General features: G+C 36.9%; 59 protein-coding genes and 2 other annotated features (2 of these 61 cut by a window edge). Of the genes, 5 read left to right on the forward strand and 54 right to left on the reverse strand.

The window, feature by feature from the left end; genetic code table 11:
- Window positions 1-295, reverse strand: partial view of a post-transcriptional regulator gene (locus ACIQYS_RS00570; protein WP_402973278.1) — the 5' portion only. The gene continues 20 nt to the left of window position 1, outside the view; 295 of the gene's 315 nt are visible here — the first part of the coding sequence; the start codon lies at window positions 293-295; its stop codon lies off the left edge, out of view.
- Window positions 296-387: 92 nt separating this feature from the next.
- Here ACIQYS_RS00570 and ACIQYS_RS00575 point away from each other — a divergent pair, with 92 nt between their 5' ends.
- Window positions 388-1914 carry an oligosaccharide flippase family protein gene (locus ACIQYS_RS00575; RefSeq protein WP_402973281.1) on the forward strand — a complete coding sequence of 509 codons (1527 nt, stop codon included), beginning with the start codon at window positions 388-390 and terminating at the stop codon, window positions 1912-1914.
- Here the strand turns inward: ACIQYS_RS00575 and ACIQYS_RS00580 are convergent.
- The 8 genes from ACIQYS_RS00580 to ACIQYS_RS00615 all read right to left on the reverse strand — a co-directional run bounded on the left by ACIQYS_RS00580 (window position 1898) and on the right by ACIQYS_RS00615 (window position 8657).
- On the reverse strand, window positions 1898-2536 hold the full coding sequence (locus tag ACIQYS_RS00580) for a DUF421 domain-containing protein (protein WP_402973284.1): 639 nt from the start codon (window positions 2534-2536) through the stop codon (window positions 1898-1900). The two genes, ACIQYS_RS00575 and ACIQYS_RS00580, sit on opposite strands and share 17 nt — an antisense overlap.
- 75 nt (window positions 2537-2611) lie before the next feature.
- Window positions 2612-2875 carry a preprotein translocase subunit YajC gene (gene yajC / locus ACIQYS_RS00585; RefSeq protein WP_142607274.1) on the reverse strand — a complete coding sequence of 88 codons (264 nt, stop codon included), beginning with the start codon at window positions 2873-2875 and terminating at the stop codon, window positions 2612-2614.
- 42 nt (window positions 2876-2917) lie between these two features.
- Window positions 2918-4057, reverse strand: a complete 1140-nt coding sequence (gene tgt, locus ACIQYS_RS00590; protein ID WP_402973288.1) for a tRNA guanosine(34) transglycosylase Tgt — start codon at window positions 4055-4057, stop codon at window positions 2918-2920.
- Window positions 4058-5098, reverse strand: a complete 1041-nt coding sequence (queA, locus tag ACIQYS_RS00595) for a tRNA preQ1(34) S-adenosylmethionine ribosyltransferase-isomerase QueA (protein WP_402973291.1) — start codon at window positions 5096-5098, stop codon at window positions 4058-4060.
- Between the two features lie 17 nt (window positions 5099-5115).
- Complete coding sequence (gene ruvB / locus ACIQYS_RS00600; protein WP_402973293.1) at window positions 5116-6126, reverse strand: Holliday junction branch migration DNA helicase RuvB; 1011 nt, start codon at window positions 6124-6126, stop codon at window positions 5116-5118.
- A gap of 92 nt (window positions 6127-6218) precedes the next feature.
- A complete protein-coding gene (gene ruvA / locus ACIQYS_RS00605; protein ID WP_402973296.1) occupies window positions 6219-6839 on the reverse strand; it encodes a Holliday junction branch migration protein RuvA in 621 nt (206 codons plus the stop codon).
- Between the two features lie 93 nt (window positions 6840-6932).
- Window positions 6933-7781, reverse strand: coding sequence for a phosphotransferase (locus ACIQYS_RS00610; RefSeq protein WP_402973299.1), 849 nt, complete (start codon window positions 7779-7781; stop codon window positions 6933-6935).
- A 3-nt stretch (window positions 7782-7784) separates the two neighbouring features.
- Window positions 7785-8657: a LysM peptidoglycan-binding domain-containing protein gene (locus ACIQYS_RS00615; protein ID WP_402973302.1), complete on the reverse strand. Its 873-nt coding sequence runs from the start codon at window positions 8655-8657 to the stop codon at window positions 7785-7787.
- 135 nt (window positions 8658-8792) lie between these two features.
- Between ACIQYS_RS00615 and ACIQYS_RS00620 the strand changes: the two genes are divergently transcribed.
- Window positions 8793-9323, forward strand: a complete 531-nt coding sequence (locus ACIQYS_RS00620; RefSeq protein ID WP_402973305.1) for a transcription repressor NadR — start codon at window positions 8793-8795, stop codon at window positions 9321-9323.
- 65 nt (window positions 9324-9388) lie between these two features.
- On the opposite strand, the gene pheA is transcribed toward ACIQYS_RS00620, so the two are convergent.
- The 27 genes from pheA to ACIQYS_RS00755 form a co-directional block, all read right to left on the reverse strand.
- On the reverse strand, window positions 9389-10261 hold the full coding sequence (pheA, locus tag ACIQYS_RS00625) for a prephenate dehydratase (RefSeq protein ID WP_402973308.1): 873 nt from the start codon (window positions 10259-10261) through the stop codon (window positions 9389-9391).
- A gap of 185 nt (window positions 10262-10446) precedes the next feature.
- A complete protein-coding gene (locus ACIQYS_RS00630; protein ID WP_402973310.1) occupies window positions 10447-10902 on the reverse strand; it encodes an ACT domain-containing protein in 456 nt (151 codons plus the stop codon).
- 18 nt (window positions 10903-10920) lie between these two features.
- Window positions 10921-12210: a GTPase ObgE gene (obgE, locus tag ACIQYS_RS00635; RefSeq protein WP_402973313.1), complete on the reverse strand. Its 1290-nt coding sequence runs from the start codon at window positions 12208-12210 to the stop codon at window positions 10921-10923.
- 5 nt (window positions 12211-12215) lie between these two features.
- Window positions 12216-12749 carry a Spo0B domain-containing protein gene (locus ACIQYS_RS00640; RefSeq protein WP_402973316.1) on the reverse strand — a complete coding sequence of 178 codons (534 nt, stop codon included), beginning with the start codon at window positions 12747-12749 and terminating at the stop codon, window positions 12216-12218.
- Window positions 12750-12863: 114 nt separating this feature from the next.
- Window positions 12864-13154: a 50S ribosomal protein L27 gene (gene rpmA, locus ACIQYS_RS00645; RefSeq protein WP_093266255.1), complete on the reverse strand. Its 291-nt coding sequence runs from the start codon at window positions 13152-13154 to the stop codon at window positions 12864-12866.
- Between the two features lie 12 nt (window positions 13155-13166).
- Complete coding sequence (locus ACIQYS_RS00650; protein WP_402973319.1) at window positions 13167-13502, reverse strand: ribosomal-processing cysteine protease Prp; 336 nt, start codon at window positions 13500-13502, stop codon at window positions 13167-13169.
- A 1-nt stretch (window position 13503) separates the two neighbouring features.
- Complete coding sequence (gene rplU / locus ACIQYS_RS00655; RefSeq protein WP_142643117.1) at window positions 13504-13812, reverse strand: 50S ribosomal protein L21; 309 nt, start codon at window positions 13810-13812, stop codon at window positions 13504-13506.
- A 12-nt stretch (window positions 13813-13824) separates the two neighbouring features.
- Window positions 13825-13905 (reverse strand) — a sequence feature (ribosomal protein L21 leader region).
- A gap of 51 nt (window positions 13906-13956) precedes the next feature.
- Window positions 13957-14553 carry a site-2 protease family protein gene (locus ACIQYS_RS00660; protein WP_402973323.1) on the reverse strand — a complete coding sequence of 199 codons (597 nt, stop codon included), beginning with the start codon at window positions 14551-14553 and terminating at the stop codon, window positions 13957-13959.
- Window positions 14546-15091: a hypothetical protein gene (locus ACIQYS_RS00665; RefSeq protein WP_402973326.1), complete on the reverse strand. Its 546-nt coding sequence runs from the start codon at window positions 15089-15091 to the stop codon at window positions 14546-14548. Before ACIQYS_RS00665 ends, ACIQYS_RS00660 begins: the two co-directional genes overlap by 8 nt.
- A 596-nt stretch (window positions 15092-15687) precedes the next feature.
- On the reverse strand, window positions 15688-16488 hold the full coding sequence (gene minD / locus ACIQYS_RS00670) for a septum site-determining protein MinD (RefSeq protein ID WP_402973329.1): 801 nt from the start codon (window positions 16486-16488) through the stop codon (window positions 15688-15690).
- A gap of 1 nt (window position 16489) precedes the next feature.
- Window positions 16490-17161, reverse strand: a complete 672-nt coding sequence (minC, locus tag ACIQYS_RS00675) for a septum site-determining protein MinC (RefSeq protein ID WP_402973331.1) — start codon at window positions 17159-17161, stop codon at window positions 16490-16492.
- Between the two features lie 37 nt (window positions 17162-17198).
- A complete protein-coding gene (mreD, locus tag ACIQYS_RS00680) occupies window positions 17199-17726 on the reverse strand; it encodes a rod shape-determining protein MreD (protein ID WP_402973334.1) in 528 nt (175 codons plus the stop codon).
- Window positions 17723-18625: a rod shape-determining protein MreC gene (mreC, locus tag ACIQYS_RS00685; protein ID WP_402973337.1), complete on the reverse strand. Its 903-nt coding sequence runs from the start codon at window positions 18623-18625 to the stop codon at window positions 17723-17725. Before mreC ends, mreD begins: the two co-directional genes overlap by 4 nt.
- A gap of 13 nt (window positions 18626-18638) precedes the next feature.
- Window positions 18639-19658, reverse strand: coding sequence for a rod shape-determining protein (locus ACIQYS_RS00690; RefSeq protein WP_402973340.1), 1020 nt, complete (start codon window positions 19656-19658; stop codon window positions 18639-18641).
- A 94-nt stretch (window positions 19659-19752) separates the two neighbouring features.
- A complete protein-coding gene (gene radC / locus ACIQYS_RS00695) occupies window positions 19753-20451 on the reverse strand; it encodes a RadC family protein (RefSeq protein WP_402973343.1) in 699 nt (232 codons plus the stop codon).
- A complete protein-coding gene (locus ACIQYS_RS00700; protein WP_402973345.1) occupies window positions 20448-21050 on the reverse strand; it encodes a Maf family protein in 603 nt (200 codons plus the stop codon). The genes radC and ACIQYS_RS00700 overlap by 4 nt, the downstream gene beginning before the upstream one ends.
- A gap of 94 nt (window positions 21051-21144) precedes the next feature.
- Window positions 21145-21783, reverse strand: coding sequence for a hypothetical protein (locus ACIQYS_RS00705; RefSeq protein WP_402973348.1), 639 nt, complete (start codon window positions 21781-21783; stop codon window positions 21145-21147).
- An 86-nt stretch (window positions 21784-21869) separates the two neighbouring features.
- Window positions 21870-22625, reverse strand: a complete 756-nt coding sequence (locus ACIQYS_RS00710; protein WP_402973351.1) for a prepilin peptidase — start codon at window positions 22623-22625, stop codon at window positions 21870-21872.
- Window positions 22626-22646: 21 nt separating this feature from the next.
- A complete protein-coding gene (locus ACIQYS_RS00715; protein ID WP_402973353.1) occupies window positions 22647-23654 on the reverse strand; it encodes a LysM peptidoglycan-binding domain-containing protein in 1008 nt (335 codons plus the stop codon).
- Entirely contained in the window at window positions 23651-24247 is a 597-nt protein-coding gene (locus ACIQYS_RS00720) for a PilN domain-containing protein (protein WP_402973356.1), read from the reverse strand. Before ACIQYS_RS00720 ends, ACIQYS_RS00715 begins: the two co-directional genes overlap by 4 nt.
- 13 nt (window positions 24248-24260) lie before the next feature.
- Window positions 24261-25232, reverse strand: a complete 972-nt coding sequence (gene pilM, locus ACIQYS_RS00725) for a type IV pilus biogenesis protein PilM (protein WP_402973359.1) — start codon at window positions 25230-25232, stop codon at window positions 24261-24263.
- A gap of 95 nt (window positions 25233-25327) precedes the next feature.
- The gene (locus ACIQYS_RS00730; protein ID WP_402973362.1) at window positions 25328-25783 is read right to left on the reverse strand and encodes a prepilin-type N-terminal cleavage/methylation domain-containing protein; all 456 of its coding nucleotides are present in this window, start codon (window positions 25781-25783) and stop codon (window positions 25328-25330) included.
- Window positions 25784-25962: 179 nt separating this feature from the next.
- On the reverse strand, window positions 25963-27171 hold the full coding sequence (locus tag ACIQYS_RS00735; RefSeq protein ID WP_402973365.1) for a type II secretion system F family protein: 1209 nt from the start codon (window positions 27169-27171) through the stop codon (window positions 25963-25965).
- Entirely contained in the window at window positions 27171-28211 is a 1041-nt protein-coding gene (locus ACIQYS_RS00740) for a type IV pilus twitching motility protein PilT (protein ID WP_402973368.1), read from the reverse strand. The genes ACIQYS_RS00735 and ACIQYS_RS00740 overlap by 1 nt, the downstream gene beginning before the upstream one ends.
- Window positions 28212-28232: 21 nt before the next feature.
- Window positions 28233-29870 (reverse strand): GspE/PulE family protein, encoded by a 1638-nt coding sequence (locus ACIQYS_RS00745; protein WP_402973371.1) that lies wholly within the window; start codon window positions 29868-29870, stop codon window positions 28233-28235.
- A gap of 14 nt (window positions 29871-29884) precedes the next feature.
- Entirely contained in the window at window positions 29885-30526 is a 642-nt protein-coding gene (locus ACIQYS_RS00750) for a hypothetical protein (protein ID WP_402973373.1), read from the reverse strand.
- Window position 30527: 1 nt separating this feature from the next.
- A complete protein-coding gene (locus ACIQYS_RS00755; protein WP_402973375.1) occupies window positions 30528-30923 on the reverse strand; it encodes a type IV pilus modification PilV family protein in 396 nt (131 codons plus the stop codon).
- A 43-nt stretch (window positions 30924-30966) separates the two neighbouring features.
- Between ACIQYS_RS00755 and ACIQYS_RS00760 the strand changes: the two genes are divergently transcribed.
- Window positions 30967-32322 (forward strand): PulJ/GspJ family protein, encoded by a 1356-nt coding sequence (locus ACIQYS_RS00760; protein ID WP_402973378.1) that lies wholly within the window; start codon window positions 30967-30969, stop codon window positions 32320-32322.
- Between the two features lie 82 nt (window positions 32323-32404).
- On the opposite strand, the gene ACIQYS_RS00765 is transcribed toward ACIQYS_RS00760, so the two are convergent.
- The 4 genes from ACIQYS_RS00765 to ACIQYS_RS00780 all read right to left on the reverse strand — a co-directional run bounded on the left by ACIQYS_RS00765 (window position 32405) and on the right by ACIQYS_RS00780 (window position 37690).
- A complete protein-coding gene (locus tag ACIQYS_RS00765; RefSeq protein WP_402973380.1) occupies window positions 32405-33679 on the reverse strand; it encodes a VanW family protein in 1275 nt (424 codons plus the stop codon).
- Complete coding sequence (locus ACIQYS_RS00770; RefSeq protein WP_402973383.1) at window positions 33663-34550, reverse strand: hypothetical protein; 888 nt, start codon at window positions 34548-34550, stop codon at window positions 33663-33665. The genes ACIQYS_RS00765 and ACIQYS_RS00770 overlap by 17 nt, the downstream gene beginning before the upstream one ends.
- A gap of 111 nt (window positions 34551-34661) precedes the next feature.
- Window positions 34662-36365 (reverse strand): sensor domain-containing diguanylate cyclase, encoded by a 1704-nt coding sequence (locus tag ACIQYS_RS00775; RefSeq protein ID WP_402973386.1) that lies wholly within the window; start codon window positions 36363-36365, stop codon window positions 34662-34664.
- A 98-nt stretch (window positions 36366-36463) separates the two neighbouring features.
- Window positions 36464-37690, reverse strand: a complete 1227-nt coding sequence (locus ACIQYS_RS00780; RefSeq protein ID WP_402973389.1) for a bifunctional folylpolyglutamate synthase/dihydrofolate synthase — start codon at window positions 37688-37690, stop codon at window positions 36464-36466.
- A gap of 87 nt (window positions 37691-37777) precedes the next feature.
- Between ACIQYS_RS00780 and ACIQYS_RS00785 the strand changes: the two genes are divergently transcribed.
- Window positions 37778-38656, forward strand: coding sequence for an ATP-grasp domain-containing protein (locus tag ACIQYS_RS00785; protein ID WP_402973392.1), 879 nt, complete (start codon window positions 37778-37780; stop codon window positions 38654-38656).
- Window positions 38653-39465 carry an ATP-grasp domain-containing protein gene (locus tag ACIQYS_RS00790; RefSeq protein ID WP_402973395.1) on the forward strand — a complete coding sequence of 271 codons (813 nt, stop codon included), beginning with the start codon at window positions 38653-38655 and terminating at the stop codon, window positions 39463-39465. The genes ACIQYS_RS00785 and ACIQYS_RS00790 overlap by 4 nt, the downstream gene beginning before the upstream one ends.
- Before the next feature lie 211 nt (window positions 39466-39676).
- Here ACIQYS_RS00790 and ACIQYS_RS00795 read toward each other — a convergent pair whose 3' ends face one another.
- The 14 genes from ACIQYS_RS00795 to clpX all read right to left on the reverse strand — a co-directional run.
- Window positions 39677-42319 (reverse strand): valine--tRNA ligase, encoded by a 2643-nt coding sequence (locus tag ACIQYS_RS00795; protein WP_402973398.1) that lies wholly within the window; start codon window positions 42317-42319, stop codon window positions 39677-39679.
- A gap of 45 nt (window positions 42320-42364) precedes the next feature.
- Window positions 42365-42591, reverse strand: a binding site (T-box leader).
- Between the two features lie 223 nt (window positions 42592-42814).
- Entirely contained in the window at window positions 42815-43543 is a 729-nt protein-coding gene (locus tag ACIQYS_RS00800) for a hypothetical protein (protein ID WP_402973402.1), read from the reverse strand.
- A gap of 60 nt (window positions 43544-43603) precedes the next feature.
- A complete protein-coding gene (locus ACIQYS_RS00805; RefSeq protein WP_402973405.1) occupies window positions 43604-44179 on the reverse strand; it encodes a 5' nucleotidase, NT5C type in 576 nt (191 codons plus the stop codon).
- Window positions 44176-45282 (reverse strand): bifunctional diaminohydroxyphosphoribosylaminopyrimidine deaminase/5-amino-6-(5-phosphoribosylamino)uracil reductase RibD, encoded by a 1107-nt coding sequence (gene ribD, locus ACIQYS_RS00810; RefSeq protein ID WP_402973408.1) that lies wholly within the window; start codon window positions 45280-45282, stop codon window positions 44176-44178. The genes ACIQYS_RS00805 and ribD overlap by 4 nt, the downstream gene beginning before the upstream one ends.
- Window positions 45275-46033, reverse strand: a complete 759-nt coding sequence (locus ACIQYS_RS00815) for a GTP cyclohydrolase II (RefSeq protein WP_402973411.1) — start codon at window positions 46031-46033, stop codon at window positions 45275-45277. The genes ribD and ACIQYS_RS00815 overlap by 8 nt, the downstream gene beginning before the upstream one ends.
- A 921-nt stretch (window positions 46034-46954) precedes the next feature.
- On the reverse strand, window positions 46955-48247 hold the full coding sequence (hemL, locus tag ACIQYS_RS00820) for a glutamate-1-semialdehyde 2,1-aminomutase (protein WP_402973414.1): 1293 nt from the start codon (window positions 48245-48247) through the stop codon (window positions 46955-46957).
- The gene (gene hemB / locus ACIQYS_RS00825; RefSeq protein ID WP_402973417.1) at window positions 48247-49230 is read right to left on the reverse strand and encodes a porphobilinogen synthase; all 984 of its coding nucleotides are present in this window, start codon (window positions 49228-49230) and stop codon (window positions 48247-48249) included. The genes hemL and hemB overlap by 1 nt, the downstream gene beginning before the upstream one ends.
- Complete coding sequence (locus ACIQYS_RS00830) at window positions 49227-49991, reverse strand: uroporphyrinogen-III synthase (protein WP_402973420.1); 765 nt, start codon at window positions 49989-49991, stop codon at window positions 49227-49229. Before ACIQYS_RS00830 ends, hemB begins: the two co-directional genes overlap by 4 nt.
- On the reverse strand, window positions 49984-50913 hold the full coding sequence (hemC, locus tag ACIQYS_RS00835) for a hydroxymethylbilane synthase (protein ID WP_402973423.1): 930 nt from the start codon (window positions 50911-50913) through the stop codon (window positions 49984-49986). The genes ACIQYS_RS00830 and hemC overlap by 8 nt, the downstream gene beginning before the upstream one ends.
- A 22-nt stretch (window positions 50914-50935) precedes the next feature.
- Window positions 50936-51766 (reverse strand): cytochrome C assembly family protein, encoded by an 831-nt coding sequence (locus tag ACIQYS_RS00840; protein WP_402973426.1) that lies wholly within the window; start codon window positions 51764-51766, stop codon window positions 50936-50938.
- An 89-nt stretch (window positions 51767-51855) separates the two neighbouring features.
- The gene (hemA, locus tag ACIQYS_RS00845; protein ID WP_402973432.1) at window positions 51856-53229 is read right to left on the reverse strand and encodes a glutamyl-tRNA reductase; all 1374 of its coding nucleotides are present in this window, start codon (window positions 53227-53229) and stop codon (window positions 51856-51858) included.
- A gap of 276 nt (window positions 53230-53505) precedes the next feature.
- Window positions 53506-54087: a ribosome biogenesis GTP-binding protein YihA/YsxC gene (gene yihA, locus ACIQYS_RS00850; RefSeq protein ID WP_402973437.1), complete on the reverse strand. Its 582-nt coding sequence runs from the start codon at window positions 54085-54087 to the stop codon at window positions 53506-53508.
- Window positions 54087-56405, reverse strand: coding sequence for an endopeptidase La (lon, locus tag ACIQYS_RS00855; RefSeq protein WP_402973442.1), 2319 nt, complete (start codon window positions 56403-56405; stop codon window positions 54087-54089). Before lon ends, yihA begins: the two co-directional genes overlap by 1 nt.
- A gap of 176 nt (window positions 56406-56581) precedes the next feature.
- Window positions 56582-57671 carry the 3' portion of an ATP-dependent protease ATP-binding subunit ClpX gene (gene clpX / locus ACIQYS_RS00860; RefSeq protein WP_402973447.1) on the reverse strand. The gene runs 179 nt beyond the window's last position, so only the last 1090 of its 1269 coding nucleotides appear in the window; its start codon lies beyond the right edge, outside the window; the stop codon is at window positions 56582-56584.

Consider the following 57671-nt stretch of genomic DNA (forward strand, 5'->3'; position numbering starts at 1 on the left):
GATTTAATAATAGATGCAACTCTTCTTGATTGATCTCTGAAAACCAATTAGCCGTTTTAAATTGATCAATTTGTTCGAACGTCATATATTCTGCTGGTGAAATCGATAGCACATCATTGACAATTTGGTATAAAGGCAAAGTCGCAATGTCTTTTTTGCGCCATTTTTTGGACACACAATATTTCCATATGTCACTTTCCGTAACTGTGGCGTACTGATACACTTCAAATTCACTTTTCTTACTCTCTAAAGCAGGTAGTACGTGCGTAAATACGTCTTCATATGTGTTTTCCAAAATACCACACCCCTTTTAACGAATAATATACGAGATATAAAGCATATTGTAATTGTAAACGATGTTCCTGTATTTGAGAAGGAAGTGTTTATTTGTCGACTTTTTTAAAAGGCTCTCTTGTGTTAATGCTTTCCATTTTTTTGTCTAAGTTTTTAGGATTTATTTATCGAATGCAATTTGTCCGGTTAACGGGCGAAGAGGCGGTTGGTATTTATATGACTGCCTACCCGGCTTTTATTTTTTTCTTGTCTCTCATTCAACTTGGAATTCCTATCGCCATTGCTAAAATAATTGCTGAATTACGTACAAGAAATGCGATTTCTAAGTATTTCACTGTCATGCGTACTTCTGTCATTATTACGGTCATTTCTACTCTTATTTTCACACCATTTTTTGTATTTGTCACGCCATTTATTTCAGGTAGTTTATTGAAAAATGACGCCATAACGATGACTTTGTATGTATCCATTGCCATTGTCCCGTTCGCAGCAGCAAGCGGTGTTATTAAAGGATTTTTCCAAGGGATTGCGAGATTAGAAGAAACAGCAGTAGCGCAACTGATGGAACAAATTATTCGTATACTGCTCATCACCTTTTTGTTACCATTATTACTCACTTCCGCTTCTCCTCAAGAAGCAGCAGCTTACGCAATGTGCATGACATTGCTTGCTGAAGTTGCATCTTTACTCTATTTAAAATGGAAATATGATAAGTGGAAAACGAAACAACAATACGTAAAGGAGAAAAAAAATTATCCATTATCCCCTATTTTTTCGATTGCTCTACCATCTTCAGGAAGTAAGTTATTTGGATCTTTTACTTGGTTTTTAGAACCGATTATTTTCATCAAAGCACTCGCTGTAACAGGTGTTACTAGCATTGCCGCAACTACGTTGTACGGGGTCATTTCTGGAGTATTGATACCATTATTACTGTTTCCTTCGTTTATTCCCTATGCTCTTTCGATTGTATTAATCCCAGCAGTGAGTGATGCTTTTGCTAGAAGGGATCATTCCCTTTTAAAAGAACGAATTCACTTATCGTTAAAATTTTCTACATTAACCGGATGTTATGCCGCAGCTTTGTTTTATTTGCATGGTGGCGACTTAGTTTCCGCCCTTTTTCATGTAGAAGATTCCACTGTTTACATGAAGATATTGTCACCTATTTTTTTCTTCTATTATATTCAGAGTCCATTATTTTCTATTTTACAAGCGCTAAACAATTCAAAAGCTGCTTTTTTAAACTCGTTATACGGTGGCATTGGGAAATTATTATTATTGTTTTTCCTTGCATCACAAGTTTCAATTCAAGAAAAAGGAGCTATTGTAGCGATTGGTTTTGGGGTATTAATCACGTCATTTTTACATATCGCTTCGTTAAGAGAGAAAAAAGAAGCACAAATCGGTTTCTCGTTTTTTGTGCTACCTTATGCGGTTTTTTTAATCACGATTATTGGAAGACCACTTCTGATTGCCATAGGCGAACGGTCTTTAATCGTCGATTGCCTGTACACCTTACTCTTTTTAACAATAGGATTAGTATTAACTAGACAAATAAAGCGAAAAGAAATAGCCGTGATTCTTAAAATTGCTCGTACCTCTAAAAAGAAGTTTTAAGTTGTATATAAAGCGCATCTTCCTCGTAACTGCAATAGAATATCTTTTTTATGTTCGTAATCGATTGTTTTTCTAGTTCCTCCCGTAACCATTTTTCGTTTTTTCCAATTCGTTCTAAATGACCTAGTTGGATTTCTCCATCAATGATGAGCGGAAATACGTATTGTTGTTCTTCTTTTTTGAAAACGGACAAATTACCAGAAGGCTCCAAAAATGCATAAGAAACGGATTGGACGGACCCAATTTGCTGTTCACGTAATTGTTGCAATAAATCATCTAAGTTATATCGCTGTTTTCGCATTTCTTTTTCATTAATAATACCTTCTTTCATAATAATTGAAGGCTTCCCTTCCATTCCATCTCGAAATTTTTTACTTTTCAATGAAAAGTAAGAAACTCCAATTTGGATAATCAATAAAACAACCATTGGTACTATCGCATGAATAAAGTTTCTATTTGGATCATCTAAAGCAAAGGCACCGACCTCTGCTATTAATAAAAAAACAACTAAATCGAAAATACTTAACTCTCCGACTTCTCGCTTTCCCATTATACGTAAAATACCTAGTATAACCCAATATAATATAATCGTCCGAAGTATTATGATGAGAATATCTTGCATTTGATCACCTCATTCTTACTGTGCCCAGAAAAAAAGAACTTACTCGTAAATTTTGAGTAAGTTCTTTTCCTTTTCTTATGACTCAGATACAACTCGTCCAACTGCAACGCGCTCGAATTGTAAACGAGTACCGTCTGCAACTACTACGAAAATTGTTTGATCATCCACTGCATCTATCTTCCCGTGTAAACCACCAACTGTAATGATTTGATCCCCACGTTTTAGACTATTTTGCATTGAAGCTGTATTTTTTTGACGTTTTTGTGCCGGGCGAATGATGAAAAACCACATCACAGCAAACATCGCAATTATCGGTAATAAGCCTACCAAAGTATCCATATATTGTTCCCCTCCTTTTTCTCTCTTTATAGTATACAAGAATCAAAAGTTTTTTGCATTTGGTTTATTATACCCATATTCTTCAAAAAATTCTTCTTTAAAGTCGAGTAAACGATCTTCTCGAATCGCTTGACGTACATTTTCCATTAACTTCATCAAGAAATGAAGATTATGATACGATGCTAAGCGAAGTCCAAATGTTTCATCGGCTTTAAACAAATGACGAATGTATGCTCTCGAGTAGTTTTTACATGTGTAGCAATCACATTTTTCATCAATCGGTCCAAAATCACGCGCAAATGCTGCACCTTTAATGACTAAACGACCTTTCGATGTCATGAATGTACCATTACGAGCTATTCGAGTCGGTAACACACAGTCAAACATGTCTACACCACGAATTGAACCATCGATTAACGAGTCTGGAGACCCAACTCCCATTAAGTAACGAGGCTTATTATCCGGCATTAAAGGCGTTGTAAAATCAAGAACACGATTCATCACGTCTTTCGGCTCGCCGACCGATAGCCCCCCAATTGCATAACCTGGGAAATCCATTGAAATTAAATCTTTTGCAGATTGGCGACGTAATTCCTCATACTCCCCGCCCTGGATAATCCCAAATAGACCTTGTTTATCCGTGTTTGTATGTGCAGTCAAACAACGTTCTGCCCATCGAGATGTACGTTCGACAGATGCCTTCATATATTCAAAGCTAGCCGGATATGGCGGACATTCATCAAATGCCATCATAATATCTGAACCTAATGCATTTTGAATTTCCATTGATTTTTCAGGGCTTAAAAATAATTTATCCCCGTTTAAATGATTACGGAAGTGAACGCCTTCCTCTTCAATCTTACGCATATCACTTAAACTAAATACTTGGAATCCGCCAGAATCAGTTAAAATAGCACGGTCCCAGTTCATAAATTTATGCAGCCCACCAGCTTCTCGAATAATATCGTGACCTGGACGAAGCCATAAATGATACGTATTACTTAATATTATGCCCGCATTCATTTCTTTTATTTCTTCTGGTGCCATCGTCTTTACTGTAGCTTGTGTTCCAACAGGCATGAACGTTGGCGTTTCAAACGAACCATGTGGTGTATGCACGATACCAAGTCGAGCTCCTGTTTGTTTATCTTTTTTTATTAACTCATACGTAATTGCTGCCATTTAAAAATTCCTTCCTTTTATAAACATTGCATCTCCAAAACTAAAAAATCGGTAGCGCAAATCGATTGCTTCTTTGTATGCAGACAATATGAAGTCCCTTGAAGTAAGTGCGCTTACAAGCATTACAAGCGTTGACTTTGGCAAGTGGAAATTTGTAATCATTCCGTCAATACATTTAAATTCGTATCCCGGATAGATGAAAATAGATGTCCAGCCACTATCTTCTTGCAATACTCCGTTAAACTTAGATGCAACCGATTCAAGCGTTCGTGTAGAAGTAGTGCCAACTGCAACTATTTTGCCCCCTGCAGCTTTTACTTCATTTATCGTATTTGCTGTTTCTTTCGTTATACGATAAAACTCCGAATGCATTTCGTGGTCGTCAATCGAATCCACACTAACCGGACGGAATGTTCCAAGTCCTACATGAAGTGTAACAAACGCTATTTTAACACCTTTTGCTCGAATGTCATCTAATAAGCTTTCGGTAAAGTGAAGTCCCGCAGTTGGTGCAGCAGCCGAACCCTGTTCTTTTGCATAAACGGTTTGGTAACGATCTTTGTCTTCCAATTTTTCATGAATATACGGTGGTAAAGGCATCTCGCCCAGTTGGTCTAATACTTCAAAAAACACACCGTCATATTCAAAGCGGAATATACGTCCGCCATGTTCTTTTATGTCGGTACAAACAGCGCGCAGTAGCCCGTCACCGAATACAATCGTTGTTCCTATTTTGACACGCTTTGCCGGTTTAACAAGCGTCTCCCAATGATCCCCTTCAATTTGTGTCAATAAAAGCACTTCTACATTTGCGCCGGTCTCTTCCTTTACTCCCATTAAACGGGCCGGCATTACTTTTGTATCGTTTAAAACGAGGCAATCCCCCGCTTTTAATTCATCCAAAATGGCGGAGAAATGTGTGTGTGTAAACGTCTTCTTTGGATAATCTGCTATTAATAGCTTGCTACTAGTCCGATCCAGTAATGGCGTTTGTGCAATCAGTTCTTCTGGTAAATCAAAATCAAAATCTTCTACTCTCATCTGGCGTACATCCTTTATTAGTCGTTTCTTTCTATCGGTAACGGCATCCCTAAATGCTCGTAAGCGAGTGGCGTTACTATTCTTCCCCTTGGGGAACGTTGTATAAACCCAATTTGCAATAAATATGGTTCATACACATCTTCTATCGTCGTAGATTCTTCTCCAATACTTGCAGCAATCGTATCTAGACCAACTGGTCCGCCTCTAAATCTTTCAATCATTGCCATCAATAACTTATGATCAATATGATCCAATCCTCTCGGATCCACTTGAAGAAGCTCTAGCGCTTCTCTTGCTAGATTTAATGAAATGTGACCATTTCCACGTACTTGTGCATAATCACGTACACGTTTTAATAAGCGGTTTGCTATACGAGGAGTTCCCCTCGAACGTCTTGCTATTTCACCTGCAGATTCAAAATCAATCGAAGCATTAAATAATTCTGCACTTCGCACCACAATCGACGTAAGTGCTTCTTCATCATAAAAATCCAATCGTAGTAATACACCGAAGCGGTCCCTGAGTGGAGCAGACAATGCACCAGCTCTTGTCGTTGCACCGATTAGCGTAAATGGTGGCAAATCTAGCCGAACACTTCTTGCTGCTGGACCTTTTCCTACAACAATATCTAAACAAAAGTCCTCCATTGCAGGGTATAGTACTTCTTCAATGGAACGATTCAGTCGATGTATTTCATCAATGAATAATACATCACCTGGTTCAAGCGAACTAACGATAGCCGCTAAATCACCTGGTCGCTCAATAGCAGGTCCACTGGTCATACGGATTTGTACGTCCATTTCATTTGCAATAACGGAAGCAAGTGTCGTTTTACCGAGTCCCGGAGGTCCGTACAAAAGACAATGATCCAAACTTTCGCCTCTCATTTTTGCCGCTTCAATGAAAATCTCTAAGTTATGTTTAATCTTATCTTGTCCAATATATTGTTTTAATAATTGTGGACGAAGCGATTGTTCATAAGGTTCATCATAATTAGAAATCTCGCTTGAAATCACACGTTCTGTCATGCCAAGAACCTCCTTTCTTTATTGATCCAGCGCATGGCTAGTCGCTGAAAAACGTTGTCCTAAGGGAACAGACATAGGCGTTTGCGCTTTACTTATTTCCCGGAAAATAATAATTGCAATGCTTTTTTCATAAATTCATCAGTTGATTGAAGCTCTTTGTTGTCTTTTAATTTAGGACGAACTTTTGAGAGTTCACGTTCTGAATATCCGAGTGCCGTAAGTGCTAACATTGCTTCTTCTAACTCATGGTCCGCAGTATTATCCGCAAATAATGTCGGTTCATCATCCAAGAATTCGATTTGCTCTAAATCCATGAGATCGTGTAACTTCCCTTTTAAGTCTAAAATCATCTGACGAGCTGTTTTCTTTCCAACACCTGGAAATTTCACCAGAAACGTTTCATCTTCTCGTTCAATTGCTTGGATAACATGTGTCGGCTCACCACTAGCTAATATTGCAAGCGCTCCTTTAGGTCCAATCCCAGATACAAGAATGAGCTTTCGGAACAACTCTCGCTGCGCTAAAGTAGAAAAACCCATTAACTGTTGCATATCTTCACGAACATGAAAATGGGTATATACTTGGATTATTTCTTCACTCTTTCTAAACGCAAAAGGATTTGGTGTAAACAGCTGATATCCGATTCCTTGTAACTCCAATACAACATACTCTGGTGTCACTCGTGTAACCTTGCCTTTTATGTAATCATACATTCCTTAAATCCCTCACAATCAATATATCCAGTATACCATAACAAACAAAGATGGCCGCTCCATAAACGAGCGACCAACTCCGACTAGGATTTACTAAAGCTTACTTAAATTATAGCATAAATTAGGCCATTCCGTTAACGCCTTATTCGTATATGGAACTAACTGATCGATAAACTTCTGCCTACGTTCTAATGGCAAAGCATATGCATATAACCATTCTCTATACAATTCGTTGGGATACATCATCGCTTCTTTATGCTTGCACACTACCTTTTCAAGCATTGGAAATTCATTCATTAATAAGTGAATATCATAATCAATTTCAGAAAGTACACGATGCATCCACAAAATATTTTCCATCTCTTTTGGGCCAATTACTGCAAGATCAAAATCAATTATTTTGTAAGTGGAACCGTCCGATAAGAAATTATGATGCACCACATCTCCATGCAATAATGTTCGGTCTTGCATATCAAATGGTATCATATCTTTTAATGCCATATCACCATACATCAAAAGCATCTTGGTGTTGCTAACTCCTATAAACGATTCTACAAAAAAAGATATCTCTTTCATCTTTAATAAACGATTTTGCCATTTGGAAATCAAATTAAATGCATAGAGTACTTTGCTATCTTCCCAAGCAATTATTTCGTTCGTTTTATGCAAACGAGTAAGTAGTGAGTAAACCGCTTTTCGATCTTCCTCATTACTGTAATTCACCGTATGCGTTCCTTTAAACCATGGTTGAATAATGAAATCTAGTTGAGGAGATTCTATTACCGGTAATACAAAAGGATTCTCAATATATTGTAATTTGTCGTGAATGAAACGAATTTTTTCAGCCTGTTCTTCAGAGGGATATTTCTTTACAGAAAATACCCCGTTTTCATTTTTCCATTTCCATACGTTTTTTTTTATTTGTCGAATATAGTAACTCACTTTTTAAAAGTGGTGGTACGGATATGGTGGGCATGGATATACCGGTACATAACAAATCTGTACGCATGGACAGCCACCATAGTACGCTTGCGTTTGTGGATGCATGTACGGGTATTCCTGCATGGTTGGATACTCTTCCATGTGTGGGTACTCTTCCATAGGTGGACATGGATATAATGGTGAGAATGTAGGGGATGGTTCTTCCACTACTGGTTGTATTTGTTGTATTGGTAGAACAGGCTGAACCGGTGGTGCTGGTGGTGGTGGTGCTGGTGGTGGTACTGGCACTCTTTCACGCTCATTAAAATGTGCTTCAATATGGATAGATGTTGACTCAACTAATCTCCAACCTTGTGGAGATGGTGTCATATCTATGTGTGGAGCTTGCACTATGTTATAAATCGGTTGCGGACTAACCGGTGGTACTGGTGGAACAGGCAAAGCTTTTGGTGGTACTGGATGCGCTTTTGGTGGTACTGGGTGAGCTTTTGGTGGTACCACATGTTCTTTCGGTTGCACCACATGTTCTTTCGGTTGTACTGGGTGCGCTTTTGGAGCTAGATGAGCTGGATGAACTGGGTGCGCTTTTGGGTGCGGGTGAACGTGATGCTCTAGATGAACATGGTGCTGTGGAGCAGGATGTGTATGCATTTCCTCCCTCTTCATCATTTCTTTTTTAACTGGGCGACTCTCGCTGTATGGATGATTGACGGATTCCATTTTTCTTGTATCTGGAATAAAAATCTTCATTCCTGGAACGATATATTCTGGATTCGCGAGATGTGCATTTAATCTTTTTAATTCTTCAAAAGAAACACCATAGCTTCTTGAAATTTTCCAAAGCGTGTCACCTTTTTCGACAATATGAATTTGCACAGTCTTCCTCCTTCCCTTCTCCTTAAACTATGTGCAACTACCTAAATTGGACACAGTTTTTTTAGAAAAGCACTTCCCTTCATGATAAACTTATGAATAGGAGCTAGCTCGTTATGCAAGTTGGGAGGGTTATTATTGAAAAAATTAAAAGGTGCAGAACGAAGAAATTGGATATTTTCTTATTTAGTAGAGCAAAACCAACCAGTTACCGGTTCAGATCTCGCTAAACTGGCAAATGTCAGTCGGCAAGTGATCGTAAATGATATTACACTGTTAAAAGCTACAAATATCCCAATTGTTTCGACAAGCCAAGGATATATGCTATTGCCAAACAAAGATGCAGATGCGTATGTACAAAAAAAAGTTGCGTGCAATCACCAATCTAAAGACTCAGAAGATGAGCTTCAAACACTAGTAGATGCCGGTGTGACGGTAGAAAATGTAACAGTAGAACATCCAGTATACGGGGAAATCACCTCTTCTATTATGGTGTCCAATCGCCATGATGTGGAAATGTTCTTAAAAAAAGTAAGAGAAACAGAAGCCTCTTTCTTATTAGAACTTACTTCAGGTATTCACCTACATCTACTTTCTGCACCAACTGAAGAAGTATTAAATCGCGGCATAGAAGCGCTAAGGAAAAAAGGTTATTTAATAGAAGAATAACTAAAAAGCGACCAACATAAAAACGCAAGGCAGAAAATAGTGTCTATTTTCCGCCTTGCGTTTTATTAATCTGCAGATTTCTCGGTTTCATATGTATAATAAGATCCAAGTGACTTCACTTCACATCCCAAAGCCGTTAACTCTTCCATTGCACCTAGCATCATTGGGACTTGCTCATCTTCTAATATGTCCATTATAAAAAAGTATTGTCCTAACCCTGTTTTTAATGGTCTTGATTCAATTTTACTTAAGTTGAGCTTTCGCCAAGCAAAAACAGAAAGTACTTGGTGCAACGAACCGGACCGATCATCCTTCGGCAACGTAAGCATTATAGTCGTCTTCACTTGACTTGTATGTCCCGTTTGCTTAATACTCTTATTCTTTTTAGAGAGTACAAAAAATCTTGTATGATTAAAATGAAAATCATGAATATTATGCTCTACAATTTGAAGACCATACTCAGTTGCAGCGGAGGTATTTCCAATCGCTGCAATACAATTCCATTCATTTTCAGAAACGTATTTTGCAGCGGCTGCAGTCGAAGTAGATTGTTCAAGCGGAACTTTGCCAAATCGATAATACAAATATTTATGACATTGCGCTAATGCATGTGGATGGGAATAGATCGTCTGAATCTCTTCCCATTTTTTTGCATTAGATGGGTGCACCATTAAATGTTGTTGAATAGGTGCTAGTATCTCCGCAATAACAGATACATTTGCTTCGTGATATAAATAATCGATTGTAAGTGGTACCGTGCCTTCTAGAGCATTTTCTATCGGCACAACAGCAATATCCACTTTGCCACTTGAAACGGCTTCTATACATGCTGGTATCGTTCGAAGTGGTACTAGCTTTTCATGTTCAAATAAAACCTTTGATGCTAAATGAGTAAAAGAAGCTTCCGGTCCTAGGAAAGCCACTTGTTGAGTTGCCATTCAAAATCCTCCTTACTTGTATAATCCAGAGTGACCTAGCGCTCTGACATTCGCTTACCACAGGCTAGCGACGAATCAGTAGATCAGATTTTGACCTTCTATTGTTATTTAGAGAAGCATCCACTCAACTTCTGATCAGAAGGCGAGCGGTAAGCTTCGGAAAACAAGCAGACACTAGGATATATTTATAAAGCGCCAGAGCTTATCACTTCTGCGGATTCTACAAAGTCCAGTCGCTTCATTTCATTCAAAAAATCATCTAATTCTTTTGTCATTGCAGTGACATCTAAAGATAACGTCACACTTGCTCTACCTTGAATCGGTATCGTTTGGTGAATCGTTAGTATATTGATTGATGACCCCGCCACAAGTTGCAGTAATCTTGCTAAGGTCCCTTCCCGATCCTCTAACTGTAAAAATAGTGTTAAGATTCGTTCTTGAACGATCGAATGGAACGGAAAAACCGCATCACGATATTTGTAAAAAGCACTTCGAGATAAATCTACTTCTTTTACTGCATCCCAAATCGAAGATACTTTCCCAGATTGGAGAAGATGCTTTGCTTCCAAAGTTTTTTGCATAGCTTCGGTCAATACATCCTCCCGTACTAAATAAAAGCGCTGGCCAGTTACGTCTTTCATGCGGTTCCCCTTCTTTCCTTACTCGATAAATTCAAACTCAAATTGTAACAATCGTACTATATCGCCATCTTTAGCCCCGCGCTCGCGAAGTGCATCATCTATACCCATTCCACGAAGCTGTCTTGCAAATCTGCGGATGGAGTCTTCTCGGCTGAAATCAGTCATTTTAAATAATCGTTCTACCGATCCGCCAGATAATACGAATGCCCCATCATCATCTCTTGAAATTTCGAAATCCTCTTTTTTCGCTTCATGTTTGTACATGACAGATGTTTCCGATTCTTCTTCAGTTAAGTGTTCTAATGGGAATTCTGGTGCCACTTCTAATAAGTCTGCTACAGCAAACAATAATTCTTGTAATCCTTGACGCGAAATTGCGGAAACCGGGAACACTTTCATATCAGGTCCCACTTTTTCTTTAAATGTTTTTAAATTTTCTTCCGCATCAGGCATGTCCATTTTATTTGCGACAATAATTTGAGGTCTTTCCGTTAAGCGTAAATTATACTGCTTTAACTCTTCATTGATCGTTAAATAATCTTCGTATGGATCTCTGCCTTCCATTCCCGACATATCAATTACATGTACGATTACACGTGTACGCTCAATATGACGCAGGAATTGATGTCCTAATCCTACCCCTTCAGACGCTCCTTCGATTAGTCCTGGTAAATCCGCCATCGCAAAGCTACGATGATCTTCTGTTTCGACCATTCCTAAATTTGGGACAATCGTTGTAAAATGGTAGGCAGCAATTTTAGGTTTTGCTGCAGATACAACGGATAATAAAGTAGACTTACCAACACTTGGGAAACCTACTAGCCCAACATCTGCTAACACTTTAAGTTCCAATACAACATTTAACTCGAATCCTGGCTCCCCTTTTTCCGAAAGCTCTGGTGCTGGGTTTGCTGGTGTAGCAAATCGGGAATTTCCTCGACCACCACGTCCACCTCTTGCAATAATTGCTTTTTGACCATGCTCTACTAAATCCGCAAGGACAGCACCTGTTTCTTCATTCGTTACTACGGTACCTGGAGGAACTTTTACGAATAAATCATCCGCATTGGCACCATGCATATTTTTGCTCATCCCATGCTCACCACGAGTTGCTTTGAAATTACGTTTATAGCGGAAATCCATTAATGTGCGTAATCCTTCATCTACGACAAATACTACGTCTCCACCATTTCCACCGTCCCCACCTGCTGGACCGCCCATAGGAACATACTTTTCACGACGGAATCCTACCATACCATCTCCGCCGTCTCCACCTTTTACATAAATCTTCACGTGATCTACAAACATTTATTTCACTCCAATCTTTCACTTGCAGTTAGCTTAATTTTAAGCTCGTTTTCTGTATTTACCAGTTTCTCAATATGAAAAAAACCTGTAAATGTTTCTTCCATCCACGAATCGGAAGACCAATCTCCTTGAACATCTATTTGGATTTCTAGTTGTTCATTCGTCATAATATGAACTTTAAATAATTGCTCTTGATATCCTCTAAGATTCGGGTAAATGGATTGAAGAAAACAATCTAAGTATTCCCGAAGTGCAGCATCATATTTATCTGCTCCACGTGTTAAAAGAGATGTTTGAACAACTAAAGTCATTTTATTATATCTTATACTAAATGTTTGTAACCATTCGTTTGTTTTAGATAGACCTACATTATTGATATCAAAAAACTGATTACATTTTGACGAATAATTACTTATTAATTTTTTTGCCTCTTCTATCCTGCCCATATCTAAATTCATTTGTATTAAATGTAAACTATTTAGAAAATCATGCATAGAGTGGCGCAGTACTTTGTTTATCGTTATCTCTTTATCTGCCATATTAGTAACCACGCTCCGTTTTATGCTTTTGTTCTTATAGTATAACAGGAATAGCTTGTTATTGCTCTCACCTAAAAAAAAAAGGACCGCATAAATGCAGTCCTTTTCTTATCATCAAGCTTCTTGAGCTACAGGATATACACTTACTTTTTTCTTGTCACGGCCGAAACGCTCAAAGCGTACTACACCGTCAACTTTCGCAAAAAGTGTGTCATCTCCACCACGTCCAACGTTTTCACCAGGGTGAATTTTAGTACCGCGTTGACGGTATAAAATAGATCCGCCTGATACGAATTGTCCGTCAGCACGTTTAGCGCCTAGACGTTTCGATTGAGAGTCACGACCGTTACGAGTCGAACCTACTCCCTTTTTGGATGCGAAAAACTGAAGATCTAATCTTAACATATGTTCCACCTCCTACTTTTTGAAGGTTATTTTTATATACTTACTATAATCTTGCTCAATCGTTTGTAAAGATACAATCATCGATTCCAAAATGAGCTGCATATTCGCGCCCTTTTCAGAATTTGTAGTGCTTGGTACTTCGACATATAAATAGCCTCCGTCCCCTTTTTGCTTAATAATAGGTGTAATTTCCGTAAGTGCAATGATAGCATTTACTGCACCGAATGATACAGCAGAAGCTCCTGCACATACTAAATCTTTCCCATGTTCAGCAAAATCGGCATGTCCTTTCATTTCAAATGAATGAATCAGACCTGATTGATCTCTCGTTATCGTCACTTTAATCATCTTATAAACTAATAGATTCTACTACTAATTTAGTGTATGGTTGACGATGACCTTGTTTTTTACGGTAATTCTTTTTCGCTTTGTATTTGAAAACGATGATTTTTTTAGCTTTGCCGTTTTTTACAACTTTCGCTGTAACTTTAGCACCTTCCACGAATGGAGCACCAACTTTAACATCATCTCCACCTACGAATAAAACTTTGTCGAAAGTTACAACTTCATCAGCATTAACATCTAATTTTTCAATGTAGATTTCTTGCCCTTGTTCAACTTTGATTTGTTTACCACCAGTTTCAATAATTGCGTACATACTTGCACCTCCTCTTAGACTAAGACTCGCCTTCGGCAAAGGTGACTCAGTTACCTGAGTACTTAAACCTTCTCAGAGCGGTTGTAGCAACGGGTGCTGCTACAAACAATAACATTTGAATATTATCACATATAAATTCTCACGTCAAGCGGTTTTCGTTATTCTATCAAATGCTAGCTTGTACTTTCGAAATCTCCAATAAGAATAGTTTTGCAAAATGACAAATAAAAAAATGAACGAAACTGATACAGCCCTTGGAAAATAAGCAAAGCTAATAAAAAAAATAAGGCTACTACTCCAAATGGAAAAGCCTATTAGCATCTCATACTTATCCGGAAAAAGCGCATCTACAGCCCGTCCACCATCTAAAGGATAAATCGGAAGTAAATTTAAACATAAAATCATTGCTTGTGTAGAAAATATAAATCGATGCTGTGGAAATTCAATGAAATAACTAATAGCCATTATCAAAAGCGTACAAAATGGACCTCCAAAAATGACGAAAAGCTGTCCACTTTTTTGCACTTTTGAAAATTGCTCCATTTTAATCTCTCCGCCGTACGGTAAAATCGTACATGATCGAACTTTTATCCCTACTAATTTTGCTGCGATTAAGTGCCCTACTTCATGAATAAGCAAGGAACCAAATACGATTGAATAGATAGCGATTTCTCCTGATAAATAAAAAAATAGGAAAAGCGGTATCATAATAGGATGCACTTTAAAGACTTGTTTATTCATAGGTTGCTGCTAGCCAATCAACAAGTTCGCTCATTTCTAAGTTTTCCCCATCTTTTACTACTTGAATATATAATAATTCGTTCTCAACAGTCGCAAAAATGTCTCCTGGACTCACTGATGTATATGGTAGTTGGTGAAACTCTGATACAAATCCAAATGTTGCCGTTTCCCCTGTATCATATAAAATAGACATCGTTTTATTTGTGTTTTTCTTATAACCCGTAAAAATAATCATTCCATTTTCGGATGCATACAAATCCTGCGACTCTTCTACAGCTAAGATGGCTCCTTCACCAAAAGGCTGAATCGATTTATATTCGATTAAAGGAGGGTCCGCCACAGGCGCACTCACTTTAATTTTTCTATCCGATTGCTCCACCCATGCCATCACTTTTTTATACACATCTGCTGGCTTTTGAGGTTCTAATAGCGTGGTTGTATAATTCGTCGATAACGTATTATTTTCCTCTAGATTTGCCACTATAAAAAATGCTAATACAAATAGTAGCGCAAGCGCCCATTTACGTTTTGAAAGCATAACATTCCCCCTAGTAGGAATGTATGATGGCAAGTACAAATTAATGAATAAAAAAAGCGGAAGTGACCTTTAAGTCTATCTTGTTTTCAGAAGCTTTCCGCGAAAAATAGTTTGTGCAATACTGGGATAATGCGTCTTAATAATAGGATCTTCGGGTTTGTCGTGTTGAGCGGGCTTTTTGTCGCGCTAGGGGTAGTCTTTGTCATGTTCGAAGGCTAGTTTGTCGCGTTCGCAGCGGTTTTTGTCTCGTTCAACCATATACTGTAAGATTTGAAACTGATTAGCTAGCAATTTTCTTTGTTTTCGCTGCAGGCGGCGACTCCTGCCGGATGAGTGAGCAAATGAGACATCACAACGTACGCGCAAGCGGCGGTGGTGGCTCATCGCTCACCCGGCGGAAAGCGTCCGACTGCAGCGAAAATCGCAGAGGTCACCTGATAAAGCTATTTAAGACGCATTATCCCTAAAAAGTGGAATACCTTCTGCTTCTGTGTTGAAACGGAAAGTTATTCTCATACCATACATTCTATATTTCGCTAAAATATAAAAAAGCGAACGCTAAATGTATTAGTCGTCCGCTTCATTTATTGCTCATATTATTTAGTAAATATAGATTTAAGTTTAGACATTACACCTTTTTTTGGCATGTCCATAGACATTAATGGCACAGATTCACCTAAAATACGGCGGGCAATATTTCGATAGCCGAGTGCAGCTCGATTAGAAGGATCCATCACAACTGGCTCTCCTTTATTAGAAGAACTTATGACACTCTCATCATCCGCAATAATTCCTAGTAGATCGATAGATAAATGCGTTGTAATTTCATTAATATCGAGCGCTTCGCCTTTAGTCATTAAGTGATGACGAATACGATTGATGATTAACTTCGGTGGATCAATAGATTCTTCCTGCTCTAACAACCCAATAATACGATCCGCATCCCGAACAGCTGAAATTTCTGGCGTAGTCACGACAATTGCTTTATCAGCACCTGCAATTGCATTTTTATACCCTTGCTCAATACCTGCCGGACAATCGATTAAGACGTAATCATAATCTCGTTTCAACTCATTTACAAGTTCTTTCATTTGCTCAGGATTTACCGCATTTTTATCCGTTGTTTGGGCTGCTGGTAACAAGTATAATCTATCTTCAAAACGTTTATCTTTAACAAGTGCTTGATGCACTTTACAGCGACCTTCCACAACATCTACTAAATCATAAATAATTCTATTTTCAAGTCCAAGCACAACATCCAAATTTCTTAAACCGATATCTGTATCCATTAAACAAACTTTTTTCCCTTGTAGAGCCAATGCAGTTCCAAGATTTGCAGTTGTTGTCGTTTTACCGACCCCACCTTTCCCAGAAGTTATTACGATTGCTTCTCCCACATTAGCTTCCTCCTTTAAATGTTGATAAATTTGGTCTTAATAATCGTAGTTCTTGCAGGCGATCAATTGCGATCAAACCATTTGTATGTAAATACGCGCATTCCATTTCCGGTTGCTCGGATAAGATTGTTAACTCATCTGTCATCGTTTCAATGACATTATCAATAATCAGATGGGTCGCTTCTAACCACGAGGCTGCAATAACCGCATCCCGGTTCCCGTTTGCCCCTGCATGTGCGATTCCTTTTAATCGACCAAGTACAAAAACATTACCACCAGCAATGACGCGCCCATTTGGATTTACATCTCCAATTACGACCAAATCCCCAACTGCAGTAATGATTTGGCCCGAACGGACAATGCCCACATAGGTCTCAGATTGATTTTCTAGTAATCTTTTATTACATTCTTCGACGGTCATTACATCACTTTGAATTTTCGTAACGCGAAGATGCTCCGTCTGTTGCACACAGTTAATAATTTCTTTGGCCTGTTCATTATTGCAATATCGATATCCTAAATGTAACAGCACTTCCGCTTGACCTTCAAATCCTTCATCAGATACCTTTTTCGCTAACTCTTCTAAAAGCTCTGTATATGAACACTGATCATCTAGACGTAATACAAGCCCTTCTTTTGTACCTTTAATCGATATTAACTGCTTTTTCGTCAATCAAGTCACCTCAGATCTACTGTCTAACCAAAAACGATTATTTTTGAAGCAGTAATAATTTTTGATTAAACCGATTTAGAAGAATATATTTAAACAACCATCCGAACATTAATATAAATACACCATTAGCAATCATCGTTGGGATGAGATTAAATTGGTAAAAAGCCGCAAATGACATCGTTTTAATACCAATAAATGTATAAAACAAAAATAATATAATTTCCACTGTAGCTACTAATAGAAGCGTCAAAATAGTGGCAACTATTAAATGATGATGTATATATCTTACGATAAAGCTAGCTACTAAACACATTAACGGAAAAATAAAAGAATATAATCCAATAATATCAATGAAAAAGACATCATACAAGAGCCCAAAAATCAACCCATAAAGCATTGCCCGTTTTCGGTCATAATAAATTGCAATAAATATTAAATAAATGATTAAAAAACGAGGAACTAAGACATAAAAGTCCCCGTTTAATTCAATAGGTGAAAAGAGTCCAAAAATCGGCTCCATATAAAACAATAGAACCGAAATAACCATTACTACATAACGAATCATGATTCTTCCCCTGCACCTTCTGATAAATCACGCTCTGTATTTCCACCATCTGTCCCATCTACAGAATTAATAGATCGTTTCGATATAATGACATGATCTAAAATAGAAAAGCTCGCTGCAGGTTTCACATATGCAAGTTGGGTTAAGCCATAATCATCCGTCGTTACTTCAGTAACTTCACCGATCAAAATACCTTTTGGAAAAATTCCACCCAAACCAGAAGTGGTTACTTTTTGGCCTTTTTTCACTTCGAACTCAGAATCTATTCTTTTTAATATAAGTTCTTTGCGTTCCATATCATATCCTTCAATTAATCCAAATACTTCTTGTTCATCTGCAATAACTGCTGAAACACGATAATTCGGATTTTGGGTAGATAAAAGCTCCACTGTTGACGTGAATTTGGAAGTTAAAATGACTTTTCCGATTAATCCTTGGGATGTCATCACAGCCATATTCACAGCTACACCGTGTGTTTCTCCTTTATCAATAATAATCTTTTCTTCCCATTGATCCGGATTCCGTGCGATGACCGTAGATTGGATTGGATTGAATTTACGAAGGCTTTCTTCTTTATCGATAATTTTTCTTATTTCTTCATTTTCTAACTGTAATTCATTTACACTAGCTTGTAAGGTGGCATAATCTTCTAATCTTGCTTTCAACCGTTTATTTTCATCATATGTATTAAGTAAAGATTCGACATTATTAAAAATACCCGTCACATACTGGGTCGGCTTAGAAAACATAGTTTGTCCAAAACCGACCACATCTTTAATTACTTGCTCAGGCAATGATGCATGATTTCGATCTCGCAAAGAAAAGCTGATGAGTGCCACAAGAAATATCATCCCTACAAGCAGCAAAACTAATCGCTTATTTGAAAAAAATTGTGGCATAACTCACTTCTCCTTAACTTTTAGTTTGTTGACGCTTTAATAAGCCCATATGATCAAGTGCTTTTCCTGTTCCGATAGCAACACAATCTAATGGATTTTCTGCAATAAATACTGGCATATTTGTTTGATCACTAATTACTTTGTCTAAATTCTCCAGTAGTGCTCCCCCACCAGTTAGCATAATACCACGTTCCATCACATCTGCAGACAATTCAGGTGGTGTTTGCTCTAACGTTTTCTTTACTCCATCAATAATAGAGGCAATAGATTCACGCAAAGCACTCGCAATTTCCGTTGATGTAATATCAATCGTTTTCGGTAATCCAGTAACTAAATCACGTCCACGGATGTCCATTTTTTCTTCCGCACCTGTAACTCTTGCAGATCCAATTTCCACTTTAATCGCTTCAGCAGTTCGTTCCCCAATGGTTAAGTTGTATGTTTTACGAACATAACTCGTAATTGCTTGATCCATTGCGTCTCCACCTACACGAACAGATTCGCTCGTTACGATACCACCAAGTGAAATAACCGCTACTTCAGTTGTTCCACCACCTATATCAACGACCATACTTCCCGTAGGTTCCCAGACAGGTAAATTTGCACCGATTGCAGCTGCAAATGGCTCTTCAATTGTTACCGCATCACGTGCTCCAGCTTGTTTCGCTGCATCGATTACTGCGCGTTGCTCTACTGAAGTAATACCAAATGGGACACAAATCATGACATTTGGTTTACTCCATGACATACCCGATGCTTTTATTGCATTCTTTAAGTAATATTCAATCATGGCAGAAGTCGTATCGAAATCCGCAATAACTCCATCTTTCATCGGGCGAATCGCTACAATCGAACCTGGTGTACGACCAATCATATTTCTCGCGTCATTCCCTACTGCTACAATAGAACCATTTTGTACATTTTTTGCAACAACTGAAGGCTCTCTTAATACAATTCCTTTTCCTTTAATAAAAACAAGCGTATTTGCTGTTCCCAAATCAATTCCTAAATCTCTAGATCCAAATCCAAACACTATATTTACTCCCTTTCTATCTCAAACAAGTTTTACTTAATTGTCTTAAAGTCATAACTCTCATTATAACTGATAGAAAGAAAAATGCCCAGTGTCACATGTACCCCTTTTCTTTAAGACTAATAAATTCATGATCACCAATGATCAAATGATCGATCAACTCGATGCCCATTATAAGTCCTGCTTCTATTAAACGTTTGGTTACATCGATGTCTTCAGGAGAAGGCGAAGCGTTGCCACTGGGGTGGTTATGCGCGCAAATGATCGAGGCTGCAGAGCGTTTTACGGCTTCGCGGAATACCTCCCTTGGGTGTACGATGGAAGCGTTAAGTGAGCCGATAAAAATCGTTTGTTTATGAAGGATTTGGTTTTTGACATTTAGGAAGAGAGCAACGAAATGTTCTTGTTTCAAGGAAGTCATATCTGGCATTAAATAAGTAGCGGCATCTTTCGGAGAGCGAATTGTAAATTTTTCATCCGTTTGTTGTTGAGAAAGTCTTCTACCTAGCTCAACTGCTGCGAGAAGTTGGACAGCTTTTGCTTCTCCAATCCCTTTTACGGACATCATTTCTTCTAACGTAGTATTTTTTAATTCTTGAATTTGTTCGATGAAGTTAAGCACTCTATTTGCTAGAAGTAGAACAGACTCTTGCTTCGTACCAGTACGAAGCAAGATTGCTATTAATTCTTGATTGGATAGACTTTGTGCACCTTGTCTTACAAGTCTTTCACGAGGACGATCAGCTATATGCACATCACGAATCATTAAAGAAGGTGGTACGTTGACAGTCATTTGCTCCACTCCTTTTCAAACGCTACTACTTCAAGTGTAAGTAACGTTTGAAACAAACGACTAATCGGAAGACCTACAACATTGTTGTAATCCCCTTCGATTTTTTTGACTAATAATCCTCCCATTGTTTGAATACCATATGCACCTGCTTTGTCCAATGAATCTCCAGTTGCTACATAAGCATCTATTTGCTCATTTGATAGTTCATAAAATGTCACGAGCGTGGATTCTGCAAAACTGATACTTGTCCCTGCTCCTTGAATGGAAACGCCTGTCACTACATGATGCGTGCGACCAGAAAGACTTTTTAAATATTCTTTTGCCTGTTCCTTACTAGTCGGTTTTCCTAACACTTCTTTCCCTAGATGGACAATCGTGTCTGCGCCTATAACAATAGCATTCGGATTTCTTTCAACAATAGGCACTGTTTTTTTATATGCAATAGAAATTGCCATCTCTTCTGGCGTAAGTTCACCTTCCACCACTTCTTCAATTTTTGCAGGTTGAACTTCGAACGGAATAGCTAATCTACTAAACAGCTCTTTTCTTCTCGGTGACTCACTTGCTAGTATAAATGAATAATCAGTTGTTAATTTCAATGTAAATTCCTCCTTTTCAATAGCATACAAAAAAATCGGAAAAAGGAAAATTGTTTTAAAAACAAAACTATTTCATTTTCCCTTTGTATTTAGGTCAAAAATTCAATTTTACGCATGAGTTCTGTTCTAAATAATGCGTAAAAACGTGTAATCTCATGACAGAAGAAACATCTGAAAACATTGATATCGCTTGTACAATAGTCATTAAATCATCTGGATAGTCTTCTTTTTTTGCAATTGAGTCAAAAAAATTTTTAGAAATATTATCTTCTTGTAAAAGATTAATAATTTTCTTTACTTTAGGATTCTCACATCCACTAGTAGAAACATACAAATTTTTAGTAAAACTAGGGAGAGCTTCCGTTTGTGTAATAGGCACATCATTTAAAAATAAATTACTCCAAACAAAAAACTGATTTTCTACTTGAACAATACCAGCTTTTTCTAAAGAGGGCTGCGTTGCCATAAAAGAGATTGCACTTTCTTTCGAAGAAAACATCCCATACTGTTTTACATGGAATGATAATGCCCCATCTGCAGCAACCTCTATTGTATTGTCTTTAGATTGTTCCGCAACAGGTGTCGTATCTTCTTCCTTTGCAACTTCTACTTTTTTATCATTTGCTAAATTTAGTATAAAGCCAAATAGTAAAACGCCCACTACCCCAATGACAAGCCCTTGAATACCTGCTAAAATTATCTTCTTTCTTGGATTTCGCCTTCTAATCGGCATAACATCACCTCTTTTTTCACAACCTTATCACGAACAACGTAAAAAAAGACGAGACCTATGTCGGCTCATCTTAAAAATTTATCGAGTTAAAAAAACAAATTCACATACCAATCGACAAGTACTTCTCCGTAAAAATAGGAAATAATCGCTGCAATCGCTATCGATGGACCAAATGGAATCGGTGTTTTCCGTCCTTTTTTTGCTTTTTTCAATGCAATAACACCAAACACCGTTCCAATAATAGAAGCTAAAAATAGTGTCAATAAAGTCGGAATTAGTCCTAATACAATTCCAATAACAAAAAATAATTTAATATCTCCGCCGCCCATACCGCCTTTTGACAACACTGCTATTAAAAACAATAGACCAAAACCGACAATAGCCCCTAACCAACTATCCCACCATAGGGTTAACGGCGAAACAATTCTCACGATAATTAAAGGAATTAAAAAGAAAAGCAATATCTTATTCGGAATAAGCATATATGCTAAATCAGAAACAGTAATAATAACAAGCATGGAAATAAATAATATCCCTGCAATTAGCTCTAGAGAGAAGCCTAGTTGACTATACGCAAATGCAAATAATAAACCAGTAGCAAATTCCATCACCGGATACATCCAGTGAATCTTCGTACCACATCCTCTACATTTTCCTTTCAAAAATAGATAGGAAAACACAGGAACTAAATCAACTATAGTTAAGTTTCGATCGCAAACCATACAATGCGAAGGAGGTTTTACAATTGATTCTCCTATTGGCACACGGAGACCAACTACGTTGAAAAAGGAACCGAATACGATTCCATATATGAAAAATAGAATTGTTATAACGATATCCATAGTTACCTCAACATTCTTTTATTATGGTATAACTAATGTTTCTCCAATAATGACAATATCAGAATTTCGTTTATTTGCTTTTTTTATGATTGATTCACCTTTGCGAGAATGATAATACTTCATTGAAATCGAGTAGAGCGTATCATTTGGCTGTACTACATAAGTTCTTACTACTGATTTGTTAGATTTAGGTTGTGCAGGTGTAACTTCTTTTTCTTCTTTAGACTTTTCGATTTCCTCGGGTTGCGTTTCTTCTACCACGTCCACTTGTTGTTCTTCTTTAGATTCCATATCTGTTTGTGACTTTTCTTTTTGTTCCAAAACGTCATACACTGGATTTTTCTTATTGGATGCTGGAGGAATGACAAGTCCGAACTTATTTGCTATCTTTGTAATAATTGGAGCATAATACGTCGATAGAACAACATTGTATTCCAAATGATCTTCCTGTGGTCCTGGACGCACTTCTCCTTCTTCAAATCCCTGAAAAGAAAAAGACTCGACAACATATATACGAGGGTTTTTGCGAATATTTTCTAAAAAAGTTGTTAATGCCTCATAATCTTTTGACAGTACGGTTAAAGAGATAGTTATAGCTTCTAGCCCATCCGGCATTATTACTTTTATTTCTTCTAAAGCTTGTTCCTTAGCAGATTGCAATTCCTCTAAAGGTTGTTCTTCCGTAATAATTTCTTCTTCGGTTTGCTCTTCTTTCTCCACATCTACAAATGACGCATTCAAAATAATGCTATCCGCACCAATTGCCGCATTTTCTAAATCTAAAACGATTGTATCTTCTAACTTTTCCACAGGGACTTTTAAAACAAGATTTGCTACATCATTTTGTAATTTAGTTGTATCTACTTCCGCAATTTGATCAGATTTAACTTCCGTTAATTGTTTTTGAAGTACAGTATTGTGATTCTTTAAAGAAGATAGAAAAGTAAACGTATATATAACTCCTACTAAAAGAATGACGATAATTCCTAATAGAATCGTAAGCCAATGTTTTTTTTGGAAATGTATCATGAGGAAGGCACCTCCTCTTTTACAGCTTTCTTCAATCCTTCTGTATCAACAATAATTTCATAATTCGCTTCCATTCTTGGTTGAAACTGCTGTGTTTCACTAACTGCTGGATTTTCTAATTCCGTATTCCTACCTAAAGTTAGTAACTTCGCTTCCACTATATAAGGAAAAGATTTTAATGTCGTTAAATAATAGGCAGCCTCTGCGTTTGACTCGAACTGAGTAGTCATTGTTACAACTGAATCATTAGAAGAATACGTAAATAACTTGATAAATCCTTTTTCAGGTAAACTTTGCGATAAATGTAGTAGTAAAAAAACAGTAGGTACAGGCTTTTTTTCTGCCCATTCTACTAAACTCTCTACTTGTTCTTTGTCTGATAAACTTACATCGATGTTTTGCTGCTCCGCTTGGCGCAATGTAAATTCATTTGCTAGGTCAGACTCTAACTGTTGTTCCACATTTTTTTCTTGATTATGTAAATAAAAAAGAATAAAAAGACAGACGAGTGCAGAGACAAAAAGAATAATACCAACGACAATCCATTCAAATCTTTTCTTTTTTTGCTGAAGTAAATTTATATCAATGTACATCGTGGAATCCCCCCTATTTCCAAGAAAGCCCAACGAGTTCTGCAAAGGATGCAGGAATTTGGATACCATCTTTCGTTGCCCATTTGTCCTCTGTCAGATGGAAAACAGATAGTTGTTCATCTCTACGCAGATTAGAGGCAATTTCTGAAATAAGCAGATGATCCCCTCCGATGCATATCGTATCAATCGAGTGCTTTCCATTTTGTAAATTATATTGATAGAAAGATTGTAATCGGGCTATTTCTTTTTCAATAGTTGCTAAGTGGTCTCGAAAAATCACTTCATCTCCGTCCACCGTCATATATTGAAAACCTGTCCGTGTTTCAAACGCAGAAAAAGTTTCAAAAGGTCGTAAACTCATCGTACGTACATATACTGGCTGATGATTATGAAACATACTTAGCTGTATGACATCGTATTCCAAATGGATAAGTAATACATGCGAATTAGAATCAATCGCATTCATCTCTGCAAATAGACGATACAAACATAGAAAGGGAACATCAATAATGACTGGTCTTAATCGACATTGCGTTAAAATAGATTCAATCGATGTCACATTTTTTTCAGGAACCGCAAGTGCAATTACATCCACTTTTTCTTCCGTACGATGATTCCCAACAATTTCGATAATAGGATCAGCAAACGGTAAATGAAAGGATTCCCCAAGCTCCAAATACAAATATCCTTTCCATTCATTTTCTGGAACAGAAAGTGGAATGCTCGTAGAACGTAATAATAAATCATGATGCGAGAAAGAGAAAAACGTAGGCATTCCTTGCAATTTATGTTTTTTGACAATACCAGTTAATTGTTGAATCAGTCGCTTCTCATTAACGATTTCTCCCGACTGAATCGTCCCTTCTTCGATCACTTGTTGAATATACTTTGTATACGTATGCTTGCGTCCGCCTACTAAAATGCGGATATAGCGCTGTGTATATGTTATAAAAACAGCAGGTTGTGACTTCCAGTATGTAAACATCTTGCTCCCTGCCTTTCTAGTAATAACTTATATATAAGTATAATAGCCCTGTGCACGGATGCATAGGGCTATTTGGATAATTTTACTCTATTAAATTATTTATTTACTTGAGTTCTACCATCTTTATTAAGAAGCTCTTCTTTAATTGGAGAGTTTTTAAAAACAGCCTGGTTATCTGCACCCACCAAGTTAATAAAATATTCAATATTTGAAGTTCCTTTAGTAAAACTTACTGTACTAGCATCATTATAAGTTGAAGTTGAATAAGGGTCCTTGGGAACAGCTTCCAAATAACCTTTTTCCACTAATTTTCTTAGTGTAATAGTTTTAGTACTTAGTATATCTGGATCATTTGAAGCAACTGCTAATTTGCCAGCACTGATGATAAGTTGCGCATTGGAAACATGTGCATCCTTTTTTGTATTATCTATAATATTACTGATAGCCGGTACTGCAATCGCCGCAATAATTCCCAAAATAACAACTACTGCTAAAAGTTCGATTAGCGTTAAACCTTTTTCATTTTTAATTGTTTTTAACCATTTTTTCATTGTTTTCTCCCCTTAATACAAATTTGATTTTTGCATGGGTGGGTGCACTACTTGCTCCTAATTGTCTAAGTGCCCAGATTTCCGACAACTGATCATCACATCTCATACTACTTTCTCTTATAATATCGGTTAAATCTACTAAAATTTCAAGTATAATTTTTCGTTAATTTTAATATATTTTATTGAACTTCCGTGAAAATTGAGAACATAGGGATCATAATAGATGCAACAATTCCCCCTATGACCACAGCTAGGAATAAAATCATCGCAGGTTCAATCAATGATTTTAAACGTTCCGCAGCTGTATCCACTTCTTGTTCGTAAAAATCAGCAACTTTAGCAAGCATAAAATCGAGTGTCCCCGATTTTTCTCCAAGCACAATCATTTGTGATACAAATGATGGAATTGCCCAATGTCCGGTCATAGGAGCTGCTAAGGAATTGCCTTCTTGAACACTTTTGCTAGATTTCTCTATAATCTCTTCCAATACAGCATTTTGAACAACTTTCCCTACGACCATTAAAGAATGTGTTACTGGAACACTCGCTGCATATAAACTACTAAGCGTTCTCGTCATTCTCGCTAATGTCGATTTTTGAATAACTGGACCAAAAATCGGAAGTCTTAATAAAAAACTATGAAAATAGAATCGATATGGATCCCGTTTCACTAAGATTCTTCCACCCACAATGATTAACAAGAGCAATAGTAAAATGACCCACCACCAAGATTGAAACACTTCACTTAAATCTAATAAAAACTGCGTAATAAAAGGTAATTCTGCTCCAAATGAAGTAAACATTCCCGCAAATCTTGGAACAATAAAGCCAATCATAAAAATGACAACTGCAATTGCGACTACACCAAGAACAGCCGGATACATCATGGCAGAAGTCACTTTCTGTTTTGTTTCGTTTTGCTTTTCATAATAGATTGCCAACTGATCTAAAATCTCATCAAATTGTCCACCAGCCTCCCCCGCTTTTAACATATTTGTAAAAAGAACCGGAAACACTTGAGGATGTTGTTCCGCTGCAACAGAAAAAGGATGACCCTCTCGTAAATCTTCTTCAATCTCTGCAAGTACTTGCTTCAATCGCTTTTGAGAAGTCTGTTCTTTTAGAATAGAAGTTGCATCTAATATCGTTATACCCGCTTTTATGAGAGTTGAAAACTGTCTTATAAAAATAACTAAATCTTTGAAGGGAACTTTCCCGCTACCTATGTTTAATTCTTGATATAAAAAACCAGTTTTTATCTTTATTTCACGTGCTGCAATGCCTTTTTTTCGAAGCTTTATTTTAGCATCTTCCGCCGTTGCCGCTCTCATGACACCAGATGCTATTTCCCCTTTACGATCTCTACCACTATATTGAAAATATGCCATTAGACGATCTTCTCCGCAAAATAAGGCTCCAGCTGTTCTAGTGATACAAGTTTTTCATTTACGAGTCGCTCCAATTCACTTTCCATCGTTTGCATGCCGAGTGATCTACTCGACTGCATAACCGAATGGATTTGATGAATTTTTTCATTTCGAATTAGGTTTCTTACTGCTGGTACATTTAATAAAATTTCAAATGCTCCTATACGACCTTTTCCATCCATCGATTGGAAAAGTCTTTGCGAAATTACCGCTTGTAATACGGAAGCTAGTTGAACCCGAACTTGCGGCTGTTGACTAGGCGGAAATACATCTATAATTCGATCAATCGTCATCGATGCACTTGTTGTATGAAGCGTCGCCAAAACTAGATGCCCTGTTTCTGCAGCGGTGATAGCAGTAGAAATCGTCTCTAAATCGCGCATCTCACCCACTAAGATTACATCCGGATCTTGTCTGAGGGATGCACGTAAACCGGATGCAAACGTTTTTGTATCAAATCCAACTTCCCGCTGATTAATAATACAAGTGCCATGCGAATGTAAATACTCGATAGGATCTTCCAGCGTAATAATATGTTTTTTTACTGTATGGTTCATTTCTTGGATCATCGAAGCAAGTGTCGTCGATTTGCCAGATCCAGTTGGTCCCGTAACGAGTACAAGACCTTGTGGTTTTTTTGAAATATCATGCAAAATATTTGGTAAGTGCAAGTCATCAAAACTTGGTACTTTTGTTGGTATGACACGAAAAGCAAGGCTTACACAATTTCGTTGGTGATAGGCATTTACACGAAAGCGAGAAATTCCAGGTAGACTATAAGAGAAATCCAAGTCTCCTTGTTCCATAAATGTATCCCATAATTGTGGAGCGATGACTACTTTTGCCATTCCTTCCGTATCGTCAGGTTTCAATACATCTTGTCCAAACTTTTTTAACTCCCCATGTAATCGCATCATAGGAGGCATGCCTACTGTTAAATGTAAATCAGACGTTCCAAGCTCAAACGAAGCTTGCAATAACTGATGCAATTTTTCTTTCATAAGGTGCTCTTCCTTTCCTAACTAATCGGTTTTTGCGACACGTAACACTTCTTCTACCGTCGTAAGCCCGGCTTTCACTTTTAGCAATCCATCATCTAATAAAGGAATCATACCATTTTTCATCGCTGCACGTTTCACTTCATTCATACTGCGATTATTAAATAATAGCTCCCTTATATCATTATCTACAACGAAAATTTCATGAATTGATAATCGACCTTTAAAGCCTGTCTCGTTACAAACTTTGCAGCCCTTACCTTTATATAGTTTATCTATTTTGATAAAACGTCTATCAAATAATTGTTGCTCAATCGTAGAAGGTACATACTCCTCTTTACAAGATTCACAAATACGACGAACTAGTCGTTGAGAAACCGCTCCATTCAATGCAGAAATAACGAGATAAGGCTCAATATTCATATCTAATAATCTAGGTATTGTACTTATTGCATCATTTGTATGTAATGTACTCAACACAAGATGGCCTGTCAAAGCGGCACGGATCGCAATCTCCGCCGTTTCTTCATCTCGAATTTCCCCAACCATTACGATGTTAGGGTCTTGTCTTAAAATAGCACGTAGCCCACTCGCAAACGTCAGATGGATTTGAGGGTTTACTTGAACTTGATTGACCCCTTCCATTTGGTACTCTACTGGATCTTCAATCGTTATAATATTGACGGATTCTTGATTTAAATGTTGAAGTGCAGAATAAAGTGTCGTCGTTTTCCCTGACCCAGTTGGTCCCGTTAGCAATACGATGCCTGAAGGCTTTTCAATTAATTCAATAAATGTTTGCACATAGCGTTTATTAAAACCAAGCTGATATACCGGCTTCACTGCATTTGCTAAATCTAGTAAACGAATAACGACTTTTTCCCCGTATACTGTCGGCAAGATGGAAATACGCATATCAATCGTTTGTTTACCTTGCGTTAATCGGACACGCCCGTCTTGTGGTAAACGAGATTCTGTAATATTCAAGTTTGCCATAATTTTTATACGTGCAACTAGTGACGGAAATTCATTCATTTGCAATACCCTATCAGTGGATAGCATACCATCTACACGATAACGAACTAACACTTTATCTTCATGAGCATCAATATGTATATCACTCGCTTGCATTTGTATACCACGGGATAATATTTGGTTCACAAGTCGAATGGCAGGTGCCTCATCTTCATTTGCGCCTTCTTGCGATAAGTTTTCACTTAAAGCTATGGATGCAGCTTCTTTCGTGAGTTTATCGATTGTTTCTAAAATGTCTTTTCTCGCAGAAATGACTGGTTGAACGGTAAAACCTGTCATCAATTCAATATCATCAATAACGACATAATCTAGTGGATCTGCCATTGCGACTTTAATAATGTCCTCATCTTTTTCAATTGGCAATGCAAAGTTCTGTCGAGAAAAGTCAGCACCCACTAATTGAATAAGTTTCGTATCAATCGGAAATAGGTTTAACGCAACGTGCGCAATCCCTAATTGAAATTCTAATACTTCGATAAGCTGTCGATCCGTGAGATACCCACGCTCAACTAATGCATCACCTAATCGCTGACCAGGAGCTTTTTTCTGCAATGTAGTTTGAAGTTGTTCTGGAGTGATGATAGATGCTTCCACTAATAAGTCTCCGAGTCTTTTACGAGTTGGCATGATTTCACGCTCCTTTATTTAAAATTAATTGTGATTATTTTTTCCTGCATTGCTAAAGCATCTTTTATTTTATATTCACCATCAACTGTCATAAATACTCGGTAATTAATGAGAATACTAGTAGCATTAAGTTTAATTATATAACCTGCTTCATATTTGTATAACTCATCATTTTTTACATCTAACTCATAACAGTGCTCACCGATGAATTCATTGGTATCTTCAGACACGACTTTACTATTGGCTGGAAAATAGATCTCCATTACACGTTGAAATTCTTTTTTAAATTCTTCCGGATATTCTCTTTGATAAGTATCTTTATATGCTTTATTATAAGCAGCATTCCTTTCACTGCTTGAAGCACTTGGAGGCAAGCGATTTGAAGCCGCATCACCTTCTAATTTTGCTATTTTATCTGCTTCTAATTCCGCTACTTTTTTGGAATTTTCTTCTGCTGTGACTATAGCCTTTTCTGAATACAAAACACCCATGTCACCCAACTTTTCCAACTGCAATTCTCTTTCTACTATCTGAAATTGTGTAGAACTGGACATAATTCTTGAAATAATGGGAGGGGTCATAATTGCTATTATTATTATTATTAGTAAGACTATTATAAGTGCATATCCTCTAGAATTATTAATATAAATTTTCATCCTATTCATTCTCCAAATTCAAATAGCTATATAGCTCAGTTATTGGTTTTTCATTAGAATTTTGCGGATTCTCCGGATTTTTCGTATAAATTTCGACAAAAAATAATTGAAGGTTTAAATTATTTGTAGAGTCTTCTCCTATTATTGCATAATAAGTTTTACCGTTTATATCCTCCAACTTCTTAATTTCTCTGTTTATTATTTTCGTTCCTAATCCCTTTCTTTCTACCATCACTTTTTCCGCTAAATTTATTGCTGTTAATTTATCTTCTGTTATTCTAGAATGAGAGGTAGCTTGAGAAAAAAAACTCAAAAAACCTACAATAACAATCATTAAAATAACGACAGTCGCTAAAATCTCTATTAATGTTAATCCTTTTTGATTTAATATTTTCATAAAGTAAACCTCTTTTATCTTAGAAAGTGTGGTGCTACAAAAAATGAGAAAGTACATAACGAAACAATGTGGAGTTACGCTACTTGAATTATTAGCTACAATTGCAATTTCGGGTATATTTATTACTATCATTTTTTCTGTTGTTACCTCAACCTTCAGTCAAAATGAGAAAACACTTTCTCATGTCAATTTACGACAAGAAGCTAATCTCATTATTACAGAAATGAGGAATAAACATCAAGGTGTGGTCAATTATTCTTTATGTAAAAGTGATTTACTCCCAAATAATTTAATGGAGTTTGAGTATTTTAGTTTATTCGAAAGATTAACCGATTGTAACAACGACATAGACCCAAAACTAAATATGCCAGTTAAATTTACACTTACTGATAAAGAAAACAATCGCTTTGAAATAAATACTGTTATTGAGGGCACTAAAGGGGTCGTTGTAAATAACCCTATTGAAGTAGTAATTCCACCTGTAAAAGTAGATCCTCCCCTTCCAGAACTAGAACCAGAACCAGAACCAGAACCAGAACCAGAACCAGAACCAGCCTACAGTTTCTATGACTTTCTATTAAAAGAAAACGTCTTTATTTATGGTTCTAAATATAATTTCTCCGGAAACAGTACAAATGGGGCAAACGGAAAAATGATTATTTTAGGAAATATTAATAGCTCCGATCTAAACGGAGGTGCAATGAGTAATGTTTCCAACCTAGAAGTAAAAGGTTCAATTTTTCTAGATGGAGGAAGCGCTGGTTTAGGATCTAAAATTTCTCCAGGAACCATTATAGTACAAGGTTCTTTCACTGCTTGGAGCGGAACTCGTCAAATTTATGGCGATATCTTTGTAAATGGTGATTTTAGAGTAAAAGATGCTGAAATCTTTGGTAATGTTTATGTAGATGGTAATGTTGAGATTGGTTGGACTCCGAGTTTATCTAAAAATTCATATGTATATTATACTGGGACAATTAAATTTCCAAATAATATGTCCCAAAGCATTCTAGATAAGTTTATTAAAGTTGAATCTGTTCCTAAAAAGACCGTTACAGAAACGGTGAAACCAAATTTAAAACCACAAGAATGGTTTTTGAAAAATGGCTACACTACTTCATTAAAGGATCAAACGAACAATAAGATTTTTGTTAAAGATTTTAATTTTCAATGGAATGGCTGGCAACCCTCAGAAAAAGTTTTTAATAACCTTATTGTCGTTAGTGAAGGAGATATTTCATTAACCAACGTATGGAACCAAACGGTTACTGGAGTTCTATACGCTCCAAATGGCAAAGTTACATTTAATGGTACCAAGTTTGAAGGAATAATAATTTCAAAAAATGGCGTCTTTGTTACAAGTGGGGGCACATTAGTAAACCTAAAAAAACATTTCTGAGTTCTTTCCTACTAAAGAAAGTGCACCATTTAATTAAAAAAGAAGTCAACTTAGGTTTTAAGTAGACCTAAGTTGACTTTTTTCATTTTCCCACATACCCATCACCAAACTCCGGATCCACTTCCTCATAACCCTTATCTTCCGTCACCCTAGTAGGTGGAGTCACAGTAGAACCATTCCCTGCTGCATTAGTCCCTTCACTCGAATCTAATAAATTCTCATTGAATTTATACCAAACTTCATGAATCGGTAAATAGGAATCTAACGAAACATCATATGTTTTCCAAGGGGAGTCATTCAATAATACAACTCTCTTTATCATTGCTTGAGTCCCATTTTTACCTGGAACTTTCCTTTCTTGCTGATCTAGCTCAATAGGTCGAATAATTACCCGTGGAGTAAGCTCCTTTTGTTCATCGATTGTGGCCAACACTTCTATTGGTGTAGATTTACCATATATAGAAAGGCTCAGCTTATTTTCTTCCATTGTGGATTGAATCGAAATAGGATGTCCAAATTGATTTTTCAAAACTAAATTATGATTTCCGTCAATATATGCTTCGAAACCGATTTCTCTTCCATACTGATTGTCCGTTGTTACATGTCGCTCCACTATAGAGAGTGGGCTATTTAACGCTACTTTATATAAAAGCGAGGATAGTTCATTTTGAAATTGTGCATTGTATAAACCATCTGTATCCGCTTGGAAAAGTTCATTCAGTGAAAAAGTTTGATCTGTTTCCAGCTGTATAATTCCATGTTTTTGGATCCAACTGGATACACCAAAGGATGATGCATTTAATCCGATCGATTCTCTAGAAAGTTCTCGTTTATCCATATTTGTTTCAAGAAAGTAGTCTGTCACATGTATTGGATTGGATAACGATTGTAATATAGATGCTTGTTCCACTATATAACTTTCTAATCGATTCTCATCGATTAAATCTATGTATTCATCTAATCCAAGCTTTGCAAAACTTGTCTCCCAATTTGCTTCATTTAACTTTGCAAACAGGCGATTGCGCTCACCTGACTTAGCTTGTTGGATAGATTCCTCTACTAAAAAATCTATAATATCTCCAGTGAAGGTACTTTCTTCGAAAATAAACTGAAGCGAAGTATTTTGTTCCAGTGCCCATAAATTAGTCTTTTGTGCTACTAATTGAGTTGCTTGTTCTTTCGATAAACCATCAATTGCAATAGGACCAATCCATGTGTCCTTTTCAAAATAACGAGAATCACTTTCCCCATTTGTGAAGGCATTCGCCACTTTATAAATACCAAATGTCAAAACAATTAATAGTACACTTGTTATTGTCATAAGTAGTATAAATTGAAGACTATTCTTTTGTTCCATTTACATCACTCCGTTGCTTTTTGAAATAAATAGAAGACAAATCTTCAAATTCTGGATCTATCTCTTTTTTCCCTGGTTCAACATAGGTTATTGGTATTTCTACGTCTGATAAAGAAGTTTTTTCTAATTCCTCTTCATCGTTAAACATTGCTGTTTGTTCTTCTTGCTTTTCATTTTCAAACAACGCATCTAGCCTGCGTGATAACCATTCGTCTGATAATTCCTCTGTATCATCTAATAGAAGTGGTGTTGGTTTCTCTTCAACTATTTTTTCAATTGTTTCATGTGGATAATCCATATTTGTTGATGCTACTTCATTTAAAAAATTATTGTATTCAAATTCTGGAGTGATCAGCTCCTCAGTTCTAACTTTCTCTATTGGTGGGATAACTAAATCTAATCCCTCTACTTCTATTACTTTTTCATTTAGCGATTCAATAATCGGATCAATTTTAGGTTCAACTTCTGGTTGTATTTCTTTGTTTAAAATATTTGTTTCCGACAATATAGGAGCGGACTTTATGTACAATGGACTCTTCTCTTCATTAAATATAGTTCTTGCATTCGGATTTTCCATTTGTTTGATGATTTTATGGAAACTTCTAGTTGGGACTGGTTCTAGTTGTTTTTTGTTGATGAACCACTCACGCTTTTTCCCTACTAAAATAGCAGTAGATAAAAGAATTCCGATGAAAAATAATATACCTAGCCAAATAGACAATGTTTGCGTAGTTACGTAGGAAAATAAAAGAGCTAATCCCGAAATACCTACCCCAATTATTAGAGGTTTTTTCTCATAAGATATTGGCACTAGTAGTATGAGTAACGTGACAATGATTAGACTGGCTATGAATGAAATAATAAATAGCATAAAATCCCCCTTTACATGTCTTATTATACATGGAAAGTATTCAATACGAAAAATAATAATAAAAGTACCAATTAGAAATATATCTAATTGGTACTGATTTACTGTATTAAATTATTTAACATACTCGGCAACTCGATTTCTACCTGCTTGCTTTGCACCAGTATACAACGCCCGATCGGCATTTCGTAGAAGCGACATTCCTTCATCACTATCATCAGGTGCAGTGGAAACACCAATACTTGCCGTTATAAAAATGACTTTCTCGCTGGCGGCTAGGTCTAAATCAGAATGGACGATAAAAGGAGTCTGTTCGATTTTTCGACGAAGTTGTTCTGCGATATGAAGCGCTTCCGTTTTCGTATAATTCGGGAGCAAGACGATAAATTCTTCTCCCCCATATCGTGCAACGGTTCCGCTACTTCCAATTTCTCTATTAATAACTTGGGCAAACTCTTGCAAAATAAGATTCCCACTATGATGGCCAAAAGTATCATTGACTTCCTTGAATTTATCAATATCCATCATAATTAATGATAAGGAATTATACAGACCGAGCGATAATTTTTCCATATCTGATTCTAATTGTTTATCTAAATATCGATAATTATATAATTTCGTTAATTCACAGCGTTCGCTTTTAGCGACTGCCTCTCTTACATATTTCGCTTTTTCCACCGAAACAGCAAAATAAGAACAGAGTAAGTGAACAATTTTAAGTTGATAAGCTTCAAACGAATATTTATTTCGGGATGCCAATACTAAAACGCCTTCTATTTTTTGGTTTCTGTAAATAGGTACACTCATGACACTTTGCATTTCTACACTCAAAAATGGAGGTTTTATATGTATCCATTCGCTTTGCTTATTGTATAGAGTTGGTACTCCCTTTTCATAGTCGATTCCTGCTAAGCTCCTTGCAAGCTCCTCATGCTGAAAGTATAGGTCTTTGTTTTCTCCATCTTCAATTGCACGTAAAATCTGGAAACTCCCGTGTATATCATCGACAATATAAGCAGCATCCATCGGAAACATATTGGCAATTCTCTCGATGAACATATCGATAATCTCTCTGCCTGTCATCCGTTCAGCCAATTCATGTCCGAATTCACTAGCTTTGTTTAAATCACTATTCACTTTTTCCGAATCACTATACAGTCTTATTAATAAGGTGATCAGTATAAAGGGTACTCCAAGTAACCAAAAAGCACTCGTTCCAACATAACTTTGAAGAAAATATAAACTTAATCCAAATGGCAAAGTCATGAGTAATCCTATAAGGTCCCACCCAAAATCTCTAGTAAAAAATTTAGGCTTTTGACCGGTAAATACATCTCTAAAATATAAAAATAGGTGATTGAATAGAACGTATAAAGTCGCATAAATAGAACCAAATATTAATACATCCTTTATTACTAATGAGCCTAATTCATATCCAATAAAGTGAACAAATGCTCCACATATGACAGATACTAAAAAAAACATAAAGGAACTATAAACAATTCGGTGTGCATTCTCTCGATTTGTTTTCATGTGATAAGCTATTGGTATTAAACATAATTGCATGACTAATAACTCCGCAAGTATGCCATAATTCAAATAGATTGCTATCATAACCCATTGCACTAAAAACATCGTAGTTCCTGAAATAAAAAATGGAAAAATGGTCGTAAGCAGTGCCAAAACGATTAAAAATGACAATGTGCCCCACTCGATTTGCCGAATCGGTGCGTATTGATAAGCCAAATATGTACCAAGAGGCACTACCAATAGCCATAATATATAAATATTTTTTTTCGCTTTATCCGAAATATTCATAGAACTATTTTCCACCTCGTTAGTATATTTTGACTAATCCAAATTGCATAACTTCTACTTATTATTTATTGTAACACGAATTTTATAGAATATTTAAATTACCAATTGACTATTTTTGATCTTAATTCTGTTATAAAATATAAAGATCCCGTGACAATAGTTATATTAGATTTATTATTATTCTTAAAATGGATTTCATCTATATCTTTAGTAACTCGTTTTTCGTCATGCATACAGTGTTTATATAAAACGGAAGCCGGAAGAGCTCGTTCATGATGAAAATTTACAAATTGAAAAGAGGATGCAACCTTCTCTAATTTTCGTAGCATATATATATAATCTTTATCTCTCAAAATACCAACGATAAAGTGGATATTTTTGTTAGGAAATACATCTTTAATCGTTTCTACTAGAGCATCGATACTTGCATCGTTATGCGCACCATCAAAATAAACATTTTCGTCTACTCTTTCCATTCTCCCTAATAAGTTGGCTGTTTTAACTGCATTTTGAACGATGTGTTTCTTTAAGGGAACTCCACTTTCTATTAGTGCAGTAATTGCAAGGGCCATATTAGATAATTGATGTTTCCCTAACATATGGGGATGTAAATCTTCGAATATAGTTCTTCCACATGTATACATATTTTCTTGTATAGAAAAGGTCTTTCCAAGTTCTATGATATGTGCATGTTGTTCTCTCGCAATTTGATATACAACATTTCTTGCACTTTCTGGAAGTGCACCGATTATTAATTTACTATTTTTTTTTATTATCCCTGCTTTATGCCAGCTTATTTTTTCGATTGTATCTCCTAAAAAGTTTGTGTGGTCAATGGATATACTCGGTATAACAGAGATAGATTGTTCCATAACATTTGTACTATCAAATCTTCCCCCCATGCCCGCTTCGATAAAAACTAAATCCAAGGGGACTTCTTCAAAAACGAGAAATGCAGCGACAGTTAATAGTTCAAAATCAGTTAACATACCACTTAGTCCAGCCTCTTGCATTTTTCGGAAAGCTCTGTCCATCTGTTCCTCTGTTACATTTTGACCATTTAGTTGAATTTGATCATGTACATCGACTATGCTTGGTGATGTAAAAGCTCCATAAGAAAGGCCATGTTCCTTTGCTAATGCACTTAAAAATGCAATGGTCGACCCTTTTCCATTCGTTCCCGCCACATGTATAACTTGGTGTCTGTTCTGAGGCTCCCTTAATTTCCTTAACGCTATTTGAATGGCTTCAAGCCCCGGTTTTATCACTGTTTCACTTTCTATATCCCACTTTTCTTTATACATATTAAAATTTATTATTTCCACGTACTCCACCCTATTTCTTCTTCGTAATTTTCGTGCTAAACTTCTTATGAACACCATTATAACACGTAGTCGAAGGGGTCATTCATTATGCAAACATGTTGGATTGTATACAACGGTAGTCTTACTCACGACAAATTTATCGACCAAGCGCTCCTCCTTCAAGAAGCAGCGGAGAAACAAGGAATCCAAGCAACTCTAGTGAAAAACTATGAGCTGCTCATGAATGTCCAACAAAATTTACCAACGAGACCCGATTTTGTCGTCTTTCTTGATAAAGATATATTGCTAGCCAGATATTTAAAAAACCAAGGAATCCCTGTTTTTAATGATCCGAATGTCATTGAAATTTGTGACAATAAAGCACAGCAATATATCGCTTTAGCACAATCACAAGTGCCAATGCCCTTAACGATTATTGCACCAAAAGTGTATCGTGACTTTTCAATTGAGCATACAGGCTATTATGAACAAGTATTAGAAAATATTAAGCTACCTATGATTATAAAAGAAGCGCATGGATCATTTGGCATGCGTGTGTATTTAATCGAAACAAGAAAACAGTTTTTTGAAAAAGTTGCAGAGCTTAGTGGAGTCGAATACGTATTTCAACAATTTATCGAGACTAGTAGAGGGCGAGATATTCGGGTAAATGTCGTAGGCGGACAAGTTGTCGCTTGCATGCATCGTCATTCTGATACTGATTTCCGTGCCAATATAACAAATGGAGGCACTGCTTCTCCTATTACTTTGACAGAAAGACAAAAAGAAGTAGCGATTCAAGCAGCAGCAGCACTTGGTGCAGAATTTGCAGGGGTCGATTTATTGTTTGGTGAAAACGAGGAACCACTTGTATGTGAAGTAAATGGCGTTGCCCATATTCGCAACATATATAATGTAACTGGCATCAATGTAGGAGACTTTATGATTAAATATATACTTTCTAAAGTTGGAGCGGTTACCATATGAACGGCTTATTAATTTATGAATTAAAAGAAATCGAGCGAAATAGAAGTTTTATAGATCGGCTAATAACGGCTGCAGAAATCCACGGACTCACCCTTACTGTTATAGATGATCAAAATTCTACTATTCCAGAGGCTGATTTCATCTTTTTTCGAGCAAGGAATCCAAAACTCGCTAAGCAATTAGAGCAGCGAAATATCCCAATGTTTAATCGTGCAGAAGTAAATGTCATCGCAAATGATAAATTAAAAGCGATTCAAGTTGTGCAGCTTCTCGGAATAGCTACTGTCCCAACTAGCAAAATAAGTCTTATCTCGGATATAAAAGAATATCCTGCTGTATTAAAAACAGTGGATGGACATGGTGGTACGCAAGTAGAACTAATCTCTATCGAAGAAGACGCACAGAGTTTCTTAGAAAAACATGAAGGACATACGATTATAGCTCAAACGTATATCGAAACAAATGCGACAGATGTACGGGTGTTTATGTTAGGAGTAGAAGTAGTGGGTGCGGTAAAGCGCATCGGTGCAAAAAATAGCTTTAAATCCAATTTTACACTTGGCGGTACGGTAGAAAAATATACATTAAGTGAACAACAAATTGCGGATGTACAAAAAATTGCAAAAGCGTTAAAAAGTGATTATATCGGAATAGACTTCCTTTTACTACCAGATGGAAATTGGCTATTCAATGAAATCGAAGATCCGGTTGGAGCTAGATCCTATTTCGCAACAACTGGTGAGGATATTGCCATTCCGATAATGAATTACATGAAGAAAAAACTAACGGAAAAAGAGTGCGCCGATTGAGAATTGGCTGCACTCTTTTTTAATGGGCTATTATTCATCACCTAAAATATGGGTATTACAACTAAATACTTAAATTTTACAACTAAATCATCAAAAATTACAACTAAGTGCCTCACTTTTACAACTAAAACCTCTATTATTACAACTAACCAAATTCTTATTAAAAAAAGAGTTAGCGGACATAGTTTCATGCCCACTCACTCTTTTTCACTTAAAGATTTTTAAGTTCTTCTAAGCGTTTTAACACTGTTGCGTGTTTTTCTAAATAATCTTGTTCTTTAGCACGCTCTTCTGCAACAACTGCTTCTGGTGCTTTTGATACGAAGCGCTCATTGGATAGCTTTCCTTGAACCAGCTTCACTTCTTTTGCCCATTTTCCTAGTTCTTTTTCTAAACGAGCTTTTTCTGCATCGATATCGATTAATCCTTGTAGTGGTAGGTATAAAACTGCTCCAGTTACAACAGCAGACATCGATTGACCAGGTGCTTCTAAATCTAGCCCAATTACAAGTGGTTCTGGATTACAGAAACGCTCTAAATATTTTGCGTTAGCTTCTAGTACATTTAACGTTTCTGCATCTTTTGCAGAAATGTATAATGGCACTTTTTTGCTCATTGGCGTTTGTACTTCTGAGCGGATATTACGTACAGAACGAATAATTTCTGCAAGTAATTTCATGCTAGCTGCTTCTTCTTTATTGGAAAGGGCTTCGTTCACAGTTGGCCAAGCAGCTACTGTAATGGACTCCCCTTCGTGCGGAAGGTTTTGCCAAATTTCTTCTGTGATGAATGGCATAAATGGATGTAGAAGTCTCATTGTATTATCTAAAACATATGCTAATACAGAGCGAGTCATTTTCTTCGCTTCTTCATCATCCCCATTTAGTGGGAGCTTAGACATTTCAATATACCAGTCACAGAAATCATCCCAAATAAAGTTGTACAGTGCACGCCCTACTTCACCAAACTCATATTTATCTGAAAGTCTTGTTACTTGCTCGATTGTTTCGTTTAGACGGGTTAAGATCCATGCATCTGCAACTGATTTTTTACCATCTAGATTGATTTCTTCAAATTTCAAGCCGTCCATATTCATTAATGCAAAACGAGATGCATTCCAAATTTTATTGGCAAAGTTCCAAACTGCTTCTACTTTTTCTGTAGAGAAACGTAAATCTTGGCCTGGAGATGAACCTGTACTTAAGAAATAACGAAGGGAATCGGCACCGTATTGGTCGATTATGTCCATTGGATCAATACCATTCCCAAGTGATTTCGACATTTTACGTCCATCTTCTGCACGTACAAGTCCATGGATTAATACATCTTCAAATGGTTTAGTTCCTGTAAATTCAATCCCTTGGAAAATCATACGGGAAACCCAGAAGAATATAATATCATAACCGGTAACAAGCGCATTCGTTGGATAATACTTTTTAAATTCTTCGTTTTCTGTATTAGGCCAGCCTAATGTCGAGAATGGCCATAATGCAGATGAGAACCAAGTATCTAACACGTCTACGTCTTGATTCCAGTTTTCTGCATCTGCCGGAGCTTCGTGCCCAACATATACTTCTCCTGTTTCTTTATGATACCAAGCAGGAATTCGGTGTCCCCACCATAATTGACGAGATATACACCAATCATGAAGATTTTCCATCCAATTTAGATAGGTTTTTTCAAAGCGATCAGGTACGAAGTTAACTTTTTCTTCGGCTTGTTGAAGCTTAATCGCTTCTTCTGCAAGTGGCTTCATTTTAACGAACCATTGTAAAGATAAGTATGGCTCTACAACTGCTCCGCTACGTTCCGAATGCCCTACAGAATGTATATGTTCTTCAATTTTGAATAAAACACCTGCATCTTGTAAATCTTTTACGATTTGTTTACGGCAAGCAAAACGATCCATTCCTTCGTATGCAGCAGCATTTTTATTCATTGTTCCATCTTCATTCATTACAAGGATTCGCTCTAAATTGTGACGGTTTCCGATTTCAAAGTCATTCGGGTCATGCGCAGGTGTAATTTTCACTGCTCCACTACCGAATTCCATATCTACGTAATCATCCCCAACGATTGGAATTTCGCGACCAATGATTGGCAGTTTAACTGTTTTTCCGATTAAATGTTTATAGCGTTCATCTTCAGGATGTACCGCTACCGCAGTATCACCAAGCATTGTTTCTGGTCTTGTAGTTGCAACATCAATAGAACCAGTACCATCTGTTAGTGGGTAATGCATATGATAGAATGCACCCTGTACATCTTTATGAATAACTTCGATATCGGAAAGCGCTGTTTTTGTTGCGGGATCCCAGTTAATAATGTATTCTCCGCGGTAAATTAGTCCTTTATTGTAAAGCTTAACGAATACCTCTTTTACAGCATTTGATAAACCTTCATCTAATGTGAATCGTTCACGTGAATAGTCTAGACCAAGACCAAGTTTTGCCCATTGTGCACGGATATGTCCAGCATACTCTTCTTTCCATTTCCAAGTTTCTTCAACAAATTTTTCGCGCCCTAGATCATAGCGAGAAATATTTTCCGCACGTAGCTTTTCTTCTACTTTTGCTTGTGTAGCAATACCTGCATGGTCCATACCAGGTAACCAAAGTGCGTCGTATCCTTGCATACGTTTCATACGTGTCAGAATATCTTGTAGAGTAGTGTCCCAAGCGTGACCTAGATGTAATTTTCCCGTTACGTTTGGTGGTGGTATTACGATTGTATACGGTTTTTTATCACTTTCTGGGTGGGCTTCGAAGAATTTTCCTTCCAGCCACCACTCATAACGACCTTTTTCAATCGATTGTGGATCGTACTTCGTGGGCATCGTTGTTTCGTTTGTCATTTTTCGTTCCTCCTAAAAAAGAATATAAAAAAACTCCTGTCGTCATTAAAGGACGAAGGAGTTTGTTCGCGGTACCACCTTTATTCGCAGATGCCAAAATGCGCATCACGCTCTCAATTCGATAACGGCTTCAAACCGGCATTTGCTACTATTAGTTCACAAATGCTGCTCGTGGGCTACCTTCAAATGGTGATTAACAGAAACATTTCAGCAAATTGTTTCCTTTCTTTTGATAACCAAGTCATTTTACTCTTCCCATTCATAGCATCATTATTTAGATGTCCATATTGTACCTAATCTTATCATATGTCGTCAAGTCAAGACTCGTGAAAGGAGAATATCATGAAAAGAAGAGGCTATAGCCCATATTATCTTCCTGTCTGGTTACGTAGAATACGTTTGTATTGTAAAGGAATCATAATTCCTATTTGTGGTTTTCAGTTAATACGTATTTTAATCATACCAACTACATTGGATTTTATATTGCTATTTTGTTTACTGTTCTTCTGCTTTTTGTTTTACAGAGACATAATTTGAAGGAAACGAAAGTTTAGAATAGCCATCATCTAAATCTAAAATGAATTGAAGTTCTGACTCTTCTCTTTTAATATTTTCGCTCTCTTTTGATTCTTTTGTTCCTTTTATTTCTTTTGTTTCTTTTATTTCTTTAGTTTCTTTCGTTCCTTTTGTTTCTTTTATTTCTTTTGTTCCTTTTATTTCTTTGATTTCTTTTGTTTCCTTAATGACTTTATCATCAAATACCGGTTCTAGTTCTATTTTCTTCTCAATCTCAATTTCAAGCACTACTTCTTCCTCATTGGGACCTTCAAATTCGCAATGAACAGACCAGGCAATTTCGATCGCTGCATGTTCTGTAGTTTTCGCTTTCACATGTTGAACGTTCAAAGTAGGTGAGCTGCCCGCCTTTATTTTTTCCTTAGCAATCTCTACACTCATAGGTACAGCATATTCAAAATAACCTACTTCACCTTGTACATCTAAATCTTCAATTTGTGTAATTTCACTCGTTGCATGATGCGGATGTTCACCTTCTTCGAACTCAACATGACAGGTAATATGGTAGATTCCCACTATTTGGATCAAATCTTCTGTTTCTTTTTGTTCAAATTGTGGAGTAACTGCCACCGTTCTTATTTGTTTTGGTACACCAAAGCTTTCAGGAAACAGAAACTGTTCTTTTACATCCCAATTTTTCGCTTGCATTTGTCATCCTCCTTCATATAGGACAACTTATGAAAAATTAGGAAAGAATAGAACTTCGTTTTACTTGTGGTTCTGTTCCTTGCCAAGTTGCTTCCATTCGGACCAATCCGAAAATCTTGGAATTGTTAGATGCTTGTTATAGGATTGTGTTTTAACATATACTTTCGTCTTACAATCAGTTAATGTGTTTAACACATCCGGCTTATCATCGAAATAATAATCCAACTGCAACTTTTGAATAATAGTCACTTTTTCTTGATCTTTCATTCCACAATAGAAGTTTTCATCTTTTACAGGAAAGCCTTGTTCTCTTAACCATGTTTTTGTACGTTCACCATGTTCAGTTGGTCTTGCTGTAATATAAAAGATTTCATGTCCTTCTTCTGTTAATTGCTTCAATATTTCCACTGCATCTGGATAAGGTGGACAATTTGTATAATATATCTCATCTAAAGAGCTGTTCCACATTTGAGCGCCTTCCTCTGCAGTCAGACCAAAAGGCTCATGGATTTCTACCTTCTTTAAATCATGAAAAATCTCAAGTGCGATGGCTTGATTTAATTTTTTATTGTAAATTTGAAAAGCATGTTCACGAAGATTAATCAAAGTATCATCAATATCAAACCCAAATCTCATTCCATGATCCCTCTTTTATAAACTGGATAGCCAACAAACTTATAATCTTTCCCAATTTTTATAATGTCTGTATCCACTAATTCTACTGCATCACCCATGCTTTCGATTCCGGTACCTTCCATGAACGATGGTGCATTTTTTCCTCCGATTAATTTAGGTGCAATATAAATAATTGCTTTATCGATTAATTGGTTTTCCAAAAATGCAGCATTTATCGTTCCTCCACCTTCTATGAGTAAAGAAGAGATCGATTTTTCTCCTAAAATGGTGACTACTTCAAGTGGATTTACATGCTGTGGATCAGAAGTATGGAATATAGAAATACCTAATTTCTCTAAAGCAACTTTCTTTTCTTCGTCATAATTGGCACTTGTGAATATCCATGTTTCTGCTAGCTTATCTGTGACCAATTTCGATTCAAGCGGTATTTTTAAGGTGGAATCGAGAACAACTCGAAGTGGATTTCGACCATTCGGGATTCGTGTGGTTAACTCGGGATTGTCTGCTATTACCGTGTTAACTCCTACTAATATTGCCATATGTTCATTGCGTAAATGATGCACATCATGTCTTGCATCTTCGGAAGTAATCCATTTACTATGACCTGTATGAGAAGCAATTTTACCATCTAGCGTTATTCCTGATTTTAGGGTAACGAACGGTTTATTTTCCACGATAAACTTATTAAACACTTCATTCATCTTAATAGAAGCTTCTTCTTCCACACCAACGATTACGTCAATTCCCGCATCTTCCAAAATTTTGACTCCTCGTCCCGAAACAATCGGATTTGGATCTAGCGTTGCAATGACGACCGTTTGTATACCCGCATTTACAATTGCCTCGGCACATGGACCGGTTCTACCGTGATGAGAACAAGGCTCCAGGGTTACATAGATGGTAGCCCCTTTTGTTTTGTCCCCCGCCATTTTAATCGCATGGATTTCTGCATGGGGTTCTCCCGCTTTCATATGTGCACCTACACCAACAATGCGATTATCATTTACAATTACTGCTCCAACGAGTGGATTCGGATCTGTTTGTCCTTTCATTGCTTGCGCATTTTGAAGCGCGAGATTCATATAAAATGCATGATTAGTCATGTAAAAATGTACCTGCTTCCTCTAAATGTCCAGAGCGGCGGATTTTCGTTTGTAAGTAACGCTCATTATATTCTGAGACATCACCCCATAAAGGCGTACGACCAGAAACAGGCAGTCCAGCATCTTTTAATGCTTTTAACTTTTTCGGATTGTTCGTTATTAACGTTACTGGTTTTGAGCGCAATGCTTTAAGTACTTCAATTGCATCGCTGTAGTTTCTAGAGTCATCAACAAAACCTAGTTTTTCGTTTGCTTCTACTGTATCTGAACCGTTTTCTTGAAGGATATAAGCCATTGCTTTACTGAATAAACCAATTCCTCTACCTTCATGGTTTGCTAAATAGAATAACGCACCTGAACCATTGTCCACAATCATTTGCATCGATTGTTTTAATTGGTAGCCACAGTCGCATCGTTTGCTTCCAAAAATATCGCCTGTGTGACAGATGGAATGCATACGGATTAACGCTTCTTCATTATTCTGGAAATCGCCGTATACTAGTACACTCGATTGTTGATACTCCGCCAAATTAGCAGAAGATAAGTTATCGATGATTTGCCCGATATCTTCTGTCTCTTCCTTGCTGTTTAACCAACAATACCATTGGAAGTTGACAGTTTCCCCGTGCAAATTAACGGGAAGTTTAATAGGTCCGACTAAATAGATAGAACCTTCTGCTGCTTTGAGTACTTTTATTTTATCTTTTAAAACTTTAATGGCATCATTTGTAACAGTTTGCATATTGACCATGCTATATTCCTCTTTTCTAAATAACTAATTGCATTTTCAACTATAGTATTCTGTATAGATTACTTTTCGTAAGCAATTATATTTTAGTAATTGTATTATGTCAAATAAGGTGAACTAAAAGTGCTTCCATTATAAAGGAAAGTTTGCGCTTTATAAGAATACTACGCACTAATGAGTTTCCGCTAGGATTTCCGCTGCCGGGCGGACGCTTTCCGCGGGGTGAGCGATGATCCCACTGTAGTCGCCGCCTTCTGCTGCAATCAGTAGTAATTTCTTACTAATTTGGCGACTGCAGTTATCAGAGATTTAAATTTAGGAGGTCCACTTCGCAATAATTATTAAACCTAATTAGTAAATGCTGTCTCCAAATAAGTTGAGTTACTAGGATATTGTTCGTTTCATTCAACCACTTATTAGAACACCTCGTATTCATTGTCGTCTCAGATCAAGCAAACTTGCTATATTAAGAATTGATTGCTTACCTTAGAAATTTGGTTGCTCTCATGCTAATTTAGTTACTTTACGAATAGAACTGGTTGCTTTCCATAACGGATTGAATGCTCTTACCCATTTACTGGAGATTTAGATATCGAAATACTATACAGTTTAGGGATAAAGCAAACAACACGGCATCTGTTGGATTGGTCCAGTTTCGTTCAAACATTTATTGGATTTTACCTTCAGGAAATACTACATAAGATTGAATTTAGCACAGTGACGCTGATTAACTAGTAAATTTTATGGATTGGAGCGGAAGGGCGGCGACTCCGGCCGGATGAGTGAGAAGATGAGACATCGCAGGCAAACGCGAAGCGTCGGCGATGGCTCATCGCTCACCCGGCGGAAATCCCAGCGGGTACTAAACAGCGCATTTTTCCTGATGCTATAAAAAGGGCCTTGCGTGGACAAGGCCCTTGATTATTACTTCGCTAATTTTTCAAATACAGTATGGAATGCTTGTACTGTTTTTTCGATATGCGCTTCAGTATGTGCACTTGACAAGAACAAGCCTTCAAATTGAGAAGGTGGTAAATAAATACCTTCTTCCGCCATTAGACGGAAATACTTGGCGAATAGTTCTAAATCGGATGTTTTCGCTGTATCAAAGTTAACCACGTCTTCATTTGTTAAGAAGAACCCGATCATAGAACCTGCGCGATTCACCGTATGTGGAATATTATATTTAGTTGCTGCCTCACGGAATCCTTTTTCAAGTTGGTCTCCAAGCTTGATAAAATATTCATATGATTCTTCATTTAAACGAGTAAGTGTTTCATATCCAGCTGTCATTGCAAGTGGATTTCCTGAAAGTGTTCCAGCTTGATAAACAGGACCACTCGGAGCAATCAGTTCCATAATTTCGCGTTTCCCACCGAAAGCACCAACAGGTAGACCGCCACCGATTACTTTTCCTAAACAAGTTAAATCTGGAGTAATACCAAAATAGCCTTGTGCGCAATTATAACCAACACGGAATCCAGTCATTACTTCATCAAAGATTAAAACTGTTCCATATTGGTCCGTAATTTCACGCAGACCTTCTAAGAAGCCTTCTACTGGTGGAACAACACCCATATTTCCTGCCACTGGTTCCACAATAACAGCAGCTAAATCATCACCAAAGTTCTCGAATACGTGACGTACGCTTTCTAAATCATTATATGGTACCGCTATCGTGTTTTTCGCAATCGACTCAGGAACACCAGGACTATCTGGTAAACCTAGCGTAGCAACTCCAGAACCAGCTTTAATAAGCAGACTATCACCATGACCATGATAACTACCTTCAAACTTCAATATTTTATTTTTTCCTGTATATCCACGTGCTAAACGAAGTGCACTCATCGTTGCTTCTGTACCAGAAGAAACCATTCGCACCATTTCGATAGATGGAACTCGGTCCATTACGAGTTTGGCTAATTTGTTCTCGATTAAAGTCGAAGCCCCAAAGCTTGTACCTGTTTCAGCAACATTTTGGATTGCTTTTACTACATTCGGTTCGGTATGACCTAAAATAAGCGGTCCCCACGATAATACATAGTCGATGTATTCATTGCCATCGATATCTGTTAAAATAGCGCCTTTCCCACTTGCCATGAAAATCGGGTCCATATCAACGGATTTAAATGCACGAACAGGACTATTTACGCCACCTGGCATTAATTCTTTTGCTTCTGTAAATGCTTGTTTAGATAAGTCATATGATTTTGTCATTATTTCTCCTCCAACCAACGTGCAACGTCTTTTGCATGATATGTTAAAATCATATCTGCTCCGGCACGTTTCATTCCTGTTAACGTTTCAAGTACGGTCTCTTTTTCATTAATCCAGCCATTAATCGCAGCCGCTTTAACCATAGCATATTCCCCACTCACGTTATAAGCAACGATTGGTGTATCGAAGTTATTTTTTACATCACGGATAATATCTAAATAGGCAAGTGCTGGTTTCACGATTAACATATCTGCACCTTCTTCAAGATCAGACGATGCTTCACGGATTGCTTCCATTCGGTTAGAGTAATCCATTTGATATGTTTTACGATCTCCAAACTTTGGTGCCCCGTCCGCTGCTTCACGGAATGGTCCATAGTACGCCGAAGCATATTTCACCGCATATGACATAATCGGCACATCCGCAAATCCTGCCGCGTCTAAACCGTGACGAATTGCAGTAACGAAGCCGTCCATCATATTCGAAGGGGCAATAATATCTGCACCAGCTTCAGCTTGGCTAATCGCTGTTTTTGCTAATAAATCTAGAGAAGGATCATTTAAAATTCGCTCATTAGCGTCTACTACACCACAATGACCGTGATCTGTGAATTCGCATAAACATGTATCTGCAATGACTACTAACCCTGGATGACGTTCTTTTATGAAACGAATCGCTTTTTGTACTATGCCATGATCGTGATACGCTTGCGTTCCTACTGCGTCTTTTTCTGCAGGAATTCCAAATAGGATAACAGAAGGAATACCTAATGAAGCAACTTCATCAATTTCTTCTCCTAAACGATCGAGTGAAAATTGAAAAACGCCAGGCATAGAAGCTACTGGATTTTTAATATTTTCTCCGTCCATAACGAATATTGGATAGATTAGATCTTCTTTATGTAAATATGTTTCTTTTACCATTGATCGTATACCTGCTGTTTTTCTTAAACGACGGTGACGTTGAAATACTAACTCTGTCATTGCACTCTTCCTTTCCAATCCCCTAATTTATTTACTACATCTAATAATGTATATGTTTCTGGCATGACTTGAACAGTCGCACCTAATGATTCTAAATAGTTTTTCGTAATATGACCGATTGTACATATAGTAAATCGTTCATAGCCTGTATGAATCCCAATATTTCGATGAAATACATCCGCAATGGAAGGACTAGTGAAAATGATGGAACAGCTCTCCACGCTTTCAAGAAGGGTGCGAACTTGTTCGGTATTCTCTTCAACTTTGACTGTTTCGTATATAGTCCATGTATCAACAACATTTGGAAGCCCATCAACAATTGTATTTTTTGCACGATTCCCTTTAAAAAATAGACAACTTTCATGTGCAGCTGAAACTGCAGGAAACTCTTTCACAAATACATCTGCACTAAAAATCGTAGGCGTAAAACTCACGTGAAAACCTAATCTTTCTATTGCACATGCAGTTTTCGAACCTACTACTGCAATTTTAGCTTTAAATGAGGAGGCGTCTATTTCATATTGTTTTATTTTGGAATTAAACGCATGAACACTACTTTGACTTGTAAAAATGAGCCAATCATATTCGTAACAAGCGATTAGTTTCTGTTGATCATCTAGTGACATGATCTCTTGTGTCGCTATTAAAGGAGCAATTATTGGATTACCTCCTAATCGTAACGTTAGATCCACAGCTTCAGATGATCGTAGTATCCCAGTGAAAATGACATGCTCGTCTTGTAAAGGCTGTTGATTAGACATTTAAATCTGCCTTTACTTGTTGAATTAAATCATATGCTCCTTGCTCTGTAACTAGGCGTGCTACTTCTTTCCCTACTGTTTCTGCATTTGTTCCTGTTACTACTTCTTTATACACAACCGATGCATCCGGAGCCGCAACTAATCCAGTCATCGTAATCTCATCACCATGAATAACTGCATGTCCTGCTATAGGAACTTGGCATCCACCATCCATTGCAGCCAAAAAGGCACGCTCTGCATGAACGGCATCCCAAGTTTCTTTATCCGAAAGCTTTGCAAGTTCTGCCAGTAATTCTGCATCATCTTCGCGACATTCAATCGCTAAAGAACCTTGCCCTACCGCTGGAACACAATCTTCCGTAGATAAATACTCTGTTACTACTTCATCACTCCAACCAAGGCGTTTAAGACCTGCTGCTGCTAAAATAATCGCATCATATTCCCCGTCTTGTAGCTTTTGAAGTCTCGTATCTACGTTTCCACGAATCCATTTAATCTCGATATCTGGACGCATTAATAGCAGTTGAGCGCTTCTTCTTAAGCTGCTCGTCCCAATTACTGCACCTGCCTCTAAATCTGCAAATTTCACATGATTCGTTGATATAAATGCATCTCGTTCATCTACTCGTTTTGGCGTACATCCCATCACAAGGCCAGGTGGCAATACAGACGGCATATCTTTCATACTATGTACAGCAAAATCGATTTCTTTGTCGTATAATGCTTGTTCAATTTCTTTTACAAACAAGCCTTTTCCTCCAACTTTAGATAATGTCACATCTAAAATTTGGTCTCCTTTTGTGACAATCTCTTTTACTTCAAACTCAAAAGGCGCACCCATGTCTTTCATTTGTTGTATAAACCAATTTGTTTGTGTTAAAGCTAACTTACTTCTTCTTGAACCTACAATAATTTTACGCATAACTTCGCTACCTTTCTTTTCTTTAATACCATAGATGGAATTGTGAGAATTGACTTCCTAATAAAAAATTGATCAAAACAAATAAAAATGCATATATATGAACCCATGCATAGTTTGTCCCTGAAAATCTCGCTCGTTTTTTTATCACTAAAACAACTATATAAATAACCAATAGAATAAAAGAACTGACGATTTTAAAATCAACGATAGAAAATACCTCTAACGATACATATGCCCATTCTAACCCAAGAACTAAACTTACAAACAGAAGAGGAATTCCTACTAAAATCGATAATGTCATCGCTGTTTCGGCTTGTTTTAAGGATGGCAATCTAGAAAGTTGCTTCGTCCATTTCTTCTTTTTTAACACTCGGTATAATAGTAAGTATAATGTCGAAAATACAAATGATAAAGAAAAAGCTACATATGCCAATAAAGCAAATGTAATATGAATAAATAATAATTCAGATCGCAGTGTATCACCAACTGCAGACTGTTCAATTTGATTTGGCGCAAAGGTATGAATCGTCATAAAGATAAATCCAATCACATTCAAAAAGAACGCTGGTAAATCTAAGCGGAATATAATTTGCAACACTAATGACAATATGATGATTAACCATGCATAAAAATAGATTCCCTCAAACAAGGATAAAATCGGAAAACGCTTTGTTTCGACTATATACAACACTAAAAACACCGTTTGCAATAACCACACAATGGAGAGCAGCCGCACCGCAATTCGATGTGCAGGACGATCTTTATTCAGATAATCAATAAAATAAAAAACAAGACTAACGGATTGGAGGACGACCATTATCTCGTGTAGCCTTGTCATCGTCAAATCAGCCATATCCAATCTCCTCTACATAAAAAAAAGGCGTTATATATATCTATTTGTTTCCATATAGATATAAAAACACCTCCTTTTTCTTTAATCAATTAAGCCTCGACGTAATTGGGCCCAGATTTTAAATTTTGCGACTCGATGAAAGATTGTTTTAAACTAATTTTCCCTTTTTCAGCTTGGTCGATAATTTCCTTTTGTACATCTTCTTCAATTCCAAAGATTTGTTGGAATAAGTGAAGTTGTTCAACTGAATCCTTTGCAGTGGATAATTCTTTCACTTGCATAATAGGCTCTTTCAAAAGCTGATTGATAATGGATTTCGTATGCTTATTTAAAATTTTACGTTCACGATCAGTTAAATCTGGCATTTTATTTTCAATAGAAACCATTGTTTCTGTTTGTATTTTGTTTGCTTTTTGGCGAAGTGCCGAAATAATTGGGACAACTCCAAGCGTTGCTATCCAATCATTAAATTGTTCAATTTCGGTTCCTATCATTTGGTTGATTTGACCTGCAGCTCGTTCACGTTCCGCTAAATTCGCTTCGACAATTCCTTGTAAATCATCAATATCATATAAAAAGACATTTGGTAGATCACCTATTCTTGGGTCTAGATCACGTGGTACTGCAATATCTACCATAAAAAGTGGTTTACCCTTACGTAATCGTTCCACAAACTGCATTAATTCGAAATCAATTACAAAGTCTGTTGCACCTGTAGAACTGATTAAAATATCTGCTTCCAAAAGAGCACATTGTAGCTCGTCCATTGGTTTCGCATTTCCATCGAATTTTTCTGCAAGCTCTTTCGCCTTTTCAAAAGTACGGTTAATAACGGTTACTTTTTCCGCGCCACTACCGTGTAAATTTTGAATGGCAAGCTCTCCCATTTTTCCAGCACCTAAAATGACCACATGTTTATGTTTTAACGTACCAAAGATTTTCTTTCCAAGTTCTACTGCTGCATAAGAAACGGAAACTGCATTTTCCCCAATAGATGTTTCTGAATGTGCACGTTTTGCGAATGTAACCGCTTGTTTAAATAATTGATTGAAAACGGTTCCGGTTGTCCCATTTTCTTGCCCATTAAGAAAACTTTTTCTTACTTGGCCCAATATTTGTGTTTCTCCAAGAACCATAGAATCTATGCCTGCTGTAACTCGGAACAAATGATTATTTGCATCATTATCTTCATGGATAAATAAATAGCTAGATAAGTCTTCTAATGGTATATCAAACCAATTTGCTAAAAATTGCTTTACATAATATTTGCCTGTATGTAATTGATCAACCGTAGCATAAATTTCTGTACGGTTACAAGTTGATACAATCACATTTTCTAATATGCTTTTTTGCCCTTGTAATGCTTGCATTGCATTCGGAAGCTCTGTTTCGACAAATGATAGCTTTTCTCGAATTTCAACTGGAGCAGTACGATAATTGACACCTACCACGATTGTATGCATGGAATCAGGTCTCCCTTTCACGTTCATTTCATTAGCCCTATTATAGCATAGCTTTTCCTGAGGTTTATAGTCATTTGTGAACAAGCTATGAATTGTTAATTAGAATGATTATAAAATAATATTAACAAACAACCTTGCTTATTACAAGGCAATAGCTCGAATGCAAAATATGCAGAAAATTAGAAATATCTAAGAAACAAAAAAAGATCATGTAGAGATATATTACCCTACATAATCTTTTTTAATCAACTAAGTAAACTGGCTGCTATATAGAAATTACATTCTACTTTCAATCTCTGCCCAAGCAGTGTCAAAGCCAAGTCCTGTTTCAGATGAGAAAACAACAAGTGGATCACCTTTTTCCATTTGCAGTTCATCTTTGACAATTTTTTTATGCTTGTCCCATTTACCTTTTGGAATTTTATCAGCTTTTGTCGCAACTACGATACACGGGATATTATAATGTTTTAAAAAGTCATACATCATGCAATCATCCGCTGTTGGAGGATGACGTAAATCTACAAGTAACACGACTGCTTTTAAAACATCACGAGAGGTAAAATACGTCTCGATCATTTTCCCCCATGCTGCACGTTCTGATTTAGATACTTTCGCATAACCATAACCAGGTACATCCACAAACAGTAAATCTTCCTCTAATTTATAAAAATTTAACGTTTGTGTTTTCCCTGGCTTGGAAGAAATACGCGCCATGCTTTTTCGACCAATCATTTTATTGATAAAAGAAGATTTCCCGACATTCGAACGTCCTGCTAACGCGAATTCTGGTAAGTCTCCTTCTGGATATTGCGCTGGTCTTACAGCACTTATAAGTAGCTCGACGTTATTGATTTTCATTATTTTGTCTCCTCCAATGCTAATTGAAGCACCTCTTGAGCATCGGAAACAAAATGAAATGTTAATACTTCACGAACACTTTCTGGTATATCTTCAATATCGCGCTCATTGTCTTTTGGGCAAATAATCGTTGTCAACCCTGCGCGATGTGCACTTAATGTTTTTTCTTTTAATCCACCAATTGGTAATACTCTTCCTCTAAGCGTGACTTCTCCTGTCATTCCAATTTCTCGTTTAATCGGACGTTTGGACAATGCAGATACAAGTGCTGTAACAATTGTAATTCCCGCAGATGGTCCATCTTTCGGAACTGCGCCTTCAGGTACATGAATATGAATATCTTTGTTCTCATGGAATGATGCATCAATCCCAAATTCCTCTGCTTTCGAGCGAACATATGATAACGCGGTTTGTGCAGATTCTTTCATGACATCCCCGAGCTTCCCAGTTAGTTGCAGTTTGCCATTTCCGGCAGATAAAGATACTTCAATTTGCAATGTATCGCCACCAACAGTTGTATAAGCTAGCCCTGTTGCTACACCTATTTGGTTTTCTGTTTCTGCTTGGCCAAATCTAAATTTTCGTTTGCCAATCGTATCTTCTAAATTTTTCGTTGAAATAGTTATCCGCTTTTTGTCGCCAGAAACGATTTGGAGTGCCGCTTTTCGGCAAACATTTGCTAGAACACGATTTAACCCACGTACCCCAGCTTCACGTGTAAAGTGACGGATAATATCAATAATCGCATCATCTTTCAATTGAAGCTGTGATTTGGTTAAGCCATGTTCTTTTATTTGCTTTGGTAGTAAATGATTTTTAGCAATTGAAAGCTTTTCCATTTCCGTATATCCAGCAAGTGAAATAATCTCCATACGATCTCTTAATGGACCAGGAATTGTACTTAAATCATTCGCAGTAGCAATAAATAACACATTAGATAAATCATATGTCTCTTCAATATAATGATCACTAAATGTATTATTTTGCTCTGGATCTAACACTTCTAGCATTGCAGCGGAAGGGTCTCCTCTAAAGTCATTCGACATTTTATCGATCTCGTCAAGTAAAAATAGCGGATTAATCGTCCCTGCTTTTTTCATCCCTTGAATAATACGTCCTGGCATTGCACCGACGTACGTTCGACGATGTCCACGAATTTCAGATTCATCGCGAACCCCACCTAATGAAATTCGAACAAAATTACGACCTAATGATTCAGCGATTGACTTTGCAAGCGAAGTTTTCCCGACACCAGGAGGTCCTGCTAAACAAAGGATTGGTCCACGTAAAGATTTCGTTAATTGGCGAACGGCTAAATATTCTAAAATTCTTTCCTTTACAGACTCTAATCCTTCATGGTCTCGATTTAATATTTGCTCTGAACGTTTAATATCTAATTGATCTTCTGTTGATTTGGACCAAGGAATGGAAACTATCCAATCGATGTAATTCCGGATGACCCCACTTTCTGGCGCCTGTGATGGTAATTTTTCATAACGATTTAATTCTTTCAACACATTTTTTTTAGTTGTTTCAGGTAAGCCTGCTTCTTCAATTCGCTTTTTCAACTCTGCTACTTCGCTAGTTTTACCTTCTTTTTCTCCAAGCTCCGTTTGAATGGCTTTCATTTGCTCACGCAAGTAAAATTCTTTTTGAGTACGTTCCATTGCATGTTTTACACGTGTATTAATCTTCTGTTCTAAATTGAGTATTTCCTGTTCATTGTATAATCGTGCGATTAATACTTCTAATCGCTCTTTTACATCCATTATTTCTAAAATTTCTTGTTTACCAGAAATTTTTAAAGGTAAATGGGATGCAACCATATCTGCTAGTCGACCAGGTTCCTCAATATCTACTACGGAGTTATATGTTTCTTCAGATACGTTTTTGGATACCTTTGAATACTTTTCAAAATTATGTAGTAACGTACGCATGAGCGCTTCGTCTTCCTGATCTGCTTTTTCTGGTTCAATATATGCAGATACAGTTACTTCATCAAACGTATCGGTTTTTCTGTAATCATCCCAAATTGCACGCTGCAATCCTTCTACTAAAACACGCATTGTTCCATTTGGGAGCTTCACCATTTGTTTTACAGTTGCAATAACACCAACATCATATAAATCTTCCATGATTGGTTGTTCCAAATTCATATCTCTTTGTGCTGATAAAAACAACTTTTCTTCGCGTAACATCGCTTCGTTTAATGCTGCGATGGAACGTTCGCGTCCTATATCGACATGAAGAATCATTGTTGGAAATACTAATAACCCTCTAAGAGGTAATACTGGATAGTATATATTTTTATTTGCCATTTTAAGAAGTCACCTCCAACTTATTCTGTCCGAATCGTAAGATAAAATACAGTTCAATCATCATTCTTTATCGCTTTTCCCTATTTTCTCCAAAAGGAAACGTAAGAAGAAAAAGCTGACATCCTTGCTTGCGCTAAGCACGCGCAGATTGGAAGCCAGCTTATAATAACAACAAGTTATGCAGATGTTTTTTCGTTATCTTTTCCTACTTCAGTGCCGTCTTCTAACAAAAGTCTTGGACGCGCTTTTTCTGAAATAGCTTCTTTTGTGATTACACATTCTACAATGTCTTCGCGTGATGGTAACTCGTACATCACATCTAACATGATATTTTCAATAATCGAACGAAGACCACGTGCTCCTGTTTTACGCTCAATTGCTTCTTTCGCAATTTCAATTAATGCTTCATCTTCAAATGTTAGTTTTACATTGTCCAATTCAATCATTTTTTGATATTGCTTCACAAGTGCATTTTTAGGCTCTGTTAAAATTTGAACAAGCGCTTGATTGTCTAACTGTTCTAAGCTGGCAAGCACTGGTAAACGACCGATAAACTCAGGAATTAGCCCGAATTTTAGCAAATCTTCTGGAATTAACTGACTAAGCACAGAACCGGCTTCTATTTCCACTTTGTTTGGATCAGCACCGAAACCAATTACTTTTTCGCCTAGTCGGCGTTTAATAATTTGTTCGATTCCGTCAAACGCACCACCAACGATAAATAAAATATTCGTTGTATCAATTTGAATGAATTCTTGATGTGGATGCTTACGACCACCTTGTGGTGGTACACTAGCAACAGTACCTTCTAATATTTTGAGCAGTGCTTGTTGTACACCTTCACCGGAAACATCTCTTGTAATAGAAGGATTTTCGGATTTACGTGCTACTTTATCTATTTCATCGATATAAATAATTCCTTTTTCCGCTTTTTCAATATCATAGTCCGCAGACTGAATAAGTTTTAAAAGAATGTTCTCTACATCTTCACCAACATAGCCGGCTTCTGTTAATGATGTCGCATCTGCAATAGCAAATGGCACATTTAAAATCCGTGCTAATGTTTGAGCAAGCAATGTTTTACCACTACCAGTTGGTCCAATCAGTACGATATTCGATTTAGATAGTTCTACTTCATCGATAACGCTATTTGAATTGATGCGTTTGTAATGGTTGTACACTGCAACAGCTAGTGATTTTTTTGCTCTTTCCTGCCCAATTACATATTCATCTAAAATATTTAAAATTTCTTTCGGTTTTGGAACT

It is taken from the genome of Psychrobacillus sp. NPDC096426 (assembly GCF_044762745.1).
Classification (GTDB): domain Bacteria; phylum Bacillota; class Bacilli; order Bacillales_A; family Planococcaceae; genus Psychrobacillus.

Coding starts and splice junctions, on each gene's coding strand:
- ACIQYS_RS00580 (WP_402973284.1), bottom strand. CDS start 2,536: ATGCAAGATATTCTCATCATAATACTTCGGACGATTATATTATATTGG.
- yajC (WP_142607274.1), bottom strand. CDS start 2,875: ATGGATACTTTGGTAGGCTTATTACCGATAATTGCGATGTTTGCTGTG.
- tgt (WP_402973288.1), bottom strand. CDS start 4,057: ATGGCAGCAATTACGTATGAGTTAATAAAAAAAGATAAACAAACAGGA.
- queA (WP_402973291.1), bottom strand. CDS start 5,098: ATGAGAGTAGAAGATTTTGATTTTGATTTACCAGAAGAACTGATTGCA.
- ruvB (WP_402973293.1), bottom strand. CDS start 6,126: ATGACAGAACGTGTGATTTCAAGCGAGATTTCTAATTATGATGAACCT.
- ruvA (WP_402973296.1), bottom strand. CDS start 6,839: ATGTATGATTACATAAAAGGCAAGGTTACACGAGTGACACCAGAGTAT.
- pheA (WP_402973308.1), bottom strand. CDS start 10,261: ATGGCAACTCAACAAGTGGCTTTCCTAGGACCGGAAGCTTCTTTTACT.
- ACIQYS_RS00630 (WP_402973310.1), bottom strand. CDS start 10,902: ATGAAAGACGTAACTGGCCAGCGCTTTTATTTAGTACGGGAGGATGTA.
- obgE (WP_402973313.1), bottom strand. CDS start 12,210: ATGTTTGTAGATCACGTGAAGATTTATGTAAAAGGTGGAGACGGCGGA.
- ACIQYS_RS00640 (WP_402973316.1), bottom strand. CDS start 12,749: ATGGCAGATAAAGAGATAACGATAAACAAAGTACTGCGCCACTCTATG.
- rpmA (WP_093266255.1), bottom strand. CDS start 13,154: ATGTTAAGATTAGATCTTCAGTTTTTCGCATCCAAAAAGGGAGTAGGT.
- ACIQYS_RS00650 (WP_402973319.1), bottom strand. CDS start 13,502: ATGATTAAAGTGACGATAACGAGAGATCAATCAGGTCTGATTCATTCA.
- rplU (WP_142643117.1), bottom strand. CDS start 13,812: ATGTACGCAATTATTGAAACTGGTGGTAAACAAATCAAAGTTGAACAA.
- ACIQYS_RS00660 (WP_402973323.1), bottom strand. CDS start 14,553: ATGAATAAACAAGTCTTTAAAGTGCATCCTATTATGATACCGCTTTTC.
- ACIQYS_RS00665 (WP_402973326.1), bottom strand. CDS start 15,091: ATGCTTTCAAAACGTAAATGGGCGCTTGCGCTACTATTTGTATTAGCA.
- mreD (WP_402973334.1), bottom strand. CDS start 17,726: ATGATTCGTTATGTAGTAATGGTTATTTCGGTTCTATTGTTTTATATG.
- mreC (WP_402973337.1), bottom strand. CDS start 18,625: ATGCCACAATTTTTTTCAAATAAGCGATTAGTTTTGCTGCTTGTAGGG.
- radC (WP_402973343.1), bottom strand. CDS start 20,451: ATGACTGTCAACGTACCACCTTCTTTAATGATTCGTGATGTGCATATA.
- ACIQYS_RS00705 (WP_402973348.1), bottom strand. CDS start 21,783: ATGCCGATTAGAAGGCGAAATCCAAGAAAGAAGATAATTTTAGCAGGT.
- ACIQYS_RS00710 (WP_402973351.1), bottom strand. CDS start 22,625: ATGGATATCGTTATAACAATTCTATTTTTCATATATGGAATCGTATTC.
- ACIQYS_RS00715 (WP_402973353.1), bottom strand. CDS start 23,654: ATGATACATTTCCAAAAAAAACATTGGCTTACGATTCTATTAGGAATT.
- ACIQYS_RS00720 (WP_402973356.1), bottom strand. CDS start 24,247: ATGTACATTGATATAAATTTACTTCAGCAAAAAAAGAAAAGATTTGAA.
- pilM (WP_402973359.1), bottom strand. CDS start 25,232: ATGTTTACATACTGGAAGTCACAACCTGCTGTTTTTATAACATATACA.
- ACIQYS_RS00730 (WP_402973362.1), bottom strand. CDS start 25,783: ATGAAAAAATGGTTAAAAACAATTAAAAATGAAAAAGGTTTAACGCTA.
- ACIQYS_RS00735 (WP_402973365.1), bottom strand. CDS start 27,171: ATGGCATATTTTCAATATAGTGGTAGAGATCGTAAAGGGGAAATAGCA.
- ACIQYS_RS00740 (WP_402973368.1), bottom strand. CDS start 28,211: ATGAAAGAAAAATTGCATCAGTTATTGCAAGCTTCGTTTGAGCTTGGA.
- ACIQYS_RS00745 (WP_402973371.1), bottom strand. CDS start 29,870: ATGCCAACTCGTAAAAGACTCGGAGACTTATTAGTGGAAGCATCTATC.
- ACIQYS_RS00750 (WP_402973373.1), bottom strand. CDS start 30,526: ATGAAAATTTATATTAATAATTCTAGAGGATATGCACTTATAATAGTC.
- ACIQYS_RS00755 (WP_402973375.1), bottom strand. CDS start 30,923: ATGAAAATATTAAATCAAAAAGGATTAACATTAATAGAGATTTTAGCG.
- ACIQYS_RS00760 (WP_402973378.1), top strand. CDS start 30,967: ATGAGAAAGTACATAACGAAACAATGTGGAGTTACGCTACTTGAATTA.
- ACIQYS_RS00765 (WP_402973380.1), bottom strand. CDS start 33,679: ATGGAACAAAAGAATAGTCTTCAATTTATACTACTTATGACAATAACA.
- ACIQYS_RS00770 (WP_402973383.1), bottom strand. CDS start 34,550: ATGCTATTTATTATTTCATTCATAGCCAGTCTAATCATTGTCACGTTA.
- ACIQYS_RS00775 (WP_402973386.1), bottom strand. CDS start 36,365: ATGAATATTTCGGATAAAGCGAAAAAAAATATTTATATATTATGGCTA.
- ACIQYS_RS00785 (WP_402973392.1), top strand. CDS start 37,778: ATGCAAACATGTTGGATTGTATACAACGGTAGTCTTACTCACGACAAA.
- ACIQYS_RS00790 (WP_402973395.1), top strand. CDS start 38,653: ATGAACGGCTTATTAATTTATGAATTAAAAGAAATCGAGCGAAATAGA.
- ACIQYS_RS00795 (WP_402973398.1), bottom strand. CDS start 42,319: ATGACAAACGAAACAACGATGCCCACGAAGTACGATCCACAATCGATT.
- ACIQYS_RS00800 (WP_402973402.1), bottom strand. CDS start 43,543: ATGCAAGCGAAAAATTGGGATGTAAAAGAACAGTTTCTGTTTCCTGAA.
- ACIQYS_RS00805 (WP_402973405.1), bottom strand. CDS start 44,179: ATGAGATTTGGGTTTGATATTGATGATACTTTGATTAATCTTCGTGAA.
- ribD (WP_402973408.1), bottom strand. CDS start 45,282: ATGACTAATCATGCATTTTATATGAATCTCGCGCTTCAAAATGCGCAA.
- ACIQYS_RS00815 (WP_402973411.1), bottom strand. CDS start 46,033: ATGGTCAATATGCAAACTGTTACAAATGATGCCATTAAAGTTTTAAAA.
- hemL (WP_402973414.1), bottom strand. CDS start 48,247: ATGACAAAATCATATGACTTATCTAAACAAGCATTTACAGAAGCAAAA.
- hemB (WP_402973417.1), bottom strand. CDS start 49,230: ATGACAGAGTTAGTATTTCAACGTCACCGTCGTTTAAGAAAAACAGCA.
- ACIQYS_RS00830 (WP_402973420.1), bottom strand. CDS start 49,991: ATGTCTAATCAACAGCCTTTACAAGACGAGCATGTCATTTTCACTGGG.
- hemC (WP_402973423.1), bottom strand. CDS start 50,913: ATGCGTAAAATTATTGTAGGTTCAAGAAGAAGTAAGTTAGCTTTAACA.
- ACIQYS_RS00840 (WP_402973426.1), bottom strand. CDS start 51,766: ATGGCTGATTTGACGATGACAAGGCTACACGAGATAATGGTCGTCCTC.
- hemA (WP_402973432.1), bottom strand. CDS start 53,229: ATGCATACAATCGTGGTAGGTGTCAATTATCGTACTGCTCCAGTTGAA.
- yihA (WP_402973437.1), bottom strand. CDS start 54,087: ATGAAAATCAATAACGTCGAGCTACTTATAAGTGCTGTAAGACCAGCG.
- lon (WP_402973442.1), bottom strand. CDS start 56,405: ATGGCAAATAAAAATATATACTATCCAGTATTACCTCTTAGAGGGTTA.